Source organism: Sphingobacterium sp. UBA7625 (genome assembly GCF_002484085.1).
Taxonomy (GTDB): Bacteria; Bacteroidota; Bacteroidia; order Sphingobacteriales; family Sphingobacteriaceae; genus Sphingobacterium; species Sphingobacterium athyrii.
Map to the genome: position 1 here is coordinate 1 of NZ_DLJD01000040.1, position 57,671 is coordinate 57,671.

At 39.9% G+C, this 57,671-nt stretch carries 60 protein-coding genes and 1 pseudogene (1 of these 61 running past the window's edge); 25 read left to right on the forward strand and 36 right to left on the reverse strand.

Annotation, left to right across the window (positions count from 1 at the left end):
- The 4 genes and pseudogenes from B4G94_RS16780 to idi all read left to right on the forward strand — a co-directional run.
- Positions 1 to 854 (forward strand): annotated as a pseudogene (locus tag B4G94_RS16780) (phospho-sugar mutase); the annotation flags it as partial.
- Positions 855 to 1,397: an NUDIX hydrolase gene (locus tag B4G94_RS16785; protein ID WP_108635367.1), complete on the forward strand. Its 543-nt coding sequence runs from the start codon at positions 855 to 857 to the stop codon at positions 1,395 to 1,397.
- 78 nt (positions 1,398 to 1,475) lie between these two features.
- A complete protein-coding gene (locus B4G94_RS16790) occupies positions 1,476 to 2,789 on the forward strand; it encodes a nicotinamide mononucleotide adenylyltransferase (protein ID WP_108635368.1) in 1,314 nt (437 codons plus the stop codon).
- A 75-nt stretch (positions 2,790 to 2,864) separates the two neighbouring features.
- Positions 2,865 to 3,398 carry an isopentenyl-diphosphate Delta-isomerase gene (idi, locus tag B4G94_RS16795; RefSeq protein WP_286860279.1) on the forward strand — a complete coding sequence of 178 codons (534 nt, stop codon included), beginning with the start codon at positions 2,865 to 2,867 and terminating at the stop codon, positions 3,396 to 3,398.
- Positions 3,399 to 3,521: 123 nt separating this feature from the next.
- On the opposite strand, the gene B4G94_RS16800 is transcribed toward idi, so the two are convergent.
- Entirely contained in the window at positions 3,522 to 4,346 is an 825-nt protein-coding gene (locus B4G94_RS16800) for an N-acetylmuramoyl-L-alanine amidase (protein WP_108635370.1), read from the reverse strand.
- Positions 4,347 to 4,578: 232 nt separating this feature from the next.
- Complete coding sequence (gene gcvP, locus B4G94_RS16805; protein ID WP_286860282.1) at positions 4,579 to 7,452, reverse strand: aminomethyl-transferring glycine dehydrogenase; 2,874 nt, start codon at positions 7,450 to 7,452, stop codon at positions 4,579 to 4,581.
- 506 nt (positions 7,453 to 7,958) lie between these two features.
- Here gcvP and ctlX point away from each other — a divergent pair.
- Positions 7,959 to 8,912: a citrulline utilization hydrolase CtlX gene (gene ctlX, locus B4G94_RS16810; RefSeq protein WP_104384711.1), complete on the forward strand. Its 954-nt coding sequence runs from the start codon at positions 7,959 to 7,961 to the stop codon at positions 8,910 to 8,912.
- Between the two features lie 197 nt (positions 8,913 to 9,109).
- Here ctlX and B4G94_RS16815 read toward each other — a convergent pair whose 3' ends face one another.
- The 7 genes from B4G94_RS16815 to rpmB form a co-directional block, all read right to left on the reverse strand.
- Complete coding sequence (locus B4G94_RS16815) at positions 9,110 to 12,289, reverse strand: TonB-dependent receptor (protein ID WP_286860287.1); 3,180 nt, start codon at positions 12,287 to 12,289, stop codon at positions 9,110 to 9,112.
- Positions 12,290 to 12,462: 173 nt separating this feature from the next.
- Entirely contained in the window at positions 12,463 to 14,052 is a 1,590-nt protein-coding gene (bshC, locus tag B4G94_RS16820) for a bacillithiol biosynthesis cysteine-adding enzyme BshC (protein ID WP_286860290.1), read from the reverse strand.
- Between the two features lie 257 nt (positions 14,053 to 14,309).
- Complete coding sequence (gene rimO, locus B4G94_RS16825) at positions 14,310 to 15,647, reverse strand: 30S ribosomal protein S12 methylthiotransferase RimO (protein ID WP_286860292.1); 1,338 nt, start codon at positions 15,645 to 15,647, stop codon at positions 14,310 to 14,312.
- 94 nt (positions 15,648 to 15,741) lie between these two features.
- Positions 15,742 to 16,704, reverse strand: a complete 963-nt coding sequence (gene ftsY, locus B4G94_RS16830; RefSeq protein ID WP_077436836.1) for a signal recognition particle-docking protein FtsY — start codon at positions 16,702 to 16,704, stop codon at positions 15,742 to 15,744.
- Positions 16,705 to 16,838: 134 nt separating this feature from the next.
- Entirely contained in the window at positions 16,839 to 17,006 is a 168-nt protein-coding gene (locus tag B4G94_RS16835; protein WP_104384714.1) for a DUF4295 domain-containing protein, read from the reverse strand.
- 55 nt (positions 17,007 to 17,061) lie between these two features.
- Positions 17,062 to 17,244: a 50S ribosomal protein L33 gene (gene rpmG / locus B4G94_RS16840; protein ID WP_002998409.1), complete on the reverse strand. Its 183-nt coding sequence runs from the start codon at positions 17,242 to 17,244 to the stop codon at positions 17,062 to 17,064.
- A gap of 77 nt (positions 17,245 to 17,321) precedes the next feature.
- Positions 17,322 to 17,555 (reverse strand): 50S ribosomal protein L28, encoded by a 234-nt coding sequence (rpmB, locus tag B4G94_RS16845; protein ID WP_046672597.1) that lies wholly within the window; start codon positions 17,553 to 17,555, stop codon positions 17,322 to 17,324.
- A 218-nt stretch (positions 17,556 to 17,773) separates the two neighbouring features.
- On the opposite strand from rpmB, the gene B4G94_RS16850 reads away from it, so the two are divergent.
- The 3 genes from B4G94_RS16850 to B4G94_RS16860 all read left to right on the forward strand — a co-directional run bounded on the left by B4G94_RS16850 (position 17,774) and on the right by B4G94_RS16860 (position 19,526).
- The gene (locus tag B4G94_RS16850) at positions 17,774 to 18,040 is read left to right on the forward strand and encodes a signal peptidase (RefSeq protein WP_286860298.1); all 267 of its coding nucleotides are present in this window, start codon (positions 17,774 to 17,776) and stop codon (positions 18,038 to 18,040) included.
- A complete protein-coding gene (recO, locus tag B4G94_RS16855) occupies positions 18,024 to 18,746 on the forward strand; it encodes a DNA repair protein RecO (RefSeq protein ID WP_108635377.1) in 723 nt (240 codons plus the stop codon). Before B4G94_RS16850 ends, recO begins: the two co-directional genes overlap by 17 nt.
- A 246-nt stretch (positions 18,747 to 18,992) precedes the next feature.
- Positions 18,993 to 19,526 carry a DUF805 domain-containing protein gene (locus tag B4G94_RS16860; protein ID WP_286860301.1) on the forward strand — a complete coding sequence of 178 codons (534 nt, stop codon included), beginning with the start codon at positions 18,993 to 18,995 and terminating at the stop codon, positions 19,524 to 19,526.
- Positions 19,527 to 19,625: 99 nt separating this feature from the next.
- On the opposite strand, the gene B4G94_RS16865 is transcribed toward B4G94_RS16860, so the two are convergent.
- Positions 19,626 to 19,823, reverse strand: a complete 198-nt coding sequence (locus B4G94_RS16865; RefSeq protein WP_108635502.1) for a quinol oxidase subunit 4 — start codon at positions 19,821 to 19,823, stop codon at positions 19,626 to 19,628.
- Positions 19,824 to 19,935: 112 nt separating this feature from the next.
- Positions 19,936 to 20,127, reverse strand: a complete 192-nt coding sequence (locus B4G94_RS16870) for a cold-shock protein (RefSeq protein ID WP_104384719.1) — start codon at positions 20,125 to 20,127, stop codon at positions 19,936 to 19,938.
- 162 nt (positions 20,128 to 20,289) lie between these two features.
- On the opposite strand from B4G94_RS16870, the gene B4G94_RS16875 reads away from it, so the two are divergent.
- From B4G94_RS16875 to gcvT, 6 genes are all read left to right on the forward strand, one after another.
- Entirely contained in the window at positions 20,290 to 21,006 is a 717-nt protein-coding gene (locus tag B4G94_RS16875) for an SIMPL domain-containing protein (RefSeq protein WP_108635379.1), read from the forward strand.
- Positions 21,007 to 21,008: 2 nt separating this feature from the next.
- Entirely contained in the window at positions 21,009 to 21,506 is a 498-nt protein-coding gene (locus tag B4G94_RS16880) for a DUF4112 domain-containing protein (RefSeq protein WP_108635380.1), read from the forward strand.
- A 145-nt stretch (positions 21,507 to 21,651) separates the two neighbouring features.
- Positions 21,652 to 22,020, forward strand: a complete 369-nt coding sequence (locus B4G94_RS16885; protein WP_165305139.1) for a DUF4359 domain-containing protein — start codon at positions 21,652 to 21,654, stop codon at positions 22,018 to 22,020.
- Position 22,021: 1 nt separating this feature from the next.
- A complete protein-coding gene (locus tag B4G94_RS16890; RefSeq protein WP_286860310.1) occupies positions 22,022 to 22,708 on the forward strand; it encodes a pseudouridine synthase in 687 nt (228 codons plus the stop codon).
- Positions 22,705 to 23,526, forward strand: a complete 822-nt coding sequence (locus tag B4G94_RS16895; RefSeq protein ID WP_286860313.1) for a DUF6929 family protein — start codon at positions 22,705 to 22,707, stop codon at positions 23,524 to 23,526. Before B4G94_RS16890 ends, B4G94_RS16895 begins: the two co-directional genes overlap by 4 nt.
- 80 nt (positions 23,527 to 23,606) lie before the next feature.
- Positions 23,607 to 24,689 (forward strand): glycine cleavage system aminomethyltransferase GcvT, encoded by a 1,083-nt coding sequence (gcvT, locus tag B4G94_RS16900; protein ID WP_108635384.1) that lies wholly within the window; start codon positions 23,607 to 23,609, stop codon positions 24,687 to 24,689.
- An 81-nt stretch (positions 24,690 to 24,770) separates the two neighbouring features.
- On the opposite strand, the gene B4G94_RS16905 is transcribed toward gcvT, so the two are convergent.
- From B4G94_RS16905 to B4G94_RS16915, 3 genes are read right to left on the reverse strand one after another with little or no spacing between them, the layout of a single operon-like run.
- Complete coding sequence (locus tag B4G94_RS16905; RefSeq protein WP_108635385.1) at positions 24,771 to 25,013, reverse strand: DUF6358 family protein; 243 nt, start codon at positions 25,011 to 25,013, stop codon at positions 24,771 to 24,773.
- Position 25,014: 1 nt separating this feature from the next.
- The gene (locus B4G94_RS16910; protein WP_286860318.1) at positions 25,015 to 25,314 is read right to left on the reverse strand and encodes a hypothetical protein; all 300 of its coding nucleotides are present in this window, start codon (positions 25,312 to 25,314) and stop codon (positions 25,015 to 25,017) included.
- Position 25,315: 1 nt separating this feature from the next.
- Positions 25,316 to 25,630 (reverse strand): rhodanese-like domain-containing protein, encoded by a 315-nt coding sequence (locus tag B4G94_RS16915; protein ID WP_088159763.1) that lies wholly within the window; start codon positions 25,628 to 25,630, stop codon positions 25,316 to 25,318.
- 265 nt (positions 25,631 to 25,895) lie between these two features.
- On the opposite strand from B4G94_RS16915, the gene B4G94_RS16920 reads away from it, so the two are divergent.
- Positions 25,896 to 27,200: a M20/M25/M40 family metallo-hydrolase gene (locus B4G94_RS16920; protein WP_286860321.1), complete on the forward strand. Its 1,305-nt coding sequence runs from the start codon at positions 25,896 to 25,898 to the stop codon at positions 27,198 to 27,200.
- Here B4G94_RS16920 and B4G94_RS16925 read toward each other — a convergent pair.
- The 11 genes from B4G94_RS16925 to B4G94_RS16975 form a co-directional block, all read right to left on the reverse strand.
- The gene (locus tag B4G94_RS16925) at positions 27,197 to 27,697 is read right to left on the reverse strand and encodes a GNAT family N-acetyltransferase (RefSeq protein WP_286860323.1); all 501 of its coding nucleotides are present in this window, start codon (positions 27,695 to 27,697) and stop codon (positions 27,197 to 27,199) included. The genes B4G94_RS16920 and B4G94_RS16925 overlap by 4 nt on opposite strands.
- Positions 27,694 to 28,266, reverse strand: coding sequence for a thiamine diphosphokinase (locus B4G94_RS16930; RefSeq protein ID WP_286860326.1), 573 nt, complete (start codon positions 28,264 to 28,266; stop codon positions 27,694 to 27,696). The genes B4G94_RS16925 and B4G94_RS16930 overlap by 4 nt, the downstream gene beginning before the upstream one ends.
- 10 nt (positions 28,267 to 28,276) lie before the next feature.
- Positions 28,277 to 29,467 (reverse strand): M20 metallopeptidase family protein, encoded by a 1,191-nt coding sequence (locus tag B4G94_RS16935; protein ID WP_286860328.1) that lies wholly within the window; start codon positions 29,465 to 29,467, stop codon positions 28,277 to 28,279.
- A gap of 13 nt (positions 29,468 to 29,480) precedes the next feature.
- Positions 29,481 to 29,939, reverse strand: a complete 459-nt coding sequence (locus B4G94_RS16940) for an SPOR domain-containing protein (protein ID WP_108635390.1) — start codon at positions 29,937 to 29,939, stop codon at positions 29,481 to 29,483.
- A 20-nt stretch (positions 29,940 to 29,959) separates the two neighbouring features.
- A complete protein-coding gene (secA, locus tag B4G94_RS16945; RefSeq protein ID WP_286860330.1) occupies positions 29,960 to 33,247 on the reverse strand; it encodes a preprotein translocase subunit SecA in 3,288 nt (1,095 codons plus the stop codon).
- Between the two features lie 230 nt (positions 33,248 to 33,477).
- Positions 33,478 to 34,347: a menaquinone biosynthesis family protein gene (locus B4G94_RS16950; protein WP_165305133.1), complete on the reverse strand. Its 870-nt coding sequence runs from the start codon at positions 34,345 to 34,347 to the stop codon at positions 33,478 to 33,480.
- Positions 34,348 to 34,429: 82 nt separating this feature from the next.
- Positions 34,430 to 34,690, reverse strand: a complete 261-nt coding sequence (locus B4G94_RS16955) for a hypothetical protein (protein ID WP_165305132.1) — start codon at positions 34,688 to 34,690, stop codon at positions 34,430 to 34,432.
- A complete protein-coding gene (gene surE, locus B4G94_RS16960) occupies positions 34,680 to 35,489 on the reverse strand; it encodes a 5'/3'-nucleotidase SurE (protein WP_286860334.1) in 810 nt (269 codons plus the stop codon). The genes B4G94_RS16955 and surE overlap by 11 nt, the downstream gene beginning before the upstream one ends.
- Positions 35,490 to 35,595: 106 nt before the next feature.
- Positions 35,596 to 36,303, reverse strand: a complete 708-nt coding sequence (locus B4G94_RS16965; protein WP_286860337.1) for a hypothetical protein — start codon at positions 36,301 to 36,303, stop codon at positions 35,596 to 35,598.
- 101 nt (positions 36,304 to 36,404) lie between these two features.
- The gene (locus B4G94_RS16970; protein WP_108635396.1) at positions 36,405 to 37,025 is read right to left on the reverse strand and encodes a hypothetical protein; all 621 of its coding nucleotides are present in this window, start codon (positions 37,023 to 37,025) and stop codon (positions 36,405 to 36,407) included.
- Positions 37,026 to 37,721: 696 nt separating this feature from the next.
- The gene (locus tag B4G94_RS16975; RefSeq protein WP_286860339.1) at positions 37,722 to 38,717 is read right to left on the reverse strand and encodes an AraC family transcriptional regulator; all 996 of its coding nucleotides are present in this window, start codon (positions 38,715 to 38,717) and stop codon (positions 37,722 to 37,724) included.
- A 522-nt stretch (positions 38,718 to 39,239) separates the two neighbouring features.
- Here B4G94_RS16975 and kduI point away from each other — a divergent pair.
- The 3 genes from kduI to B4G94_RS16990 are packed head-to-tail and all read left to right on the forward strand — an operon-like array spanning position 39,240 to position 42,018.
- Positions 39,240 to 40,085, forward strand: coding sequence for a 5-dehydro-4-deoxy-D-glucuronate isomerase (gene kduI, locus B4G94_RS16980; protein ID WP_108635400.1), 846 nt, complete (start codon positions 39,240 to 39,242; stop codon positions 40,083 to 40,085).
- Between the two features lie 38 nt (positions 40,086 to 40,123).
- Positions 40,124 to 41,248, forward strand: a complete 1,125-nt coding sequence (locus B4G94_RS16985) for a DUF4861 family protein (RefSeq protein ID WP_286860342.1) — start codon at positions 40,124 to 40,126, stop codon at positions 41,246 to 41,248.
- Between the two features lie 5 nt (positions 41,249 to 41,253).
- Positions 41,254 to 42,018 (forward strand): SDR family oxidoreductase, encoded by a 765-nt coding sequence (locus B4G94_RS16990; protein WP_181390622.1) that lies wholly within the window; start codon positions 41,254 to 41,256, stop codon positions 42,016 to 42,018.
- Between the two features lie 27 nt (positions 42,019 to 42,045).
- Here the strand turns inward: B4G94_RS16990 and B4G94_RS16995 are convergent, their stop codons facing one another.
- From B4G94_RS16995 to dnaN, 9 genes are all read right to left on the reverse strand, one after another.
- Complete coding sequence (locus B4G94_RS16995) at positions 42,046 to 42,888, reverse strand: formylglycine-generating enzyme family protein (RefSeq protein ID WP_286860344.1); 843 nt, start codon at positions 42,886 to 42,888, stop codon at positions 42,046 to 42,048.
- Positions 42,889 to 42,921: 33 nt separating this feature from the next.
- A complete protein-coding gene (locus B4G94_RS17000; RefSeq protein ID WP_286860347.1) occupies positions 42,922 to 43,677 on the reverse strand; it encodes a hypothetical protein in 756 nt (251 codons plus the stop codon).
- Positions 43,678 to 43,890: 213 nt separating this feature from the next.
- On the reverse strand, positions 43,891 to 44,466 hold the full coding sequence (nadD, locus tag B4G94_RS17005) for a nicotinate (nicotinamide) nucleotide adenylyltransferase (RefSeq protein ID WP_286860349.1): 576 nt from the start codon (positions 44,464 to 44,466) through the stop codon (positions 43,891 to 43,893).
- 8 nt (positions 44,467 to 44,474) lie between these two features.
- Positions 44,475 to 45,044: a guanylate kinase gene (gmk, locus tag B4G94_RS17010; protein WP_108635404.1), complete on the reverse strand. Its 570-nt coding sequence runs from the start codon at positions 45,042 to 45,044 to the stop codon at positions 44,475 to 44,477.
- A 2-nt stretch (positions 45,045 to 45,046) separates the two neighbouring features.
- The gene (locus B4G94_RS17015; protein WP_108635405.1) at positions 45,047 to 45,922 is read right to left on the reverse strand and encodes a YicC/YloC family endoribonuclease; all 876 of its coding nucleotides are present in this window, start codon (positions 45,920 to 45,922) and stop codon (positions 45,047 to 45,049) included.
- A 27-nt stretch (positions 45,923 to 45,949) separates the two neighbouring features.
- Entirely contained in the window at positions 45,950 to 46,522 is a 573-nt protein-coding gene (locus B4G94_RS17020; RefSeq protein WP_286860354.1) for a CAP domain-containing protein, read from the reverse strand.
- A 43-nt stretch (positions 46,523 to 46,565) separates the two neighbouring features.
- Positions 46,566 to 47,213, reverse strand: a complete 648-nt coding sequence (locus B4G94_RS17025) for a DedA family protein (RefSeq protein ID WP_286860357.1) — start codon at positions 47,211 to 47,213, stop codon at positions 46,566 to 46,568.
- Between the two features lie 24 nt (positions 47,214 to 47,237).
- Positions 47,238 to 47,900: a DedA family protein gene (locus B4G94_RS17030; RefSeq protein ID WP_108635408.1), complete on the reverse strand. Its 663-nt coding sequence runs from the start codon at positions 47,898 to 47,900 to the stop codon at positions 47,238 to 47,240.
- A gap of 14 nt (positions 47,901 to 47,914) precedes the next feature.
- A complete protein-coding gene (gene dnaN, locus B4G94_RS17035) occupies positions 47,915 to 49,036 on the reverse strand; it encodes a DNA polymerase III subunit beta (RefSeq protein ID WP_108635409.1) in 1,122 nt (373 codons plus the stop codon).
- Positions 49,037 to 49,245: 209 nt separating this feature from the next.
- On the opposite strand from dnaN, the gene B4G94_RS17040 reads away from it, so the two are divergent.
- The 7 genes from B4G94_RS17040 (at position 49,246) to B4G94_RS17070 (ending at position 55,044) form a co-directional block, all read left to right on the forward strand.
- The gene (locus B4G94_RS17040) at positions 49,246 to 50,388 is read left to right on the forward strand and encodes an ATP-binding protein (protein WP_286860360.1); all 1,143 of its coding nucleotides are present in this window, start codon (positions 49,246 to 49,248) and stop codon (positions 50,386 to 50,388) included.
- A gap of 10 nt (positions 50,389 to 50,398) precedes the next feature.
- Positions 50,399 to 51,781 carry a PSP1 domain-containing protein gene (locus B4G94_RS17045; protein WP_181390621.1) on the forward strand — a complete coding sequence of 461 codons (1,383 nt, stop codon included), beginning with the start codon at positions 50,399 to 50,401 and terminating at the stop codon, positions 51,779 to 51,781.
- 55 nt (positions 51,782 to 51,836) lie between these two features.
- Positions 51,837 to 52,301 (forward strand): gliding motility lipoprotein GldH, encoded by a 465-nt coding sequence (locus B4G94_RS17050; protein ID WP_165305123.1) that lies wholly within the window; start codon positions 51,837 to 51,839, stop codon positions 52,299 to 52,301.
- Positions 52,301 to 53,350, forward strand: coding sequence for a tetraacyldisaccharide 4'-kinase (gene lpxK / locus B4G94_RS17055; protein WP_286860364.1), 1,050 nt, complete (start codon positions 52,301 to 52,303; stop codon positions 53,348 to 53,350). Before B4G94_RS17050 ends, lpxK begins: the two co-directional genes overlap by 1 nt.
- 81 nt (positions 53,351 to 53,431) lie before the next feature.
- Positions 53,432 to 53,800 (forward strand): hypothetical protein, encoded by a 369-nt coding sequence (locus B4G94_RS17060; RefSeq protein WP_165305121.1) that lies wholly within the window; start codon positions 53,432 to 53,434, stop codon positions 53,798 to 53,800.
- A 390-nt stretch (positions 53,801 to 54,190) separates the two neighbouring features.
- The gene (locus B4G94_RS17065; protein ID WP_286860368.1) at positions 54,191 to 54,577 is read left to right on the forward strand and encodes a hypothetical protein; all 387 of its coding nucleotides are present in this window, start codon (positions 54,191 to 54,193) and stop codon (positions 54,575 to 54,577) included.
- Between the two features lie 56 nt (positions 54,578 to 54,633).
- Complete coding sequence (locus B4G94_RS17070; protein WP_108635416.1) at positions 54,634 to 55,044, forward strand: hypothetical protein; 411 nt, start codon at positions 54,634 to 54,636, stop codon at positions 55,042 to 55,044.
- A 147-nt stretch (positions 55,045 to 55,191) separates the two neighbouring features.
- Here B4G94_RS17070 and dnaA read toward each other — a convergent pair whose 3' ends face one another.
- Positions 55,192 to 56,616: a chromosomal replication initiator protein DnaA gene (dnaA, locus tag B4G94_RS17075; protein WP_104384755.1), complete on the reverse strand. Its 1,425-nt coding sequence runs from the start codon at positions 56,614 to 56,616 to the stop codon at positions 55,192 to 55,194.
- A gap of 559 nt (positions 56,617 to 57,175) precedes the next feature.
- A protein-coding gene (dxs, locus tag B4G94_RS17080) for a 1-deoxy-D-xylulose-5-phosphate synthase (RefSeq protein ID WP_286860373.1) crosses the window boundary here: on the reverse strand, positions 57,176 to 57,671 show its 3' portion. The gene runs 1,433 nt beyond the window's last position; 496 of the gene's 1,929 nt are visible here — the last part of the coding sequence; its start codon lies off the right edge, out of view; its stop codon occupies positions 57,176 to 57,178.

Sequence of the window (57,671 nt, forward strand, 5' to 3'; positions counted from 1 at the left end):
TTGACGCGGATCTCGTTTTGGCGACTGACCCCGATGCTGACCGTGTCGGAATCGCCGTTAAAAACAGCCGGGGGCAATTTCAGTTACTCAATGGTAATCAGATCGGCAGTTTGCTAATCTACTATGTATTGAGTGCAAAGAGTGACCTACAACAATTGGGACAAAACCCATATATCGTTAAAACAATTGTAACCAGCAACCTTCAGGCTGATATTGCCGATCATTATCATGTAGCGCATTATGAAACCCTTACTGGCTTTAAATATATTGGCGAACTGATCACAAAATTAGGGGATTCGGCCCAATATCTAGCCGGTGGAGAGGAAAGTTATGGCTACCTCGTCGGTGACCTGGTCAGAGATAAAGATGCGCCTAATTCCTGTGCTTTCCTGGCTGAAATGACCGCATATTTTAAATCAAAAGGCAAGACTATCTATGACGTATTATTGGAGATCTATCAGGAATTTGGCTGCTATCAGGAAAAACTGATTTCCTTAACGAAAAAAGGAAAAGCCGGAGCCGAGGAAATTCAGGCCATGATGGCCGGGTTGCGTCAAAATTTACCAACGAAACTCGGCGGAATCGAAGTCAAGGAAATTCGGGACTATCAACTTTCCCAAGCTACTGACATGAAAACAGGAGATAAGAAAGAGATTACACTTCCCAAGTCGGACGTCCTGCAATTCATTACGACCGATGGTGACGTAATTTCGGCAAGACCTTCAGGTACGGAACCCAAAATCAAATTTTATTGCTCCGTTAAGGGGATACTTCAGGATAAAAAGGACTATCTGAATCTTCAACATATATTGGAAGAAAAAGTGGACCGCATGATGAAAGATATTGTTGGTTAAATGGAGAAGTGGAAACTACTATCATCTGAATATATCTGCAAAGAGCCCTGGGCAACATTACGGCGGGATACATGCGAACTGCCCGATGGACGCATCAACGACCATTATTACGTGCTGGAATATCCAGATTGGGTCAACATGGTCGGGATTACGGCACAAAACGAGTTATTGGTAATCAGGCAATACCGTCACGGAGCAGGGATCCTTTCTTTGGAAATTCCGGCGGGCACAATGGAGCCGGGTGAAAATCCCCAAGAAGCCGCTATACGGGAAATGCTCGAAGAAACAGGGTATCAGTTTGAAAAAATCGAAGAGATCGCTACGCTCTATGCCAATCCGGCAACAAGCGGTAATGTTACGTATACCTATCTCATGACCGGAGGACAGAAAGTTCAGGAACAGGAACTGGATGAACACGAGGAGATCGACGTTTTCCTTATACCGCTTAAGGAAGCAAAAGCCATGCTGCTGGACAACAAATTTAGCCAAGCCCTGCATAGCAGTGCATTGTTCTATGCTTTTAATAAATTAGGCTTGTTTTAAAACAAGCCTAATTTTATTCTGTTTTTTCCTTTCATACTTTAATTTTCACTAGACTTTTGATTTTTGTACCTTTGTGCCATGGCAAGAGAAATTTTTGAAACCAAGCGAAAGGCCCTGAAGATAAATCTAAACCCCGAGATTTACGGAACCTTCGCGGAGATCGGTGCTGGACAGGAAGTCGCACGTAACTTTTTCAATGCAGGCGCTGCATCAGGTACCATTGCGAAAACAATGTCAGCTTATGACATGGCATTCAGCGATGCCATATACGGTGAAGAAGAAGACGGCAGATATGTCAGCAGAACTCGTTTACAGAAGATGCTTTCCCATGAATTTGACTTGCTGACCCAACGATTGCACGGTGATAAGTATTGCAATAAAAAATTCTTTGCCTTTGCGGACACTGTCACCACGCTGAATTTCACCAAAACAAATGAACCCCATGGATGGATTGGTCTCCGTTTTCAGCACGAGGTCGGCGGGCCTACAAACGATATTATTGTTCACATCAGACTCTTGGATAGCGACAATCAGCTGCAACAAAAAGTATTGGGCATTATCGGTGTGAATTTGTTGTTTGCAGCCTACTATTATGCAGAAGATGTGCAGACCATGATTGAATCCCTGGTCGATAACTTATCCATAGGATCTGTCGAAATTGATCTGGTTAAGTTAAATGGCCCTCTTTTTGAAAATGTCAACCAGCGCTTGATTAATTTATATCTCATTGCCAAAGGCTTCGCTAAGGCGGCTATTTTCCAACCCGATGGTAAAGCGGTACAGATCAAGGATTATTTATACAAAAAGAACATCATCTTACTCCGCACAAAATACCGTCAGAAATCACTTCCTAACTTCGACCTGTTTAACCTTGCCGTCGAACAGTTTAAGAAAAACACAGGGGCTACGGATAGTGACACCATTGTTTTGATCGAGGTTTTGATGGGGAATGTGCTAGAGGATACGCATGAAATTACAGATGAAGATCTCCAAGAATTCGCATCAAGAGCAGATGAGTTATGTGCCACAGGCAACAACATTATCGTCAGCAACTTCCGTAGAAATAATCATCTCGCTGAGTTTATAAGCAACTTTAAACCTAAGAATATCGGAATTGCGACAAACGTTTATAACTTAAAGAACATCTTTAATTCGGACAACTACAATAAAGAGCTGTACACCAATGAGCTATTATCGTACATATCCGGCATGTTCAATAAAAATGTAAAGCTTTACGCTTATCCTTACCTATTGAAAAAGGAAAATAAAATCATCACCACGCAAAATATGCCTGTTTCCGAAGAGGCAAAACCTCTATTTGATTTCTTGATCAAGAACGGATACATCATTGATATTGAAAATTACGACGAGAAATTTGTAAAAACCGTATAATATACGCTTCGTTAAAAATTAATTTATTATATAGTCCAATTTAGTTAAATTGGACTATATTTATTTCCAGTCCTTATGAAGCAAGAAAATGTAATACTCGTTGATACTAATGATGCCGTGATTGGCAGCATGGAAAAATTTGAAGCCCATGAAAAGGGCTTGTTGCATCGGGCATTTAGTGTTTTTTTATTTAATGATCGGGATCAGCTTCTCCTACAGCAAAGGGCCCTGGATAAATACCATTGTGGCGGGCTTTGGACAAACAGCTGCTGTTCGCATCAACGCCTCGGAGAGAGCAATCTGGATGCTGCAGCGAGACGCCTGACAGAAGAGCTCCATATTGAGGCAACAGCGCTATATGATGCCTTTTCATTTGTATACAGTGCCCGATTTGACAATGGCCTTACCGAACATGAATTTGATCATGTCCTGATTGGAAAATTCAGTGGAGCGCCTGATTTTAATCCGGCAGAAGTCGCCGCCGTACAGTATATGGGTCAACAGGAGATCGAAGACGAAATCGCGCACTTCCCGGAGAAATTTACTCCTTGGTTCAAGCTAATCTATCAACGTGTATTTGAAACCTATTTGGACAAATACAAAAAGTAAGATAACGCCCATACTCCATCAACGGCACGATAATAGTAGCGCTAGGGGCTGCTAGCCCTGCAAATAAAAAAGAGCAATTCTATCAAAAATTGCTCCCCTCATTTTATACTGTTCAAGAGATCACTATAGGTATTTCTTATAGATGGAATACATAATCTTTAGATCGTTTTCACCCAAAAATGCGGTATTCACATCCTGTTGGATATAGTGAATCTTAAATGCCTTTATTGCCGCGTCTAGATTACTGACATCATAACCAATAATACGTAAAGCCATTTTTGGGTTAAAGTCAACAGGAGGTGTTTCCAAAAATTCTTCATACCAATAGCCAAACCCCTGATCGGCCAGCCTTTTCCAAGGGAATCGTGACGGATCATTTTTACGTGTAGGGGCAAGATCCATATGACCGATGAAATTTGCCTGCGGAATGCTATAGGTATTCTTTAGATAAGTCAATAGCTGTATCAACGCATTTACCTGCGCATCCGTCCAGGGATCCGTTGTCCCATTATTATCCAGTTCAATACCTATGGACGAAGAATTCAGATCGGTATTATTTCCCCATTTACCCAGACCGGCATGATGCGCACGGTACAGATCATTCACCATCTGCACAACCTTACCGTCCCTACCGACAACATAATGTGAACTTACTCCTGCTTTTGCGGAATGAAAGGTACGAATGGTCTGCCCGAGAGAATCCTGAGCCGTGTGATGAATTACCACAAAATTAGGCTTCCGGATACCAAAATTGATGGAGGCAATCCACTGCTGATCTTTGACATTTACTTTTTCCAGCTGTCCCGTTACGGGAGAGGCGCGATATAAATTAGAGAACTCCTTTGCTTGATTTTTATATACTTTCTCGGTCTTCGCATATTTATTGCCCGCACAAGATGTAATCAATGCCGCAGCAACAAAAAGATTAAATGTTAATGTTATCCTCATATCGAAATGTTTCAACACAAATATACTTCCAAAATACGACTCTAGGGTAATTGTAACTTAAATTGGTACAATAACTTTCCGTTCCTGTAGCACTTTTCACGAAATCATTCCTTATTCACACCCGGTTTGTTTCTACCATAATCTGATCATCAAAAAAGTCCGGACGGGATGTCCGGACTTTCTGCGATCTATAGACCTTATTTGTTCTTTATTTTATATTTTTTTAAGACGGTTACGCCTCAGCATATTCTTCGATCGAAGGACATGAGCAGATCAATGTGCGGTCTCCCTGAGAATCGTTTACACGACCTACTGAAGGCCAGAACTTACGCTCTCTCACATATTCCAAAGGATAAGCAGCCGTTTGACGACTGTAAGGTCTATCCCACTCATCTGCGGTAACCACTGCCGCTGTATGCGGAGCATGCTTCAATACGTTATTTGCCTGTTCAGCTTCTCCAGCCTCCACTGCAGCAATTTCCTGACGAATAGCAACTAATGCATCACAGAAACGATCCAATTCAGCTTTAGATTCTGACTCCGTTGGCTCAACCATCAATGTGCCTGCAACAGGGAAAGAAACTGTTGGCGCATGGAAACCGTAGTCCATCAAACGTTTTGCAATATCAGCAACTTCGATACCTACATTTTTGAAACCACGGCAATCAAGGATCATCTCGTGTGCACAACGTCCATTGCTACCTGAATAAAGTACTGGATAAGCATTTTCCAAACGCGCCTTAATATAGTTTGCATTTAGAATTGCCGTGCGTGTAGCATTGGTCAGGCCTTCACCACCCATCATCGAAATATAGGCATGGGAAATGATCAAGATTGATGCTGAACCAAATGGCGCAGCAGAAACTGCCGTAATTCCTTCTTCTCCGGATGTTGAAACAACTTGGTGATTAGGCAAGAAAGGCACTAAGTGTTTAGCAACACCGATCGGTCCCATACCAGGGCCACCACCACCGTGAGGAATACAGAATGTTTTATGCAAGTTTAAGTGACAGACGTCAGCACCAATGTGGCCCGGGCTTGTCAAACCTACCTGCGCATTCATATTTGCGCCATCCATATATACTTGGCCACCATTGGCATGGATGATTTCACAAACTTCAATGATTGATTCTTCAAATACACCGTGCGTAGATGGATAAGTCACCATTAACGAGTTCAGATGAGCAGCATGCTCTTCCGCTTTTGCTCTTAGATCTGGAATATCAATGTTTCCAAGTTCATCACATTTTACCACGACCACTTTCAAACCAGCCATTGAAGCCGATGCAGGGTTAGTACCGTGTGCAGAAGCTGGAATCAAACAGATGTTACGACCATGATCACCACGGCTCTCATGATAAGCACGGATAACCATTAGTCCCGCGTATTCACCCTGTGCTCCTGAATTCGGCTGGAAGCTCATTTTAGCAAAACCTGTGATCTCAGACAACCAATCGTTCAATTCACCGATCATCTGCATATAACCTGAAGTTTGATCTGCTGGTGCAAATGGATGTAATCCACCAAATCGCGCCCAGGTAACAGGGGTCATTTCAGCTGTGGCATTTAATTTCATGGTACATGAACCCAATGGGATCATAGAATGGCAAAGCGATAAATCTTTTGCTTCCAATGATTTAATATAGCGTAACATTTCATGTTCAGAATGGTAGCTATTAAAGTTTGGATGAGTTAAGTACGCTGAGGTACGAACCAATTCAGCAGGGATCGAGGAACCTAAGTTTTCTTCTAAAGTATCGAAATCTACATCGTTCAATGTTTTGCCCTGAATTTTTGCAAACACTTTTACGATTGTTTTGATATCTTCATAAGTTGTTGTCTCATCGATAGCAATGGAAACCTGTGAACCGTTGTAGTAGAAGTTCAACTCATTGTTCAACGCTTCAGATTTTAATGCGCCCGCATGTGCACCTAAATCCACACGTAGGGTATCAAAGTACGCTTTATTCAATTGGGCATAACCCAATGATTGTAATGCTTGATCCAATAAACTTGCTAAAGCATTGATACGGGATGCAATATTTTTAATTCCTTCGGGACCATGGTAAACAGCGTAGAAAGAGGCCATAATAGCCAATAAAGCCTGCGCCGTACAGATATTAGAAGAAGCTTTATCACGACGGATATGTTGCTCACGTGTCTGTAAAGCCATACGTAAGGCATACTTTCCATTGGAATCAGAAGTTACACCAATGATACGTCCGGGAATATTACGTTTGAAGCTATCACGTGTAGCAAAGAATGCCGCGTGTGGACCTCCGAATCCCATCGGCACACCAAAACGTTGTGAGTTACCGACAACAACATCTGCCCCCCATTCTCCCGGAGGAGTCAACAGCGCCAAGCTCATTAGATCGGCGGCAGCACATACCGTAATGTTTTTACCGTGTGCTGCGTCAGCAAATGATTTGTAATCAACGATTGAACCGTCTGCCGCTGGATATTGCACGAATGCAGCAAAAACGTCGTCTGTCAATTCCGATTCTTGAATAGCTGTGATTTTCAGCTCGATACCGAAAGATAAGGCACGCGTTTTCAATACATCTATCGTCTGTGGATAGGCATTTTCAGAAACCAAGAATACATTTGCTTCTTTGTTTTTACGCGCTGAGTAAAGCATAAACATAGCTTCAGCTCCAGCCGTAGCTTCATCCAATAATGAAGCGTTTGCAATTTCCAATCCAGTAAAATCAGAAATAACGGTCTGGAAGTTTAACAGTGCCTGTAAACGACCTTGTGCAATTTCCGCCTGGTAAGGAGTATATTGCGTATACCATCCCGGATTTTCAAACACATTGCGTTGAATTACACCCGGAAGGATCACGTCATAGTATCCTTGACCAATAAAAGATTTAAAAACTTTATTTTTCTCTGCAATTTCCGCTATCCGCTTTAAATAGGCAACCTCAGACAATGCTTTTGGAAGATTTAAAGGTTTTGGGGCACGGATTTGAGAAGGGACCGTTTGGTCGATTAGCTGGTCAATTGACGTTACGCCCAATTTGGCCAACATTTCATTCGCTTCAACTGGACTTGGGCCATTGTGGCGACTTTCGAATTTTTCTTGGAAGTGTATATTGCTCATGTGTGCAAAAAGTTAACGCTTATAGACAGTTAGCGACATAATAATTAGGTAATTAACTCTCTTATAAACAGTCGTTTTTTGGATGAGCAAAGATAGCAAAATAAATGACTGAAAACGAAGCAAAAAAGTGTATAAAAAGTCAGTTTTAACAACGCGCAGATATGCAATCGATTGTCCTATATGCATTAAAATTCAAATAAAAACAAACAACCAAAGTTCATGTTGAAAATATACCAAACAAATCAAAGATAACTTAACAGAATAATAAAAAATGAAAGATTGAAGATATTCTTTTGCAATGGCGCCGATTTTTCAATACATTAGTATAAGTACCAATTGTAAAGTGATTTCTGACACTGTTCAATGATTCAAAGGGATTTCACTCGTAGTGCAGCATTGCTGAAAATCGAAAAGAGAAATCGGGCTTTTACTGCAATGGGACTCATAAAAACAAGCATATCATTCTTTTTAACAAATATAAACCAGCGAAGTAACGATTATAAATCATGAGAAAACAGGTAACAGACAGTGTACTCCTAGTAAGACCCTCTGTCTTCCGCAAAAATGAGCAGACCGCAGTCAATAATTTTTTTCAAAAGGACATTGAAAACTTAAGCGGTGAAGATGTAAATAGGGAAGCACAAAGTGAATTTGATGCCCTTGTCAATGAATTAAAATCACACGGCATTTTAGTGACGGTCATCCAGGACGATGAAAAATCGGAAAGCCCGGACAGTATATTTCCGAACAATATTGTCTCTTTCCACCAGGACGGAAAAATTATCTTTTATCCGATGTTTGCCCCCAACCGTCGAAAAGAGCATTTATTGGATTTTGAGGGTCCATTGAAACAAAACGGTTACTATGTAAAGTTGATTAAAGACTTAAGTGAGGCCGAAAATAACAGACAATATTTAGAAGGAACCGGGGCCCTTGTACTGGACCGAACACACCGTATTGCTTATTGTGCGCTGTCGGAACGCGCGGACCGCACCATGTTGGACGAATACTGCAAAACAGAAAATTATACTCCGATCGTCTTTCATGCATTTCAGACAGTCAATGGCGAACGCAGACCTATCTATCATACCAATGTGGTATTGGCTGTGGGAGAAGATTTTGCAATCTTATGTCCGGCTGCGATTGACAATCAATCCGAACGGGAAGGGTTGTTAAAGAAATTAAAAGAAACCGGAAAAGAAATCATCGAGATCAACGAAAACCAACTGGAAAATTTTGCGGCAAACTGTCTTCAGGTCAGAAATAAATATGGAAACCGTTTTATCGTATTAAGCGATAAAGCATTATCCTCATTGACCCTTTATCAAACGGCACAATTGGAAAAGCATGGAAAAATCATCCATCAGGATTTACATGTTATTGAAACCTGTGGCGGAGGTAGTGTCCGCCATATGATGGCGGAAGTATTCCTCCCAAAAGAAAAAGTGATGAATGCTTAAGGCATTCATCACTTTTTGAAACTCAAATTCCATCAGGATACAGCTAATGAATCTCTTTTTTTTCTAATTTGTTGATCTTTCTTGTATCTGAACCTGATATTACATCAGACATTTTCCCCTTTATTGTTATTTTTTGATTCAATTTTAAAAGGCGCGGCTATCTAGTCAGACAGCCGTGTCCTGCTTTTCTAAACTATTTAGAAAGAATAACGTAAGCCCAGCTGGAATTGGTATGGGTTGCCGGAGGGGGTAACAATACCTGAATTGTTTACATTGTAATTAAACTGCTGCTTGGCAACATCAAAAGGAATCAGCTTTTCTCCGGCAGCATCTTTGCCGCCTAACGCATATAGATTTTGATTGCCTAGAGACTCATTTATGCCCCAAGTTTTCTTAAACAAGTTGGCAACGTTGAAAAGATCGCCCGATATCTCCAATGCGTGGTTCTTATATAAATTGAATTTTTTAGCAATTCGTAGATCGATCAAACCATAAAAACCATTCACCCCACCATTACGTTCTGCTATTTTACCCTGATATTCCTTGATATAATCTTTAAGACTCTGACTCGCTTCTGGGTTATTCAACAGATTGTTGAGTCCGGTAACCAGCTGTTTTGAAGTATTCGGGTTATTCGGGTCAAAGATAAAGGCCAAATCATTATCACCGGCGACAAAGTCTCCATTAATGTTACCGCCTGCGAGTAAACTATACCGTGTCCCGCCGATACCTGAGTAGCGAACGCCGACACTAACTCCGTAAAATGTGGGCAAAGTTCCGTAAATAACTATCTTATTACGGAATTGATTGTTCGAATAGCTCATTTTGCTCAAATCGCGAGGATCATCTTTCACCGCTAGGGATAAGGTAGCCGTATTGGCCACATTCCCGTTGAAGGAAGTATTGTCCTTTGCATCGTTCCAGGTATAACTAACCGAGATCGTTCCATCCTTGTAATACTGATAGCTTGCATCCAGGACGACAGCAAACTGATTGACTTTGCCCTCAGAATTCAATTCCAAAACTCGGCCAAATTTATCTGAAATCCGTCCTTTTTTCCAATCCGGAGCTCCATCAACGATGGATGCCGCAGGAACGAATACGCCTCTATTATCTTCATTTGCTAGTCTAAAGAAGGGATCTTTCACCATATTACGATCGACGTACATATAATTATTGCGCCCCAAATTCATATATCCGGAAAGGCTTGCCTTCAACTTTTCTGTGAAAAAGTGCGTATAAGATAAATTAGCCTTATACACGACCGGGATTTTGGCATCGGGACCATAAGTATTGATGGTCGGGACCTGAAACTGGGCTAAAGTAGGTGTCGATGATGGATCCTTTCTGTAGCCGACAAAATTTGGTGTGGGTACATCAGCCCCACGAACATCAACAGTAGCAAAGTGTTTACCATCGAAAGTAAGGTTATTGATCGTCATATAATTATTGATATCCGAAGCAAATATACCTCCCCCCACTCGGAAGAAATCTTTACGTTCTTCGTTTACATCCCATGTCATTTGAAAACGAGGCTGGATAACGAAAGACTTCAGTTTATGATCTGTACGTACTCCGACCCCTTTTAGCAATTCTTCGTTTAATGGAGAGGTTGGATAATGACCATAATCCAGTCGCAATCCAGCTACCAAATCCAATCCTTGTGCTAATTTAGTTTGTAATTGCCCGTACACACCGGCATTGAATATCTTACCGACCACTGCTGGATCACTCATCAAAGGAACTTCACGATAGTAAGCATATGGCTTCATGTCGTCAAAGTTCTGCATAGCCGTTTTTCCATCACTTGGTCTAAAATGGAAGCGACCATTGACCTCACTTCCGTAAATGGAATTTGCATGGGTATACATCAGGTCCACACCAAAGGTGTAATTGATATTGTCGGTGCTGTAATAGATGTTATCGACAAGCTGAAATACATTATTTTTAAAGGATTCCTGCGCAAAACGATGCCCGCCCAATTGCAATGTGGTCTTTTTATCTTCCCCGGCAACTTTGGAGATCGCATCTTCTACAATTGCACGTGGAATATTCTGGCCGGGTAAAAGGTCTCCCGGACTACTTTTCTGATAGGTATAAAGATGTTGTACTTTTAACTCATTGGTTACCTTAGGGGAAATGGTGGTACGCAATGTAGCCAGTAGGCTGTTGTCGATATTCTTGTCATTCCCGTAAGATTCATATAAAGTAATTGGTTTGTTGTCTTGAAGCCCAAGCTTATTGTTGTCACTTGTAAAGTTATTACGGATTGTCAATAAGTTATTATCATTGATTTGCCAGTCAATACGTCCAAAAATCGCATCGGAGCCTCTTTTCTTGTCAAAAGCACCATATTGGCGTTCGTTTCCCAATCCGTACTTTTTCCGCCCGATATTGACAAATTCATCCAATGTCGCGTTTGTAACATTAAATCTTTTTTCATCGGCTTCAGAGTTGATATCAGCAATAATCAAGGGACGGGAGTCTTGCTGATGATCCCAGGCAACAAAATAATGGAGTTTGTCTTTTATAATGGGACCACCTAAAGTAAAGCCATATTGATAAGTGGAAAAATCGTTGCTTCGTTTGTTTCCCCGAATATCATAAGGACTCGACAACCAGTCTGCTCGCGAATATAACCAGGCACTACCCTGTGTCTTATTTGTTCCTTGTTTTGTCACGGCACTGACTGTACCCCCTCCGGCTCTCCCATAAGTCACATCATATTGATTGGTCACGACTTTAAACTCCCGTACTGCTTCAATAGAGATCGAAAAAGGAGCACCACTCCGGCTTGTTGTCGAACCCGCAGAAGTCGGGTTTTTTGCGTTCATACCATCAATGGTAAAATTGGTAGAAGACCCGAGCTGACCACCGATATTATCCCCCTTGCTCAACGGAGATAGATCCATTAACGAAGTAAAATTACGGCCATTGACGGGTAGTTTCGCAATATCCCGGGCTGTAACCGCTGTTGCAGCACCCAAGTTCTCTATTTTATTCTTGAGGGTGCTTACACCAGTCAATTCAACTGTTTCCAGTACATTTGAAGCATTCTGAATCGGAATGTTTAACCGGATCATATCCCCTTGGTTTAGCGTAAAGCCCGAACGAACCTGCTCTCCGTAACCGATATAAGTCACTTTAATGATGTACGGGCCTCCCAATGGAAGTTCCTTAAAATTGAAATCACCATTGGCATTGGTAGATGTTTTGGTGGTAAAACCTGTCGATTCGTTACGAACCTCTATTGAAGCCCCATGAACGCCTTTGTTATTCTCGTCCGTAATTTTTCCGGAAAATCCTGCCTGGGTTGTTTGCGCATACAAACCTGTTCCTATCGCAATGGCACAAGTCGTAAGTAATATTTCTTTCATTTAGTTGTTGGTTGTGATATGGCAACAAAACTACTCTGACAGTATTAACAGAAGCTAAACGAAATATTATGAAATTATAAACAAAGCACCACAAAACGAATTAAGGAAAAATAACGAAGCAAAAAAAAAGACAGAGGGGATTAATCATAAAAAAAGTCAGTGAAACACTGACTTTAATATAAGATTGTAAATTTAAAATCCAGGGGATTAAAGTATTTATAAAGATCCCTAAAGAGGTTATCACCATATTTTACATACAACAAGGCGAAGTTTTCCGATCGCTCCTGTAGTCCCCCGCCGGGAAAGAGCTTTTCTTTTACATTGTCTATATCTGCCAATGCATGCTGATGGTTTCGTTTTTCTGCTTTCATCAACTTTTTTTCCAGGTTGTTCATCGCCTTTTTCAAGCGAGCTTTTATCGCCTCGGTGCTGGGGCCCAGACTTGGATCGATTTTGTGAGTGCGCAACCTTATCTTTCCAAAGATCGCGTTCAGTTCCATCCATTCATCATTAAGGTTTAATCTTTCCTTGGTATGACGGCGTACATAATCCTTCTTCAAAACCTCTGCTGGCCGAAATATGCTTTTGAAGGTTAGATCAACACGAAAAAGCTTAGCAGCCACATTATCTTCGGTAATCATCGCTGAATTTCGCGGAATCAGGATGGGAAAATCTATTTTGTACTGATCAAAATTAGATTTCAGTTGCATCCAATAGACCATTTCAGCTCCACCACCGATATAGGCTAAATTGGGAAGGATGACTTCCTGATACATTGGACGCATCACTACATTTGGACTAAAACGCTCAGGATGGGCATCTATTTCTTTTTCCAGCTCTTCCTTGGTAAAATATATATTTTGATGCAGCACCTCATATCGGCCGTCTGCAGTCAGAACCAAGCGTTCTCTAAATTCATCTGTCAGATAAAAGAAGTTGATTTCCCGCGCATGCACCTGTGTAGAAAAACCCTTTGATTCCAGTTCTTTAGACCTCTCCGTGATGGCTTTAAAGCTATTTTCGGATAAAATATCCGTTTTGATAATCGGTTTAAATAACTCCTTCAGTGCTTTATCATCTGCATCAATAATCAAAAGACCATAGGCTTTAAAAAGTTCGTTTACCATATAACGTGTTGCGTCAGCCAACCTCGAGTGCTTCAGGTATGCTTGCTCCACAATAGCTGTGAGCTTAGCAGAATTGTCAGAAAGACCAAGGATGTTAGTGTATTGCTTTACAGCATCCACAATTGAACTAGTATCCATCCGTCCTGTAGCCGATACCGCAGGTATTTCCCAGGCAATTTTCTTTCCGTAGACTTTCGTATGATTAATTTCTTCAAAATCATGATCCTCAGTAGCCATCCAATATACCGGTACAAAGTTTTTGTCCGGATGTTTGGCATGTAAGTCTTCGGACAGACGTATGGCCGTCATGATCTTAAATATAAAGTACAAGGGCCCTGTAAAGATATTCAGCTGGTGGCCCGTGGTAATCGTATAGGTATTCTCCTGCAACAACAAATCTATATTTTTGGCAACGGCGGGAGAACCCGGCAACAATGTCGCATATTGAGCTTTTAGGCGCTCCACGAGAATGCCACGGTGGTCAAAATGTTTTTTTTCGTGCAATTGCTTTTCAAAACCTTCAAATGTAGGCCAGTGTCCAACAAACGGTTTCAGCGCCTCGTCATGAGCCAGATAGGCCAACAATGTTTTGGAGAAACTATTTGTCTCACTATATTCGATATAAGTTGCTTTCATATATGCTTATTGTACGATATACAAATGTATTTAGTTTGAGCGGACAAAATACTGATTTTTAATAAAAAGCTCATTCCACTTTTAAATTATATCATTCTATTGACAAATGTCCAAATAAAACCCTGATACTTTCTCCGGCATCAACAGCGATATATATCCACAGAAGTTCTTTCCGGCAGTTCAAAAAAAGAGCCTCCCTTGTATTTCGGGAGGCTCTTGCATATATCCTTACTGACCCTTTATCGGTCAACCGAGTATTATTTTTTGACAATTTCGCCATAGAGATCGAAATCTTCCGCACGGTCGATTTTTACCTGAACAAAATCACCGATCCGCGCATAAGAATCCGCCGCTGAAATCAAGACCTCATTGTCCACTTCCGGAGAATCATATTCTGTTCGCCCGATAAAATAATCTCCGTCCACACGATCGACTAATACCTTATATGTATTGCCCACTTTCGATTGATTAATATCGTAAGAAATTCCTTGTTGAACCTCCATAATAGCCTCAACCCGTTCTTCTTTTATTTCTTGTGGAACATTGTCCTCCAAGGTATGCGCATGGGTCTTTTCCTCATGGGAATAGGTAAAACAGCCCAAACGGTCAAAACGAGTTTCTTCTACCCATTCCAACATCTCTTGAAAATCCTGCTCCGTCTCGTCGGGGTATCCACAGATTAATGTCGTACGCAACGCGATGTCAGGCACTCTATCCCGGATCGCATTGACAAGGTCGATCTGTTTCTGTTTGGTTGTCCCTCTGCGCATAGACTTCAACATTGGGTCTGAGATATGCTGCAATGGCATATCCAGGTAATTACAGATATTTGAACGCTCATTCATTGCATCCAAAATATCCATTGGAAAACCAGAAGGATAGGCATACTGTAAACGGATCCACTCAATACCATCTACATCGGACAAATGACGCATCAGGTCTGAAAGATTACGTTTCCCATAGATATCCAATCCATAATAGGTTAAATCTTGCGCTATTAAAATTAATTCCTTGGTTCCATTTGATGCCAAAAATTTCGCTTCCTTAACCAAGTCATCAATTGATTTGGAAACATGCTTACCGCGCATTAATGGGATTGCACAGAATGAACAAGGGCGGTTACAACCTTCTGCGATCTTAAAATAAGAAAAGTGGGAAGGAGTCGTCAATAAGCGTTCGCCCAATAATTCATGGCGATAGTCCGCTCCGATAGAAGCGAGTAAATCAGGCAAATCATTTGTCCCGAAATAGGCATCCACACTCGGAATTTCAGCTTGCAGTTCGGGTTTATAACGTTCCGAAAGACATCCGGTAACAATCACCTTATTGATCTTACCTTGGTCCTTTAATTCTGAATATTGTAAGATTGCATCAATAGACTCCTGTTTGGCATTGTCAATAAAGCCACAGGTATTGATGACAACAATGTCATTCTCCTGTATATTTGAGGCCTCATGGACAACTTCCATCTGATTACCTTTCAGTTGGCCCATCAGCACTTCACTATCGTGAATATTTTTCGAACAGCCCAAAGTAACGACGTTGACACGCGGTTTATTGACCAAAGGGACAGATTTCGTATATTTTGTCTTCATATGATTAGAAGGGTTTGTCGAGAAAAGAAAAGGGCTGATCAATCATTCCTAAGCAAAGGATGACAACCTTATTTCTGACAATAATTTTAATTTTCTATTTGAAAAGGGAGTCTACAAATTCCTTTTTATTAAATAATTGGAGATCGCCAATTTTTTCGCCTACACCAATGTATTTCACAGGAATCTTAAATTGATCAGATATCCCAATGACGACACCGCCTTTCGCTGTTCCGTCCAATTTCGTCAGCGCCAAAGCGTTTACGTCTGTCGCTTGTGTGAATTGGGTACATTGCTCTATGGCATTCTGACCTGTAGAAGCATCTAAGACCAACAAAATTTCATGTGGAGCGCCGGGAACGACTTTTTGCATGACATTTTTAATCTTGGTCAATTCATTCATTAGACCAACCTTATTATGTAAACGCCCTGCGGTATCAATAATACAGACATCTTCCCCATTAGCAACAGCAGACTTAACCGTATCATAAGCGACCGAAGCGGGATCCGAACCCATTGCCTGTGCCACAACGCGCACTCCAACACGCTCGCCCCACAACTTAAGCTGATCCACAGCTGCGGCACGAAATGTATCTGCGGCGCCTAACACGACTTTACTTCCAGCTTGTTTGAGCTGGTGGGCAAGTTTGCCTATTGTTGTCGTCTTACCAACACCATTCACTCCGACGACCATAATGACATAAGGTTTATGATCTCCGTAATTGAAGTTTTCAAAATCTGAGCTGTTATTTTCGGCAAGTAAGGTCTGAATCTCTTCTTTCAGTAAATTGTTTAGCTCTGAAGTGGAGACATATTTATCTCGGGCAACACGCGCTTGAATGCGGTCTATGATTTTTAAAGTCGTCGTAACCCCCACATCAGAAGTAACCAAAACCTCTTCCAAATTATCAAGCACATCGTCATCTACAGTAGATTTACCCACTACAGCTTTCGTTATCTTGGAAAGAAATCCTTCTTTGGTTTTTTCCAACCCCTTGTCTAAGGCTTGCTCTTCTTCTTGTGTTTGCGGTTTTTTCTTAAAAAAATCAAATAATCCCATGGAGTGTTTAGTGAAAATTGATGTCCAAATATAAACAAATGTCCTCAACAAAAAAAGCCCTTTCGGTAGGATACCAAAACGGCTATTTTTATCGAATTCTTTTTAAAGAAAAACTTTAAAAAAGGAAAATGTTACTAGTTATTTTTTTGAGCTTCTGCAAGCACGTCTTTCACTTTATCGTTGTGAACCATACCTTCTTTGAAAGTATACGCGCCAGTTTTTGCAGATTTAGTAGTAACAATAACCTTTGTAAATTCTTTACCGCCACCTTTTTGTAACGATGCAACTGCTTTCTTTGCCATGGTATTTAAATATTTTTACTCAGCCCGCTATTTGCAAGTGCTAAGAATGGGTGAATTACTTAATTTCTTTATGAACAGTAACTTTTCTCAATACTGGATTGAATTTTTTCAACTCCAAACGCTCAGTTGTGTTCTTTTTGTTTTTAGTAGTGATGTAACGAGACATTCCCGGAAGACCACTTTCTTTGTGTTCAGTACATTCTAAGATAACTTGTACTCTATTTCCTTTTTTAGCCATTGTTTTACTTTATTTTGAATCCTAATATAGGATTGAAATTCATGAATAATCTTAATGTAACAGGCGATAAATCAATATTAAATTGATCCTTTAACGATAAATTTATTGATCGCAGCTGTAATGCCGTTCTTGTTGATGGTCTTGATAGCAGAAGTAGATACTTTCAACGTAATCCAACGATCTTCTTCTGGAATGTAAAAACGTTTAGTTTGTAAATTTGGATAGAATTTACGTTTAGTTTTAACGTTTGAGTGAGAAACGTTATTTCCTGTTAACGCCGCTTTGCCTGTTAAATCACAAATTCTTGACATGATATTATCTTTTTTGTTGTCTTTATTACAATATGTTAATCCTTTGCACTCTCTGCAAAGAGTTTGCAAATATCTATATTTTTTTTTAGATAAGCAACAACATTATGGGAATTATTTTTAAAAATAGTTCTACACAGGAACGGTATGGGCAAAAATAAAGCATTTTATTGTATTATATTTGCTCTGTAAACAAAAATAGTTTTCAACAATTCACATTTATGAACAAATATCTTCGCAAGGGCCTAAGAGAAATAATCATCGGCACGTTGTTCGTTATCCTAGGTTATTACCTCATGGAGCAACGATCTAACTGGTACAAGTTAACCATGATCATCGGAGTTATTACATTCGGTATTGGTGTCCTGACATTAATCTATCGAATGATTCGGAAAGTGGACCGCGATGCACTTATTGAAATGCGTGAAGAGGCTCATAAGGAGGAAATTCATAAAAAAGAAAAGGAAGGGGATGCTGAACAAAACTAGAGGTATCGTCTTAAAAACAACGAATTATTCGGAAAGCAGCCTCGTTGCACAGATATATACCGAATCCTTTGGTATGCAATCGTACCTTATTGCCGGCGCACGTAAGCCAAAGGCTAAAATCAAAGCCAATATCTTACAGCCTCTGCATCTACTTGAAATTATAGCAACGCATAAGGATAATGGCTCACTACAGCGTATTTCCGAAGCCCGGCAGACACCAGTATTACAGGAAATACCTTACGATATTATAAAAAGTTCATTAGCTCTTTTCTTAAATGAAATATTGTACAAAATATTGAAAGAACAAGAAAGTGATCCTTATCTATTTGAATTCATCCATCAGTCTGTCCGCTGGCTAGACGAAACACATCTCAACCTGGCCAATTTTCACTTGGTATTTTTAATCAAACTAACGCGATTCCTTGGGTTTTACCCAACGGTTTCCAAACGAGCTCTTCCTTATTTTAACCTACATGAAGCAACGTTTTCAAATCTACTGCCGGAACATCCATTCGTGCTTCAGGAACCCCACACATCAATTTTTCGGAGCCTGACTGAAGCTGAATATTCAAATTGTGACCGTATCAGAATGTCCAGTACAGACAGGCAGTTTTTATTGGAAAAATTATTGGATTTCTACCGCCTTCATCGCACAAATTTCAAGGAGATAAAATCGCTGTATATTCTGGAAGAGATTTTTAGATAAAACATCTGTCCTTAGATTCTCCTTCGAAATAGCTGTCTATTTCTTACTCAGAACCAATTAACAGGCTTTTCACCTAAATAAATACTTGTTGCTTGTTCAAGTTTCGGCAAAGACGCTATTTTCAGACATTGATATAGCTATAATAATTGTTTTCCCAGATAAATTCTTGGTACATTTATTGTAACAGAATTGTGTTAACAATTGATTTACTAACACATATTTTTCACCTAAAAATCTTAAAATTATATGGAAATTAAAGATTGGTTTTTAAAAGTTGTAAGAGATAACTATGCAAATTTTAATGGACGTGCTCGTCGTAAAGAATATTGGATGTTCTTTCTAGCAAATGTTATTATCGGCGTAGTATTCGGAATTCTCGGTCAAATTGCAAGTGTATTTTCTTACATTTCATACCTTATAAGTTTAGCGTTGCTTATTCCGGGCATTGCCGTTGCTGTACGAAGATTACATGACACGAATAAATCAGGTTGGTTTTTATTATTGGGTCTTATCCCATTAGTCAACTTATACCTGATTTATCTGATGGTCATTGAAGGTGACAAAGGTCCTAATCAATATGGTCCGGATCCAAAGGCAGAGGAAAATGGAACAAACCATCCATTCAATCAGCCACAAGATCCATTTGGTTCTTCACAACCGAATAACTCCTTTGGAAGTTCACAGCCAGCACAAAATACGGGGAACAATGATCCGTTTGGAAATTCACAAACGCCTCCTGCACCTTCAACACCTCCTGCAGATAAAGATCCATTTGCATAGGTCGTTCTAACGGAACAAAAAAAGAGCTTTCATGGTAATGAAAGCTCTTTTTTTGTCTTGTGATTGCGAAATTTTCAGCGAAAGTGAAATTCAGCGAGATCAATGTCTATGTTTCTTTTTCTTCTGTTGTCCTGGAGCAAAATCTTTAGCTGATTGTTCTCCATAATATTTTTTTGCCTGACCTGGAGGCATACCTTTTGGTCCACGCCCATGTCTATGCCCATGATGGGTGGAATAACATGCGGACATTGAAATTGCCATCACCACAGAAAGGATTACTATTAAAGTACGTTTCATGTTAAACATCTATTTGAAACATTTATGCAATTATCAGTCCAAATTTTATTTCAATAAAAAAGCCCATGCTTATCGCATGGGCCTTTTCACAATAAATATATCTTGAATCTAATTAGATAACTCTTACATTTACCGCATTAAGACCTTTACGGCCTTGTTCAACTTCGTAAGATACATTGTCATTCTCACGAACTTTGTCAATTAATCCAGAAACGTGAACAAAAATCTCGCTCTCGCCTGAATTAGGGATGATGAAACCGAAACCTTTGGTCTCATTAAAGAATTTTACTTTACCTTCTTGCATGGCACTATTTTATTAATTTCCCTAAAGGTATAGAAATAAAATCAAAAATCTTAACGTTTTTATTTTTTTTATCCGTTAAACTTTTTTGTCTACTTTGGCTCCAATCTTGTAGCAATGCGACAATAGCAATCGTATTATTATAAAACTTTAAGATAGTAAAACATGAAAAAAATATTATTAGGACTGGCTTTTTTAGGTTTGATGACAAAACTAAACGCTCAACAAATGGTAAATAAAGAATTTGTATCCACAGTGGGTCGCGCAGAAGAAGAAGTAACCCCGGACATCATCTATATAGATGTTACACTGAAGGAATTTTATGACAATGGAAACACCAAGAAAAAGGTTGCCATAGACAAGTTAGAAAAAGATCTCTTCGACTCTGCAACAAAAGCCGGTGTTAAAAAAGAAGATTTTACGATCCAGAATATCTGGAGTTACAATACACCTGAAAAAAAGAAAAAGGATACCGATATTCTGCTTTCCAGACAATACCGCATTAAGGTCACTAACCTAAACAATTTAGACCAATTGTTGGATGGTGTTGACAGAGCAGGCATTCAGAACACTTACATCAGTGAATACGATTACTCGAAGAAAAAAGAACTTGAAAAGACCTTAAAAACGAAAGCTGTATTGGATGCGAAGGCGAATGCGCAGATTCTTGCCGAAGCAGCTGGACAAAAAATCGGTAAAGCGATCGTACTTTCGGAAACACCGCAACAGATTATCTTTAGCGCCCAGCCTATGATGCGTAATGCAATGTATAAAGGTGCCATGGCCGAAGCAGCCGATGTTGCCAGTGATGGTGGTCTTGATCTCAATATCAGACCAATGAAAGTAACGAGCGAAATCAGCGCCTCATTCGAGTTATTATAATCATGCAGCGGGAATTATCTCCAGAAGATAAAAAGAAACAAATTGACCAGGATTTCGGTTGGATAGACCGAATATCCTGGCTAATGGATAATCAATTCAAGATTGGTAACTTTCGTTTCGGACTAGACCCTATTTTGAACCTGATTCCTTTGGGCGGAGCTATTGCCGGTTTCGGCACCTCATTAGTCCTGGTCATCGCCATGTGGCGAAATGGGGCTAGCCCCAAATTAGTTATCCGTATGCTACTTAATATCAGCCTCGACGCAATATTAGGGAGCATCCCTTTCCTTGGTAATATTTTCGACTTTTACAGCAAAGCCAATGAAAAGAACATCAAACTGCTGCGTGAGCACTATTACGAGGGTCGGCACAAAGGTTCGGGCATTGGTATTATCTTAACAATCGTATTGATCCTATTTATCTTAATAGCTGCTACTTGTTACCTGATCTGGACTTTCTTTTCCTGGGCATTTTCACTGTTCAATGGGATTTCTTTCTAAGATCAAGCCCTTTTTATCCCACCTTTCTTTTGCAGCACAACTTTGATATAAAACAATTGTGCATATCTAATATCTATTTAATAATTTTGATAGCGGTAGATCCAGTTGTGACACGGTCTCTCAACACTAATTTAAGCATTAAAAAATGAGCAAAAAAAGAATATTTGCCCTGCTTCTGATTGTCATCATGCTGGCAGCTATACTGACAAACCCGAGCAAAGAGGAACATGAAAAAATTGTCCGTGCAAAGGCTGAGCAATTACTAAAAAGTCAGCTTCATGCAAAAGACCAGGCTTTTTTCGGATTGGGAATGCAACTTTTCGGCAACAAATTAGTGGACAATTTTGTCCAGAATTCCGTTGTTATAGACAATTATTATCTTTTTTCCCTTACCAAGATCAAATGGCAAGGCACAGAACAGATTATCGGTGGTGGCGCGTTTAAACAGATCTGGCTGAGCCCCAAGATTGATGAAAAAGCAGATGAAATTATTGCTGCATTGAAAAAAATCTAATATGTCCTTAGAAATTCTTTACGAAGATGAATCCATTGTGGCGATCAATAAGCCCCATGGTCTTTTGGTACATCGTTCATCCATTGCGCGTGACACGTCCGAATTTGCCCTTCAACTACTACGTGACCAGCTGGGCAAAACCGTATACCCTGCTCATCGCCTGGACCGTAAAACTGGCGGGGTTCTTTTGTTTTCGCTGAACAAAGAAACGGATCAATACCTGCAAAAAAGCTTTCAGGAACATCAAATTGATAAAAAATACCTTGCCGTGCTCCGAGGATTTGCGCCTGAGGAAGGGGTTATCGACTATCCTTTGAAAAAGGAAAATGGCACATTACAAGATGCACAGACATCATTCCGATTATTAGCCAAGAGTGAACTCGATATTCCTTTCGGGAAATTTCCAACGTCAAGGTACAGTCTTGTTGAAGCCAATCCACTTACAGGTCGCATGCATCAATTACGGCGTCACTTTGCGCATATCTTTTACCCCATTATCGGCGATCGTCCGCATGGCTGCAATAAACAAAACAAATTCTGGAAAGAGAACTACCAGATGGATACCATGCTATTGCATGCCTCGGAAGTGACTTTCAAACACCCTTTGTCGGGCGAGACCATCCATATAACCGCTCCGGTCCAATCCGATTTCCAGAAAGTACTTGGAATCTTAAACATACACGAATGATGTTAAAATTAATTCTCGAAGCATTTATTAGCATATCTGGTATCACGGCGGCATCTGGTATTGTCTACCACAATGATGAGCTTCATATTGTCTCGGACAACAGCAATTACCTGTATAGCTATAACCTCGCTCAGCAACGCTTATCCAAAACAGCCTTATTGGAAGCTGAGCCCATGGAAAATATCAGCAAAGCGAATAAAATGGATCTTGAATCCATTACTTTCGATGGCAACCGTTACTTCCTCTATGGATCGGGATCCACTGAAAAAAGAAACAATCGTTTTATTTGGGATGGAAACGAGGTTGTAAAGGAAGACTACAGCAAAATCTACGCGCATTTAATGCAGAAATTTAAGATCAGTAAAGATGACTTTAACATCGAGGGGGTGGTTCATATTGATGACCGGATATTGTTGTTTAATCGGGGCAATGGCCCACAAGGAATCAATGCAATTTTAGAATACAACGGTAAAGCTGAAGATAAATCGCGGTGTATTCCAGTCGAATTACCGACGATAAAGGGAATCAGTACCGGTTTTTCGGATGCCGCACTTGTCGGAGAAGACATTTATTTCATCGCGACCGCGGAGGATGCGAAATCGACCTATCTTGACGGCGAGATCGCTGGGTCGTTACTTGGAAAAATATCAGCTGATCTGTCTTCCGGGCCGGAAGTATTCCAAATCCCCGGAAATCATAAATTTGAGGGCATTACCTTCAAGGAGAAAACTGATAAGGGTTTAATTTTCCTGCTATGCGAAGATACGGATACAGAAGACGCTGAACTGACTGTTTATTCGTTGAATGTAACGAATTAAATCGTTTGTTCTAAAATAGATTCAAAGCTAGGAATCACGTATATTTTATTAAATTTGCAACTGATTAAAACTTAATTTTTATGTTAAAAAATACTGCCCTTTCGGAGACGCACATTGCTTTAGGAGCAAAGATGGTTCCCTTCGCAGGCTTCAACATGCCAGTACAATATACCGGTATCAATGATGAGCACGAAACAGTTCGTACAGGTGTGGGAGTTTTTGATGTAAGCCACATGGGTGAATTCATCCTCAAAGGTGAAAAGGCCCTGGATCTTCTTCAAAAAATCTCTTCAAACGACGTGTCGAAATTATATGACGGTAAAGTCCAATATGCTTATATTCCAAACGAAACTGGCGGTGTAGTAGACGATTTTCTAACATACCGAATCGACGATAATACCTATTTTTTGGTTGTCAATGCGTCCAATATTGAGAAAGACTGGAACTGGATTTCCAAATATAATACCGATGGTGTGGAAATGAAAAATATTTCTGACCAGACTTCTTTATTTGCCGTTCAGGGCCCTAAAGCAGCGGATGCCTTACAATCGCTGACAGATATCGAGCTTGCGCCAATGGAATACTATACCTTTGCCAAAGGTACTTTTGCGGGGGTAGATAACGTATTGGTATCCGCTACAGGATATACCGGTGCCGGTGGTTTCGAGATTTACGTGGCCAATGAAGATGCACAAAAAGTTTGGGACGCTATTTTTGAAGCCGGAAAAGCTTACGGAATCAAACCGATCGGATTGGGTGCCCGCGATACTTTACGGTTAGAAATGGGTTTCTGCCTTTATGGAAATGACATCGACGACAACACTTCGCCTTTAGAGGCTGGGTTAGGTTGGGTAACGAAGTTCACGAAAGACTTTGTCAACTCCGCTGCACTTAAAGCCGAAAAAGAAGCCGGACTTAAAAAGAAACTGGTTGGTTTTGAAATGATCGACAGAGGTATCCCGCGTCACGATTATGAGATCGTAGATGCTGATGGCAATGTGATTGGCCGTGTTACTTCCGGAACGCAATCTCCGACGTTGAAAAAATCGGTTGGTCTGGGTTACGTAGATACTGCATTCGCAAAAGACGGTGCAGATATTTTTATCCATATCCGTAATCAAAAAGTAAAAGCTAAAGTAACAAAACCGCCGTTTGTAAAATAATAGTAGAGACAATAAATAAAAAAGAGCAGAAAACGATCGTTTTCTGCTCTTTTTTATGTGTTATAAGTAAGAAACTCGCTCCTATTTACTTTTCCCCTTCGTCTGCTTAGCGGCATATTGCTGCTTTTTTTCGCGATCTTTCTCCTGAATCACAACTTTTATGCGTTTGCTTAAGACAACCTTAAGGTAAATAAGTACCACCAAAAATGCAATAGACAATCCCGTCACCAGCATATTTCCGGCTTTATATCCTTCAAATCCACAATACGCCAAAAATACAATGGCCAAGTTCAATACAATATTCAGTATAAAATATTTTGTCATATTATTTTTTTGTTAATCCCAATACCCGTTGTCTCCATCCACCAAAGAAATAGAAAGCTCCACCGATAATATTGAGCAGTACGATGGCCAGTGCCATCAACATCCGCTCACTATTGGGAATTGTCCTGGAAAGCATAATTTCCCGTAAGACCAATATCACCCACAAAAGGGATAATAGAATAGAAAGACTGCCTAATATGGGGAAAATACCTAAGCTAAATAGCCGGGCGAATAGGGCTACGATATAAAAAGCAAGACTAAACATGAAAGCCTGTTTAGTCTGATGCTCCAAATTTTTCATATTAATAAACGTCTAACTCTGGATCGATTTCTTCTTTCCAGGCCAAAATGCCGCCTTTTAAATTTGCAAGATTATCAAAACCTTGTTGTTCCAATAACATAATTGCCTGCGCTGAACGTTTTCCAGAACGACATTGAACGATAACAGGTTTGTCTTTGGAGATTTTATCTGCCTCGATCAGGATCCCTGATAGTGGAATATTCAAACCGTTCAAATTTGAAACCTCATATTCAAATGACTCACGCACATCAATCAATTGAAAATCTTCATTGTTATCGATCTTATTCTTTAATTCCTGTACAGATACTTCTTTCATTGTCAAAAAATTTATAATCAAATATACTACATTTTTTTCTGAATTGTCTGTCTTCAAAGGCCATCAGGAACATTCGTGTCTGTTGCTCATTCAAGGGAACCACGAAAGCGCTATTGAATGCATCTTTTTACTAAAAGATTGACAACTTCATTTCAACTTTTATCGTCCTAAGGGTAAAGATAAAAAGCCTTAATTGGCGGATAGCACGAATTTCCACAAAAATTACGGGCGAAATCAGTATCTTCATCCGAACATTACTAACTTTATGAATTCAGTACCTAGAATATTTTTAGCCTTATCATTAATTACGCTATCTACCATTACATTTGGACAGCAGGTGATTTCCGAACAACAGCGTCAGGATGTGAGCCGTATCTTAAATACCCTGGCATCGGATGATATGCGTGGACGATCGGCTCTGACAAAGGACATTGAGCCAGCGGCAGATTTTATCGCAGGGGAGATGCAAAAAATAGGCCTCAAGCCTTATGCCGAAACGTCTTTCAGACAAACATTCGAGCTGGACAAGCTCTCGCCCAAAAGCAACGTCGCGACGATCAATAAAAAGACTGTTCCCGCTGAGCATATCATATCATTGGGTAACCACGTCGCGCTCAAATGGGATGAAAAAAGTCCTGTAAAAGTGGTTTATATTGCATCCGGCGCAGATTTCTCCCAAGCCTTTCGGGAGCATTCCCTATCCAAAGAAAACACGCTTGTACTGGTAGACCCTTCTTTTGAAGCCTCTTTTGTCCGTTTTGGGCAAATGCTCAACAATCCTAAATTTATTGAAGATCCGAACATACAAAAACCTTCGATAGTCTATCTGTTAAGCGCAGAAACACCAAAAACATTTCAAGTCCATATCGAACGGGATCTTGAGCACTTCCCGCTTTTCAACATTGCCGGCGTTATCCCCGGAAAGAGCAAACCCGATGAGTACGTCATCTTTTCCGGGCATTATGACCATATTGGTATATTGCCAGCCGTAGGACAAGATTCAATTGCCAACGGAGCCGATGACGATGCATCCGGAGTAACGGCGATGTTGACCCTCGCAGACTACTATAAAAAGAAAAACAGCAATGAAAGGACACTTATTTTTGTGGCATTTACAGCCGAAGAACTCGGCATGTATGGTTCAAAATATTTTTCTAACCATATCAATGCGGATCAGGTCGTGGCGATGATCAACATGGAAATGATCGGAAAAGATTCAAAATTTGGACCTAATACCGTCTACATAACGGGATATGATCAATCCGACTTGGGTAAATTAATGCAGGAAAACCTAAAGAACACAACCTTCAAATTTTATCCTGATCCGTATACAAAACAAAATTTATTCTATCGCAGTGATAATGCCGTGTTAGCGGCAAAGGGTGTGCCCGCACATTCATTTTCTACATCCCAAATGGACAAGGATGAATATTACCATACGGTAAAGGATGAAGTCGCCACGTTAAACGTTCAAAATATTATTTCCAGCATCGAGGCAATCGCTATCGGCACTTCGGGCATTGTGGAAGGCAAACAAACGCCTTCACGCGTGGAAAAATTAAAAGATTAAGAAGCGGCTGTACGATCTATTGCCCGTTGCATGACATAGTCATTCAATACGAAGTCATAATAGGGAGTATCAACAGTTTCGACAACCTGAAAGCCCTGCTTTAAATAGAAATGATAAGCAGGGTTATTTCTATTGACATTGAGTTCCAAAATATCCTTGCCTTTGTTTTTTGCTTTGTCCATGGCAAAATCAATCAACGCCTTCCCGAAACCTTTCCCCTGTACATTGGGCATCAAATACAGCTTCTCAATCCGGAGTTTATCTGCAAAAGTTTTCAGTGCAATAAAACCCTGACCGATACCATCTTCCTTCAAAATATAAAAAAACTGCCCATTAACCATTCCCTCAGCTAATCCCTCAACAGTATAGCTTTTCTCCAGCATAAAATCAATCTGTTCTTTTGAAAGTATTTCTCCATAAGCGTCCGGCCATATGATATAGGCCATATTGGAAATACTACGGATGTCTGTCTGTTCGGCTAATTCTATCGTTATCATGCGATCGTCTCTCCTATTAAAATATATTTTGATTCTGAAAATCCGAGCTTAAATAAGCCGTCTTTCTCGGTTTCATAAAGATCTTCATCTATTTTCCGAAGTCCTTCTGTCACAATTTCTTCGCCTTGGCTGTCTATTTTTAGCTGCTCCCCGCCCACTTTCCATTTTGTAAAACCGGTAGTAACAAAATAGTAGCGCATTCCTCGGGCCAATAATACCACATTGATCAGATCAAGGTAGCGCTGGTAGTGTGCAAGACTTATTTGATCCGTAATAATATTGACCGCCTTATACTGATGTTCAACAAGATATTCGATGGCGGACTGTAAAAAATTATCACGATATGGGATGACTTTTAAATTTTCCTGGAGCGGCTCTATATGATTCTGCGCAAAAACAACATCAAACTTGTACCCTCTCGCATCCAGCTGATCAACCAGATTATTTTCGATGACAATAGATGGGCTCCATTCCAGCAGTTGCCCCAAATCTTCTTCTTCGATCAGAAAAAGATCTTCAATCAGCAGCGCAGGTTCCTGATTCTCTCGAACGATATGATGCGATGACATTTCGAAAGATTTAATAACCTAATCTGCGCAAGGTGATGTAAGCCATCAACCCCGTACTGATTTCCAATGCGGATTCATCGACATCGAATGTAGGCGTATGCACCGCAGAAGCTATTCCTTTCGCCTTATTTCCTGTACCTAATCGGTAGAAACAAGCATTGATCTCCTGCGAGTAGTACGAGAAATCTTCCGCAGCCGGCCAAAGGTCCAAATCAACGACATTTTCCTTTCCGAGATACTCCTCCGCAAAAGCACGTGCATTCTTGGTGAGTGCAGGGGCGTTAATCAAAAATGGATAGCCTTTACGCACTTCAAAGTCGCAGGTAGCCCCCATACTTTCGGCGATTCCGACAGCCATTTTCACCATCGCCTCATGTGCTTCTGTGCGCCATTGCTCATCGAATGTGCGGAATGTACCCTCGAGATAAACCTGATCAGGAATAATATTTGTCGCACCATTAGCGATGATTTTGCCAAAAGACAGAACAGTCGGTGTACGCGGATCCGCAAAACGGCTTGCTATCTGCTGTAAAGCGGTAATAATATGCGCTGTGATCACAATCGGATCGATATTCTGATGCGGATGTGCTCCATGCCCCCCTCTTCCTTTTACGGTCATAAACAACTCATCACAGGAAGCCATGTATTTACCTTCACGAAATCCGACTTTGCCCGTTTCGATAAACGGCATTACATGTTGACCTATGATAGCGGAAGGTGCCGGATTTTGTAGTGCTCCTTCTTTGATCATAATGGACGCTCCGCCGGGCAAACGCTCTTCCCCGGGCTGAAAGATTAATTTCACCGTGCCACCAAATTCAGCTTTCAGGCTATGTAATATCTTTGCGGTTCCCAACAACGAGGACGTGTGTACATCATGGCCACAAGCATGCATGACCCCCGGAGTATTGGATCCATAAGGTCGGCCTTCAACTTCCTGAATAGGCAATGCATCCATATCCGCACGCAAAGCGATTACTTCATCCGAAGGGAGTTCACCCTGAATTAAGGCCACAATACCCGTGTCTGCTTTTGCTTCGTAAGGGATTCCTAATTGATCCAGCTGTACCTTTACAAATGCCGAGGTATTATATTCTTCAAAGGAAAGTTCAGGATTTTGATGAAGATGTCTGCGGTTAGCAACTGTATCTTCAAAATATTGATGGGCTAAGGCCAGGACTTTTTCTTTCGTACTTGCCATGAGGTTGTTTGATTTATTGATAAACAAAAACGCTTTCTGAAAATACGAAAACGTTACTAAAATATTGCCGCAGCTCACGCATAAACGCATTTGCTTCGGAACGACTTCTAAAGTCGCCCACCTTCACCCGATAATTGGGTTCATCATAAGTGATATAGGTATCAACATCTTTATACATTCCCCGAAAACGAGTTTGCTCCGAAAAAGCTTGGTTTCGACTGGCTCCGGCAAAGATCTGCACGCGAAAACCTCTCACCTTGACGCGTGTTGCAGCAGATCGTACAACAGGTTTCGAAGGGACTGTTGTGGTTTTGCTTTCGACAGGATTGATTCCCATTGCTGCCCTAAAATTTTGAAGCTGTGTAATCAAAGAATCTTTGGTTACAATAACTCCACCCTTTTCCTGTGCTTTTACATGAACGATCGTAAATAGCACAAATGCATGTATGAAAATCAATCCTCTCTTCAGCATAGTTTAACCTTTCTTATCGATTAGTTATTTGCGCCGTGGCAATTTTTATATTTTTTACCGGAACCACAAGGACATTCGTCATTGCGTCCCACTGTATTCTCGTTACGAACAGGTTCTTTTGGACCATCATTCATATCCTCTTCACTGACACCTGTTGGGGAAGCCAACTCTGCTTTTGTTTCAACCGTTTTTACAGGTGCTTGGGTTACTTGTCTAGCCTGTAATGAGGTTGTTTCCTGCCCTGGGATCTCACCTTTGAAAATAAAGCTCACGACGTCCTTGTTCATAGAAGCCAACATAGACTTGAACAAATTAAAGGCTTCCATTTTATAGATAATGATTGGATCCTTTTGTTCATAAACAGCATTTTGAACAGATTGTTTTAGATCATCCATTTCACGTAAATGCTCTTTCCATGCTTCGTCGATCAAAGCCAATACAATGCCTTTTTCAAAGGATTTGAAAACCTCTTTACCATTGCTATCAATCGCTTTCTTCAGATTCGCAGAAACTTGAATACCACGGATACCATCTGTAAATGGAATTACCACGTTTTCAACAATCTGTCCTCGTTCAGCATACACATTATTCAATACAGGAACTGTTAATGCACCAATCGCTTCTATTTTATGATGATATGCTCTGCTTGCTTGATCAAAAAGACGATCTGTCAACCCTTCGATCTTTCCTTGGGCAAATTCTTCTGCCGTGATTTCTGGTGTGATGGCAAAAATACGGATGACCTCAATTTGAAAGTCTTCGTAATTTCCTTGCTCCTTCGCTTCAGCGACAATCTCCTCAGCAACGTCAAAGATCATATTATTCAAATCCACATCCAAACGTTCACCAAACAATGCATTTTTACGCTTCGTATAGATTACGGTACGTTGTGAGTTCATTACGTCATCGTATTCCAATAGACGCTTACGAATTCCAAAGTTGTTCTCCTCAACCTTACGTTGTGCTCGTTCGATAGATTTGGTCAACATGCTATGTTGCATCACTTCACCCTCTTCGACCCCCATTTTCACCATGATATTGGAGATTCTTTCAGAAGCAAACAAACGCATTAAGTTGTCTTCTAACGATACGAAGAATTGTGATGATCCCGGATCTCCCTGACGACCAGCACGACCACGTAGCTGACGGTCGACACGACGGGATTCATGTCTTTCAGTACCGATAATTGCAAGACCACCAGCATTTTTTACTTCTTCAGTCAATTTAATATCCGTACCACGACCCGCCATATTCGTCGCGATAGTCACTTGTCCGGGACGTCCGGCTTCAGCAACGATATCGGCTTCTTTTTGGTGAAGCTTTGCATTCAATACATTATGTCTGATCTTACGTAATTGAAGCATACGGCTCAATAGCTCGGAAATTTCTACCGATGTTGTACCGACTAGCACAGGGCGTCCCTGATCTGTCAACCGTTGAATTTCTTCGGCTACTGCGTTGTATTTTTCGCGTGCAGTACGGTAAATCAGATCCTGACGGTCTTCCCGTTGGGCAACACGATTGGTAGGAATTTCTACAACATCCAATTTATAAATTTCCCAAAGTTCTCCGGCTTCTGTTGAAGCAGTACCTGTCATACCCGAAAGTTTATGGTACATACGGAAGTAGTTCTGCAAGGTAATCGTCGCATAAGTTTGTGTCGCATCTTCGACTTTCACATTCTCTTTTGCTTCGATCGCTTGGTGCAAACCGTCTGAGTAGCGACGACCATCCATGATACGGCCTGTTTGCTCATCGACAATTTTCACTTTACCCTCATCCACGATATATTCCACATCATTCTCAAACAGGGTATATGCTTTCAATAGTTGATTAATGGAGTGGATACGATCTGCTTTAATCGAGTAATCACGCAATAAATCTTCTTTCTGAGCGGCTTTTTCTTCCAAGGTCAACGAAGACTTTTCAATTTCCGCAATTTCAGTACCTACATCAGGTAGAATAAAGAATGAAGGATCCTCTCCTGTCGCTGTGATTAATTCAATACCTTTTTCAGTCAGTTCGACCTGATTGTTCTTCTCATCAATGACAAAATAAAGCTCTGCATCAACTTTAGGCATATTTTTATTTTGCTCTTGCATATAGTAGTTTTCTACTTTTTGCAAGATAGAACGATTGGCACCTTCACTCAAGAATTTGATCAAGGCTTTATTTTTAGGTAAACCCCTGTACGCTCTCAATAAAGCTAGACCACCACCTTCTACATCAGAATCACCTGCAGCCAATGCCTTTTTAGCATCATTTAATACGGTATTGATATAAGCTTTTTGAACATGTACCAAACGCTCAATACGTGGTTTTAATTGATAGAATTCATGTTGATCGCCACGCGGGATCGGACCTGAAATAATCAATGGCGTACGGGCATCGTCAATTAAAACGGAGTCAACCTCATCGACCATGGCAAAATGCAATTTACCTTGCACCAATGCATCAGGCGTCTGAACCATATTATCACGTAAATAGTCGAAACCAAATTCGTTGTTCGTACCATATACGATATCCGATTGGTAAGCCTTACGACGTTGTGGCGAGTTTGGTTGGTGTTTATCAATACAATCTACGGATAGGCCATGGAATTCAAATAAAGGTGCGTTCCATTCGGAGTCACGACGGGCAAGATAGTCATTGACCGTCACGATATGTACCCCTTGTCCGGAAAGTGCGTTTAGATAAGTTGGCAAGGTTCCGACCAATGTCTTACCCTCACCGGTCGCCATCTCAGCAATCTTTCCGCTATGCAGTACAATACCACCGATCAACTGTACATCATAATGTATCATATTCCAGGTTACCTCAGTACCTGCTGCCATCCACTTATTTTTCCAGATCGCTTTATCACCATTGATAATAACGTTTGGCTTGTAGACAGCGAGTTCTCGGTCAAAATCGCTGGCAGTAACTTCCAATTCTTCGTTTTCTGTCAAACGTCTTGAAGTTTCCTTCACCACAGCAAACGCCTCAGGCAAAATATCCTTCAATACCTCTTCCAACTTCTTATCACGATCTTTCGACAATTTGTCCACTTGTTCGTAAATAGAAGTCTTTTTAGCCATATCGTCCTCATCTTGATCCGCCTCTTTTTTAAGCGTATCTATTTCTTGGTCAATATCTGCGAGGTAATTCTTAATTCTTTCTTTGAAGTCAGCGGTCTTGGCACGTAACTCGTCATTGGTTAGATTTGAAAGTTTATCATATTCAGCTTTGATTTGCTCTACAACCGGCTGAATCCCCTTGATATCTCTTTCGGATTTACTTCCAAATAATTTACTTAAAAACTTTAACATAATTTTTTTTCTATCTCAACTAAAGATTTTGTACAATAATGACTCCAAAGTAAAATTGCAGACAATTTGACACTAATCGGGCAAATTTAGTTATTAGATATGATATCTAACAGCTTACCACTATTTTTTTTGCGTTATTTTTTTCAATCGGATGCGCATCTTATTTTACCAACCGGTAGCGCTGCTGCAGGAGCCTCTTGCTATTGCGGCCACCAAATCGTAAGACGGTGTTATGAAAGAAACAATTTTTTATCCGAATGCGGGATAAAGCCCATCTCCTGTGCCTTTTGAAACATTTTAGTAATTGCATTCCGTCCTTCAATGCCCAATTCAACTGAATATTTATTGACATAAAGTTCAATATGCTTATACATCACTTCCTCACTCATCTCCTGCGCATGGCTACGGATAAATTCCAATCCGGACTTTGGATTTGCAAAGGCAAACTCGACACTCTCTTTTAAAATTGCATTAAGCGTTTCTTTCACATCCTTCGGCAATGAACGTTTTACGACAATACCACCCAACGGAATCGGAAATTTTGTCGTACTTTCCCAATATTCGCCCAAATCGACGACTTTATACAGCCCTTTTTCTGCATAGGTAAACCTATTTTCATGAATAATAAGCCCCAAATCAATTGAACCATCCAATAGTGCGCCTTCTATATCAGAAAAAACCAGTTCTATTTTATTGGTTAATTCCGGAAATGCCAAGCCCAACAGAAAATTTGCAGTCGTAAACTTCCCTGGATATCCCACCTTTAACTTATCAAATTCGCCTAGACCGTCAGCATTTTTTAGTTTCTCCTGGAGCACTTCTGCCAAAGCAGCATCTTTAGTGATCAGCATCGGCCCTACGCCAAAGCCCAAGGCGCTGCCCGCATCCAACAGTTCGTAATCTTCAACGGCATAAGCAAAAGCATGATAGCTCAATTTGGTGATATCCAGTTCTCCCTGAAAAGCCTTTAAATTCAATGTCTCAACGTCCTGATAAGCTACGTCAAAATCCAACCCTTTGGTATCTATTTTATGATGGATCAAGGCATCAAAAATAAATGTATCGTTCGGACAGGGAGAAAACCCCAATGTTAATTTCATTTTATTCTTCTTTAAAAAATGGACAGATAAAACATTTTAGACAATCGCTGCGGTATAGCCACAGTGAATTTACATTTTTGTTTTATACAGTCACTTTATGTGTAATTAAATATAATATCATTGCCAAAAATGTCATGATGATAATTCCTTTCCCTATGTGATCATTTCCTGAGCGATACGCAAACCTTAAAAAAATCAAATTGATCAATACGGCAATGGTATATGTTGCCATTGGCTTCTCGGGCAGAAAATGAAGTTCAAGATCGGTGAAACGCACCAGCAAAAATGCGAGTAAGGGAAATATAAGGCCTATGCCCAGGCCTATCCAAAGATTATTTTTCACTCTTGCTGTATTTGTTCATACCATCCAAATGATCAAAACTCCATGAATTCAGTTCCGGAATAGCATGATGTGCGGTCATGTCAAATTGTGTAGGAACAACGGATACATAGTCATTTGCTAATGCAAAACTATCCGTATCTTCTCCACGGTCTTGCAAGACAAATTTTCCTGTCGTCCAATAATAGTCACGGTTATGCGGATCAATACGTTCATCAAATTCCTCTACCCAGTGCCCTCCAGCCTGTCTGCAAATTTTAATACCTTTAAATCCTTGTGTTTGCGGAAAATTGACATTGAGCAATGTATTTTTGGGTAGGCCGTTGGCCAAAACTTGTTCCGTTATAGAAATCACATAAGGTCTACAGTAACTAAAGTCCGCATCATGGGAAAAATTGTCCAGCGAAAAACCTACAGAAGGAATTCCTTCGATAGCTCCTTCGACCGCAGCAGACATTGTTCCAGAGTATAAAACATTAATTGAATTATTGAGCCCGTGATTAATACCGGACACACAGATATCCGGTCTTTGCCCTTTGAAGACTTTATTTACGGCAAGCTTGACACAATCTACCGGTGTTCCCGAACATTGATACATTTCAACCCCTTCATAAAGATTGATCTTATCTAATCGCAGCGGCCTACCGAGCGTGATCGCATGTCCCATCCCCGATTGAGCGGAGTCCGGTGCCACGACAACAACATTTCCGATTTTTTGCATTTCCTCCAACAGCACCTTAATTCCCGGAGCTGTAATACCATCGTCATTAACAACTAAAATATTCGGTTTTTTCTTTACCATATACGAAGTTAATAAATCTAAAACCGAGAAGTAAAAAATATGATAATTACTGCGGGACCAGCTCGCTTATCTGAGCAGCGGTGCCCGGGTCTCAAGACAGAAAGAATCAGGTATGAGCTTCCCAGAATGGCCGAAGCACTTGGGCCGATTTTGTAAGTGCTGTCATTTTATGAACTGTCTCTCCATAGCCCTTATGTAGCTCATGGTACGCTACAAAATATTTTTCCAGTAGGTCATATACACTTGATAATACGGATAAAAAATCCTCCAGATCGATACTTAGCGATTCTATATCAACATTCATATCACTAGAAAATTCAAATACATCATCCAGCACGTTAAATTTTAACGGGTCGAGTGGTTTGTCATACCTATAATACGTATCTACGATATCATTATACTCTTGTTCACGCAGCGCGATACGATCATAGAATTTTACGGTATTGCGATGTGCTGCCTCGATCTTGAGGTAACAGTCGCGCAGTTCGATCTGTAATTTGATATCCACCTCGACCAAAGGCAATTCCTTGTTCAAAGCACCTGTATCACTGTACCAATCTAACATAGCTACTAATTCAGCAATCTCGGCATCTAGATCTGACAGCGCTATGGATTCCAGCAGGGCATTTCCCCGCTCCTGTTCAAAGCGGATTTTCATAAACCAAGCTTGGTCGTGTGCTTTCCGGTAATTCAATAAGGCCTTTTCTTCCAGATTACTTGGAAAACCAATATCTTTTGTCAGGTAATTTATACTCCGTAGTGGATGATTGATTGTGATGCTCTTAAGATCCATGGTTATGCTTAAATTGGTCATTGTTTTTTAAAGCTAATAAAGAAAAAAATATTTTCCGTAAAAAAGAGCGGTAATTTTCCGTGCCTTTGATCTTAGCTACGGAAAATCACCGCTCCTATAGGTTACACGATATAACAGCGAACAACGTCACTGTAGACCGGTGTCGGATCAGGCCCCAGGTAGGTTACACGAAACTCGTACTCTTTGAGGTGCTCCAAGTCCTTAATCGTTATCTTTGATTTTGGACTAATGACCGTGGTCCAAGGAACGGTACCGACCGCGCGGTATTCAAATTGATAGAATCGGGCTCCTTTCCACGATTTGACCGTCATTTCGGCGATCAGCAATCCTTGCACAGCCAGCTGTACAACCAGTCCGTTTGGCTTCGGAGAAAGTCCATAGTAGCTACCGCTTACCTTGGTCTTCGATGGGATAAATCCCGCTGCCAAAATCAGATTGGCATCTCCATTTGCTACAAGTTCCACGTGTAGAGAAAGATGGTATAAGGCCTGTTTTAGCCGGGATCCATATTGATTTTTGATCACGACCTGACGTTTGTCGCGATAATTCGCTTCGGTAATACCGTCCCGGAAAAGCTCGAGTACGACACCGAGTTCTGCCAAAAGTGCTGTGGCTTCTGGAAATAGATTGGCGTTTTCAGTAGATTTTTTGAAAACATTTTCAGCATACTTAAGCAAAGTTGCTTCTGTCTTGATTTGGTTTGATAATGTTGGCTTTGCCATAATTGAAATAATTAAAAATGTAATTAATTTTGTTAATGGCTCAAATCTACGACAGCGGGCTGACGAACTAGGGGGCAAAATCGGCCAACTTTCCGGCAGGACAGGACTTTTTGTTGCCGATTTTGACACCTTAATACTAAATTTAGACAAAAATCATCGTCTACACCCGTTTAAACATAGATTTTAGGGGTAAGCAAACACTTACCGTTGCTAAGGAGAGATGAACAAAACGTCCTTGACATTTCATCAAACGTCCTTAGCATTTTACCAAATGTCCTTAGCATTTTACCAAACGTCCTTAACATTTCATCAAATGTCCTTAGCGTTTTACCAAACGTCCTTAGCATTTCACTAAATGTCCTTGACATTTTACCAAACGTCCTTAACATTTCATCAAATGTCCTTATCATTTAACCAAACGTCCTTAGCATTTCACCAAACGTCCTTAACATTTTACTAAACGTCCTTAACATTTCATCAAATGTCCTTAACAATACGCCGCCGCCGAGCTCATTTATACAAATGATTGGCGTATTACAGTTGACGCTGATCTTTCAGAACCCAAATTTTTCAAGCAATACACAAGCACAGCGCTACCTGTCACCATAAGTTGACAGCAGAGCGAAGAACTGAACATCGTCTAAATGAATATGGATTAAAGGCTGTCGGCTAGGTAATGAAAAATGTGATTACGCGCTAAGACTGGGGATATGATCGCTTAACAAAGGATTCCTTTTTACGACGTTGCGCTCTAAACTCATTGGGACCAATTCCAAACCGCTTTTTAAACGCCCGGGCAAAATGTTTGGGACAAGCAAAATTCAATGCGAAAGCTATCCCTGCCAGAGAATCATCCGAATGAATTAGGTATTCCCTCGCATCCATCAATCTATATTCGAGTATCATACCAACAACCGTGAACGACTTTCCCTGAAAACTACGGGACAACTTACGGGGGCTGACGTTCATTGCTTCCGCAATTTTTGCGACAGACATATCTTCGTCGTCATAATGCCGACGGATATACATGACAGCTTTCTGATAGAGCAGGGAATCACTATGATCTCCGGCAGGCTGCTGATTAGGTTTTAGGTCCTGAAATAGCTGTTGGAATAAGCGCAAGTTCCAATTTGCGAGTTGAAAGGCTGTTCCAAAAGAACGAAATTCAAAGCGTCGCAGCGATTCCAAAACATTATAGAGCTTACTCTGAATCGGCGTATATCCGAGATAAGATTGCGGACGCTGATTACCGTCGGCCATTAACTCCTTCAATTTCGGATAGTCAACCATTAAACTGTCCAGATGTTTTCCCGCAACCCCAAGGATCAGAAACCATGATTTTCCTTCATCGAGGAGCAATTCTGGCTCTCCTTCATTTAAATGGTAGCAATGGGCCTGCCCCGAAGACATCAGCAATGATTCGGTCAGCTTCAGTTTTCCCTGTCCAATGAAATGGAGATGAAGCCAAAGCGAATAATCCCCTATCTCAATGGTCGTGGAACGTGGTGTATCGATACCATTTTCCTTACATTCGATCCATACGAAATCACTTGTCTGGAATATGCGCTGACTTGCCAGTGCTACGGGAAACAACTGCCGCTCGCCCTCGGGCAAAAATGCCAGATAGCCGTCGTATTGCCTAGGGGTATTTGATCGTGTATATAGCGATTGAACAAAATTGGTTTTGAGCATGCTAATAATTGGTGTATTGTTTTAAAGTTAATAACTTTATTGCTAATAACAAAGCATGGGTGGTCCTATTGCGGTCGCAATAATTTTCCATTCTATTGGTAATATACCAACCATCAACTACGCAAATTTCAAATTTACTTTGAGATTTGCATAGTTTCCAGGGCTATGAGCAAGGGCATCGAGGTAGTTTCTTTAAGTGTTTTAATCAAAAATTTAAATAAATACGTCGATTAATAACTATGCAAATTTCAAATTTACTTTGAGATTTGCTTCCCAATATGCCCACAAAGTAAGTTCAGTTCTTAGAATGATAGGCGGATTTAAAATAAAGTAATGAAGATCCTACATAACTTTGATAACTAATATAACTTTAAAATCCAACTAATGTATCTGGTTTTCATTAAACCGATGTATTTAACATTCTACCGAAATTCAATTACGACATCGATTGCGTAAGATTATCTCGTTATTGACAAATATTAGCCCTAAATTTAACATTCAAACAAAGAAAATAATTCAGTTATGAGCATCAATTTTGAATCCCGCTATGCTATCGGGCCTAAAGAATACAAAACCTTAGATACACAAGGGCTAAGAGATAATTTTCTCATTGAAAAAGTTTTTGAAACCGACAAAATCAATTTTGTCTACACGCACTATGACCGTTATATGGCCGGTGGTGCAATGCCAGTAAATACAAAAATCAAACTAGATACCATTCCGGAGCTACTAAAAGAACCTTACTTCCTTTCGAGAAGAGAATTGGGTATCATCAATGTCGGCGGCAATGGCCAGGTCGAAGTGGATGGTGTTACTTACGACCTAAATACCAAAGAAGCACTCTATATTGGACAGGGGGCTCAAGAAGTTTATTTTGCAAGCAAAGACGCCGCCAATCCGGCAAAATTTTATTTAAACTCAACCCCGGCTCACCATAGTTATCCGACTAAAAAGGTGACCAAGGAAGATGCCAATAAAATAGAATTAGGATCACTGGAAACAGCCAACCATCGTACCATTAACCAAATGCTGCTGAATAAGGTTGTACAAACCTGTCAATTACAAATGGGAATGACGGAACTAAAGCCAGGATCGGTATGGAACACCATGCCTTCGCATACACATGATCGTCGTATGGAGGTTTATTTTTACTTTGAATTGCCGGAAGGTCAGGCGGTATCTCATTTTATGGGACCAATAGATGAAACACGTCATCTCTGGATGCATAATGATCAAGCGGTCATTTCTCCGCCTTGGTCAATTCACTCGGGGGCAGGAACGTCCAATTATACATTTATCTGGGGTATGGCGGGTGAAAACCTGGACTATGATGACATGGACAAATGTGCTATCACCGAGCTTAAGTAGTATTTTGGAGATTGGAGATTCTATAACAAAAATACCAAATGAAAAAAACATTCATATTAAGTTTGACGCTCGGGCTTTCAAGTATCGCCTTTGCCCAAAACAATAAGACGATCACAATAAATAATCCCTCAGCGGTAACCAGAACGGAGCTGATCAGTATTCCTTATACAAGGTTCGAAAAACATTTCGAACTGAAGAAAAATGTCTTTACGATTGTCAGTAGCAAGGATAACGCTGAACTGGCTTACCAATTGGAGAAATTGGGACAGCCGAAACCGCAAAATGTACTGATACAGGTATCTATTGCCCCTAAAAGCTCGCTAACTTTTGGCGTAACCGGAAACAATCCCCAAGCCGTTACTCCAAAGGCTTATGCACGTTATGTCCCTGAACGCAAGGATGACTTTGCCTGGGAAAATGACATTGCCGCATTCAGAGCTTATGGAAAAGCTTTGGAAGGTAGCTCTGAGGATGCCCAGGGATTTGATTTTTGGGCTAAACGTAGTAACGACCTTGTTATTGACGATTGGTATAAAACAGGAGATTACCATGCCGATCACGGTAAAGGTTTAGATTATTATTCGGTAGGTCAGACCCTAGGAGTAGGAGATGCAACTCCATTTATTGACCAGCAAGTCGTTTATCATAAACATTATCGTCAATATGAAGTATTGGACAATGGTCCTTTACGCACTACATTTAAACTTACTTATGAACCGGAAAATGTAAAAGGACAACAGTTACAAGTCGAAAAAACAATTTCTCTGGATGCTGGAAGTCAGCTCAACAAAATAAGTTATGCAGTCAAAAATACAAGTGCAAGCAGTACCCCTATAGTCGTTGGTCTTGCCAAACGAAAAGAGGACCAACCGCAACTCTTAAACGACCCAAAAAATGGTGTTTTGGCATATTGGGAGCCTGCTGAAGGAGATAAAATCACCGGAACAGCCCTGATCTTACCGAAAGTAAACTATGTATTTAAAGATAGTCCAAAACAGTTTTTATTGGCGACTACAGTAAAAAACAACCAACCTTTGGTTTATTTTGCCGGAGCAGCATTTAATAAGGCGGGTAAAATAACCAGTTTTGATCAATGGCAATCCTACATCAAAGAATTCAGAAATAACTTAAATCAACCATTAACGATAAAATACGCAAAATAATGTCTATACTGCAATCTTTTGATCTGACCGGAAAGGTCGCTTTGGTAACTGGCTGTAAAAGGGGAATAGGTAAGGCTATAGCGGAAGCATTAGCGGAAGCCGGAGCGGATATCATCGGTGTTTCGGCATCGTTGGAAGCCACGGGCTCCGCAGTGGAAAGATCTATCCAGGCATTAGGCCGCAACTTTTATGCGTACCAATGTGATTTTTCAAAAAGACCGGAATTATATAAGTTTATTGAAAAAGTAAAATCAGAGCATCCAACAATAGACATCCTATTCAACAATGCCGGAAATATCCTTCGTAAACCGGCCGCAGAACACCCCGATGAATACTGGGATGAAATCATTGAAATCAATCAGAATGCACAATTCATTCTGACAAGGGAAATTGGAAAAGATATGATTTCACGTGGAACTGGTAAGATTGTATTCACGGCATCGTTATTGACTTTTCAAGGCGGTATCAATGTTCCGGGATATGCTGCATCCAAAGGTGCGATAGGATCATTGGTCAAGGCTTTTGCCAACGAATGGGCCTCCAAAGGCGTGAATGTAAATGGTTTTGCGCCAGGTTATATCGCAACGGATAATACGGAAGCACTGCGAGATGATCCCGAACGTTCGAAATCCATCTTGGACCGTATCCCTGCAGGACGCTGGGGTACTCCGGAAGACTTTAAAGGACCGGCAGTATTCCTCGCCTCAAAAGCGGCAGATTATGTACACGGCACTATCCTTACTGTCGATGGTGGATGGATGGGAAGATAAAAAATCAATCTTTTAACATTTCTTGTTTTAAAAGTCTTTATCCTTTGGGGTAAAGGCTTTTTTTACGACCCTAAATCCAAGATTGCTGAAGGACGCGTTTGGGCTGGCAGAGCCGATATAAACCGTATTGAAGGCCGAACAGCTCCTTTTGCTGCACCACCATGAGCCACCTCTTGCATGAGCCACAGCGCGCTCCCCATCCCTATTTAGTTTGCCCGAACAGAATTCAAATACATTACCAAATACATCGTAAAGCCCCCATGGATTTGGTTTAAAAGTCCCTACCGGAGAAGTATACATATGCCCATCCGAATAGTCTGCTTTAAGATGATCGATACCATGCCATATATTCGCGTATTGCCCTATATTTTCTTTATTCACCCCTTCAAAATAACGACCGTCATCACCCGCTCGCGCAGCGACCTCCCACTCCTCCAAAGTAGGTAATCTGCAATCAGCCCAAGCACAATAGGCCAATACATCTTTAAAAGATAGACAGGTAACGGGATGATCCATTTTGTCTTGTATACCGCCACGGCTTATGCCATTCGGAAAACGCCAATAAGCGGTGCTGTCCTGCAGCCACCTGAACTCCGCAAGCCCGGGCTCAAATACCATGGCATTATGATAGCGTTCGGCCAAGGTCCGGTAATTCGTCGCCTGTACAAATTTTTCAAATTCGGCATTGGTCAGTTCGTATTGAGCAATCCAAAAAGGTTCAATTTGTACTGTTCTTTTCGGATTATCCAGACTCATCGTATCCCCCACTTGATAATCCCCCCCGGGGATTAAAACATATCCCTTCTCCTGGCCTACTAATGATATATAGCTCAAGAGAAACAAGATCAATATGGATAATGCTTTCCTCACTGATTTTGACGTTTTTTATAGCAGCCCCCTAATTTATCTACCTTTTTTCTCATTGTAATATCCCATTGCTCTACGATATATTAATGCTTCATTCTCCTTATTACAATCTAAATAGGAGTAGTAATTACTCGTCTCTCCATATAGCTTTTTGAAGGATGTGGACTTCATAAATTCGCTATACTCGCCACGTTTCATTAGTAACAGCAACAAAGTCAACGCATCCTTATCTTTCGGGGTTTTCTTTGCATATTCAATGATAAATGGAATCATTTGCCAGCCATTGATCTGTTCGATCGCCTCTTTATAATTCACGCCCATTCGTTTGCTTCTCAAAACAGATTCCTGGATCAGTTTCATGACCGAATCCCTGTTTTCCTCCAGAAAATCAGTCTGTCTTTCTGACCACCAGGCTTCATTAAAACCTCCGAGCAACTTACCAAATATTTTCTTGTCAATAGCTTTCTGATTTTCTGGTATATCGCAATTTTGGGCATATACCTCAGCATGAATCATAGTATACGTAAATTTTTCACGTAAAGTTAAATTCTTAAAATCCGTCGCTGAGAGAGCCAGTAACCCAGTATCTGAACCGTCTTTATCTTCCACCGGTGCCAACTTGGCGATCATTGCTTTCACCTTTGCCAAACCATATGGAGGTATTGTCATCTTTGTTCTGAATTCAATGGCAGCGGGGTCCATGATATAATCACTTCCCATCTCATCTCCTGTCTGTGCAAAGCCACAGGTCCAATGACTTAGGCAGATAAATAATAAAATTAAACTCCTCATATCGTATACATAATGCTATTTAAAAGTAAAGAAATTATTCTTACCAAAAACAATTCCATTTTTTAAATCCAAAACCACAGATTTTATTAAGCCTGATGTATAGCTATTCAAAATCAGGGCCTCTCCAATAAGCTTTCCAACCATAGGAAAACAAAAAATCCCTGAATCTCTTATGAAATCCAGGGAGTAAACTCTTCTTAAGAATATGGCCCTTTAGGAATAAAGGCCCTTTTTGTCTATAAAATCAATCACTTTTTTCGGTGTGAAAAACTGAATATTCTTATTTTCTTTGATTGCCTTTCGTAAAAACGTTGAAGAAAGCTCCATTAATGGCGTATCAGTCATGGTTATAGCCGGATGATCCTTTAGTTTCCCTCCGTCGTAGCCCGGCCGAGGATACACATAAATATGATAATCACGCAAAATAATCTCGGCATTCTTCCATTTTTCCAATGATTCTAAGATATCCTCCCCCATCAAAAGCACAAATTCTCTAGTTGGATATTTTTCCTTCAGATGCGTTAAGGTGTCTATGGTATAGGATGGTACCGGCAAATGGAATTCAATATCGCTCACGCGCAAATGTTCGCAATCCTCAACTGCTAGATTGAGCATTTCCAAACGATCATAGGGATCCGCTAAAGTTGATTTTTTCTTAAATGGATTCTGTGGAGATACCACAAACCATACTTCATCCAGCCCGGTAAAATTGGCCATGTAATTTGCTATAATCAAATGCCCGACATGCACCGGATTAAAAGAACCAAAGAACAAACCAATCTTTTTCATTTAGCTTTTTATTTATTGATGAAACCCATTACAATTTCTTCTGCTTCAGCGCAAGCTGTCGCTAGATCAAAATTATTCAAGATCACATCAAACTTATTCGCATAAGTAAGCTCCAGTTCCGCTTTGGCAAATCTTTCCTGCAACTTTTCTTCCGAATCTGTGCCACGTCCGGTAAGGCGTTCTTTCAGCACTTCTAATGAAGGTGGCTGTACAAATATAGAGATTGCCTGATCCGGAAATTTAGATTTCAGGCGTAATCCTCCGACGACATCAATATCGAAAATAACATTTTTACCCTCTTTCCAGATACGTTCGATCTCTGAACGCAACGTACCATAAAATGTACCCGAATAGACTTCTTCAAATTCGATAAACTCCTGTTTGGCAACTTTATGCAAAAATTCTTCTTTGGACATAAAGTAGTAGTCTTTTCCATCGACCTCCTGCCCCCTTGGATCGCGGGTACTCGCAGAAATAGAAAATTCTATTTTATCCCCATGTTTACTTAAAAGGTCTCTTACTATAGTTGTTTTTCCCGCTCCTGATGGTGCCGAGAAAATAATTAATTTACCGCTCATCCTTATAATACGTTGAGCAACTGCTCTTTTATTTTTTCTAGTTCTTCTTTCATTCTAACCACGATCTGTTGTATACCGGCATGATTAGCTTTGGATCCCAAGGTATTGATTTCACGGCCCATCTCTTGGGAGATAAACCCTAATTTCTTACCATTGGAATCGGCAGAATCAAAGGCTTTCAGGAAATAATTGCAGTGGGAACGCAACCTAACTTTCTCTTCAGTGACATCTAATTTGTCGATATAGTAAACAAGCTCCTGTTCAAAACGATTCTGATCCACGTTCTCTTTACCCACACTATCATTGAGAAATTGTTCTATACGCTGTCTGATCAATGGGATACGCTCAACTTCCAGACCTTCGACCTCACTCAAATAAATCAAAATCAGCTCAGCTCGCTTTTTTAGATCTTGAGCCAATACATTTCCTTCGTCCTCACGGAATGTATTGAAATGTTGGACCGCATCATAAAAAGCATCCATCAATACGCTCGATTCTTCATCATCAACGGTATCGTCGTTGTTGGTGACAACTTCGGGCATATTTAACGCCAATTCAAATAGATTGACATGCGTATCATTTAGCTCATTTGCGATCTGCTGCAATTGACCGTAATATTTTTTCAGTAAATCAGCGTTGATAGATGAGGCCTTGGCTGTTTGATCAGTATATTCTACGGTTACGTTCAGATTAACTTTGCCGCGTTCAAGAAGCTTACTGCACTCTGTGCGCAAGGTCAGTTCTTTGTCCGAAACTACTTTGGGCAGACGAAGATTTAATTCAAGAAATTTTGAATTTAAGGACTTTATTTCGACACTATATTTGACTTTACCGTTCTCTTTGGAAGCCGTGCCATATCCTGTCATGGATTTTATCATATGCAAAGGTATGATTTTTCATTTTCTTTACCAATCATGCTTTGCAATAATAACAACGAGATAGCTTTCATAAGGTTTGGCCCCCTTACACTTAACATAACCGATTCCGATATCATACAGCGATGCGTTCCAACGATCCATCCCTAGCAGATGCGTACGGTGATGATAACCGGGTGCTTCTTTTCCTATGATTAACGCTTTTATCGCATCAGTCGCACTGGCGCGATTAGCAGCAATGGATTCAAAGTTATTGGCGCTCCTTTTTTTTAGCCAAGACTGATTTAAACCATATCCGGCTTCTTCAATAAAATAATTGGGTCCATAGCCCTCCGGAGAAACATGATCAAAATAAGACCGTTTAGCCATATCCTTAGCCCGGTATTCCGCTACCTCGGCAAGCTGTTTATTCCAATTAAGCTTTGTTCGGGTAATCTTATGTAAATTAAAAAGCTTCAGTTCCTTTTTATATCGCTCTGGATTTGTTCGAATTTTGTTCAACAGATCAAAGGCTTCTTTTGCCTGATGACGATCGACTTTGACACGTTGTGCCAATGTAAGCTGCGCGACAAATAAGGTAAACGCTAAAATGAAATATTTCATACCAATCCTTTAACCTTAAAAGACTGAATTTAGTATTTAACGTTTAATCTTTTTTTGACCTTTTAACAGCTAAAAACTGTATCAACATGGGTATTAGACTGATAAATATGATCGCTAATACAACCCAGGAAAAGTTATGCCTGAAAAAAGGAATCTGTCCAAAAAGGTAACCCGCCAGAATAAATAGGGATACCCACACTATGCCTCCTAGTATATTATATTTACCGAAAATGCTGTATGGCATCTTGCCAATACCCGCTACAAAAGGGGCAAAGGTCCGGACAATGGGGACAAAACGCGCATAAACAATGGTCTTAGTACCATATTTAGCATAGAAATCCTGCGTTTTTTGAAGATAGGATGGTTTAAAAATTTTTGAGTCAGGTTTAAAAACCCGGATTCCAAAATATTTGCCGATCTCATAATTAACAAAATCGCCAGAAATCGCCGCACAGATAAGAATAAATAAGAAAAGGGACAGTGAAAGATTGCTTTCCGGTCGCGCAATAATGGCACCTAAAGCGAATAAAACTGAATCTCCCGGAAGGAACGGTGTAACAACAAATCCTGTTTCAGCAAAGATAATCAAGAATAGAATGAAATAAGTCCATCCTGCATAGGTATTGACGATCTGCAACAAGTGTTGATCAATATGCAGGATAAAATCGACCAGTTGAGAAACGACTTCCATAGGCAATAAATTAAAAAGGGAATCCTATTGGATCCCCTTCTTTGTTTTTATTTTCTCTTTTACCAACTCAAATATAATAGGTAATACCGATAGGAAAATGATCAGCAGTACCACCTTCGAAAAGTTATCTCTAATAATTGGGATATTGCCCAAAAAATAGCCCGCTAGTGTAATACCTCCTACCCATAATATTGCTCCAACAACATTGTATGTAATGAAAGTACCATAATTCATCTTTCCGATACCACCAACAAATGGTGCTAACGTGCGTACAATAGGTACAAAACGAGCAATTACAATTGTTTTACTACCATACTTTTCATAAAAAGCGTGTGTTTTGGCAATTTGCTCATCTTTGACAACCTGTTTGCCAAAAAGCTTGAATTTGGTCAGTCGCATTCCAAAATGCTTTCCGATGGAGTAGTTGAGTGAATCACCGGTTACCGCAGCGATCAATAAAATCAATATCATTAACCAGACATTCAATTCATTTGGCTGTGCGGCTAGCATTCCCGCAGCAAACAATAAGGAATCTCCGGGTAAGAAGGGCATGACAACCACCCCTGTTTCAACAAAAATGATCAGAAACAGAATAAGGTATGTCCATAACTGATAATCATTGACAATCTCAACCAAATGTTTATCAATATGGAGAATAAAGTCAAGAAGATGTGTAATTAGTTCCAAAGCTGATCAGAAGATTAAGCGTTATTCAACATTACAGGCATAACCAGCATCAAAATATCTTCATGATCCTCTGAAGTAGCAGGAATCAACAAGCCTGCACGATTTGGCGTACTCATTTCGATAACGACCTCTTCACTTTCAAGGTTGTTTAACATCTCAACCAAAAACTTGGCATTAAAACCTATTTCCATATCATCCCCTTCAAACTGACAGGACAAACGCTCATGTGCTTCGTTGGAGAAATCCAGATCTTCAGCAGAGATATTCAATTCACTACCTGATATCTTCAACCGTACCTGGTGTGTGGTTTTATTGGCGAAAATAACAACCCTTCTTAATGTATTTAAGAAAAGCAATCTATCAACCGTCAGTTTGTTCGGATTGAGCTGGGGAATCACCGCAGCATAATCAGGATAGCGCTCATCGATCAAACGGCAGATCAGATTGATATTACCAAAACTAAAAAATGCATTGGTCTGATTATATTCGATAGATACTTTTGTATCATCCGAAGGCAATGACGATTTTAGTAAAGAAAGTGCCTTCTTAGGTAAAATGAGTGAAGCCGGTTTTTCAGCACTGATATCCGATCTGGTGTAACGTACCAGTTTATGTGCATCTGTCGAGACAAAAGTCACATTTTTCTCAGCCAATTGGACCAACACCCCAGACATGGCCGGTCTTAATTCATCATTACTTACCGCAAAGATGGTCTTGCTGATCGCTTCAGAAAGTACTGGAGCTGGCATCTGGATAATAGATCCATTGTCAATCGAAGGAATTTTAGGAAAATCATCTGCATTTTCTCCGCTCAATTTATATTTACCATCACCTGCACTGATCTCTATAGCCAATGTATTCATGTCTACCGAAAAAGCAACAGGCTGATCGGGAAGAGTTTTTAATGTTTCTATCAAGATCTTTGAAGGCATAGCTACTCTTCCTTCTTCTTTTGCCTCGATCGGTAAAGAAGTAACCATACTTGTCTGTAGATCCGTAGCAGAAATAGTCAAGTTATTGTCTTTTATTTCAAAAAGAAAGTTTTCCAGAATTGGTAAAACAGTACTTGTACTAGATGCTCCATTGATAGCTTGTAACTGCTTTAATAAAATTGATGTTGATACAATGAATCTCATTTCCTAATTACTAATTATTATGTGCAATAATACACAAATTAATCAATATTTTTCCGTTTTGTAAACGCCTTTCTTTCCACAAACACAGATTTAGAGCACTTAATTAAGCAATTGTATTTCAATTAATAAGCACGCTTTCAAAAGTATAGAAAACAAATACGCCCTGATAAATCACAATATTTATTACATTTGTATAATAGCAGTAGTGTATGCAGTTTAAAGATATCATTGGGCATAAAGACATCAAAGAACATCTTGTTCATACGGTTCATGAAAACCGTGTGAGCCATGCGCAATTATTTTTAGGCCCAGAGGGTTCAGGAAGCCTTGCACTGGCCTATGCCTATGCTCAATTTTTAAACTGTGAAAATAAACACGCTACGGATAGTTGCGGCGAATGTCCATCTTGTCGAAAATATAGCAAGCTGATTCATCCGGATTTGCATATGTCTTATCCGTTTATTGCCAAACACAAAGAAGATACAGCAGCTGATTACGCTGAAAACTGGCGAAAGTCCTTTTTGACCAATCCTTACATGGGATTGGAATACTGGCGCAATCAACTGGATGCAGACAATAAGCAGGTCAATATCAATATTGCCGAAGCACATGGTATCATCAAAAAACTGAGCCTTAAAGCATTTGAGGCTGAATATAAAGTGTTGATCATGTGGTTGCCTGAATACTTGGATACCCAAGGCAATGCCTTATTGAAATTGATTGAAGAACCGCCCGAAAAAACGTTGTTTATTCTGGTCGCTGAAAACCAGGATAAAATTTTAAACACCATTATCTCACGGACACAGCTGGTCAAAATAAAAAAACTGGACCATTCCGAAGTCGCACAATATTTGAAAACAACGCATCACCTGTCCGATCAGGAAGCCTCCGAAATAGCTTTTATAGCAGATGGCAACTTGCAGGAAGCACTTAATCAGTTGAATACACAAACCAATAATCATTTTGGTATTTTGGTAAACTGGCTGCGATTTATCGTATCGGATGCTGGCACAAATATGATCTCTTTAGTGGAAGAGGATTTATCCAAAATGGGCCGTGAAAATCAAAAGACCTTTCTTTTTTATGCCATCAACATGATGCGCCAGATTATTTTGATTAAGGAAGGCCTCTCCAGTCTTGTCTTTTTACCTGCAAAAGAATTGGATTTTGTCCAAAAATTTGCAGTACATTACACAGTAGAACAAATTGAAGCAACAATAAATCTATTTGAGGAAACGCATTATTTTGTAGAAAGAAATGCAAATCCCAAAATATTATTTTTAGATTTATCTTTGCAGTTAACATTAATATACAAATACAAAACGTTTCCGAAAGGAACTCAATATATATAAATAGAAAACTATGGGATGTGGCAGTTGCTCATCCGGCGGAGGTTGCGGTACGACCACAGCAAGTGGAACACCGGCGGGATGCCAAAATAATGGCTCTTGCATGACTAGCGGATGTAATAAATTAGATGTATATGACTGGCTTTCCGATATGGATATGCCATCAAACTATAAACCATTCAATATCGTAGAAATACGATTTAAGGGATCTCGAAAAGATTTCTTTATTAATGTAGACAACTTATACCTTGAAATGGGAGAGATGGTCGTTGTAGAGCCCTCAACGGGAGGATATGACGTTGGCCACGTTTCTTTGACGGGTGAATTGGTCAGGCTGCAATTGAAAAAGAACAATGTTACCGCAGAATCGGTCACAAAAAAGATCTATCGGAAGCCAAATGAAGTGGATGTAGAAAAGTATAATGCCGCAAAAGATCTGGAATGGGAAACCATGCATAAGGCACGTAAGCTTGCTTTGGATCTGGGCTTATCCATGAAAATTTCTGATGTAGACTATCAGGGCGATAAAACAAAAGCGACGTTTTATTATACTGCCGAAGGCCGTGTGGATTTTCGTGAATTGATCAAGAAGATGGCTGAAGCATTCCGTATACGGATAGAAATGCGCCAGATCGGAATGCGCCAGGAGGCAAGCCGCCTTGGCGGTATCGGATCCTGTGGCCGTGAACTTTGTTGCTCTACCTGGCTGACGGATTTTAAAACCGTATCCACGTCAGCAGCGCGCTATCAGAATCTATCGTTAAATACGTTAAAGCTAGCCGGGCAATGCGGTAAATTGAAATGCTGTCTCAATTATGAATTGGACAGCTACATGGATGCGCTGAAAGACATTCCTAACAATATTGACCGTATTGAAACACTAAAAGGTGTGGCTTATCTACAGAAAACCGATATCTTCAAAAAAATGATGTGGTTTTCCTTCCCCGGAGCAGAAAACTGGATTGCAATGCCAGTTCAACAAGTCAAAGAACTTGTCGAAATGAATAAGCAGGGTATCAAACCAGAGGCCATATCAAGCGCAATAGAGACCGAAGATATCCGGGAGGAGAAAATTGTCAACTACGATTACGAAAATGTAGTCGGCCAGGATAGCTTAACACGCCTGGATGACCGTAACAAGAGAAAGAAAAAGCGGAAAACTAAAAGCAATAGTAACGCTAAACCGGAAAATAAGAATGGTCAGAAAAGCGATAAAGCTGAACAAAATCCACCAAAACAGGCCGTAGCTAAACAGCAGAACAATCCGGATAGTGCTGTTACGGCAACGGGTGGCAAAGAGAATAAAGAAGGGCAAAATAATAGACCTAAAAAACGCTTTAATCGGCATAGAAATAAAAACAGAGGCAACAACAACACTTCCTCAAAAACAGAATAAAACAAATATGCCTAATTTTAAAATGTTAGGCATATTCTATTTTTATAGATTTAAAATGAAACTAAAGGCTTTTCTTTTTGGAACTTTAAGTATTGGTTTATGGGCATCTTGTGACCAAACTGCCATTCTAAATGAAAATAAACCCATCGAAAATAAGACATGGCTGTATACCTCACATCCTAGTTTTCAATTCCATATTAGTGACAATACGAAGAAATACGATGTATATATGGATGTACGTCATACACCAGAATATGCTTTTTCCAATCTCTTTGTGTTGATTTACCAACAGGGTCCCAATAAGAAAACATATACCTTCCGTAAGGAAGTTAAATTGGCAAAATCCGATGGAAAGTGGACCGGAAAATCATCGGGTAGTCTTTACAATCAGCAGGCTATTCTCCATAAAGATTATATATTTCCGGACACCGGATTATATACAATATCCATTGAACAGAATATGCGAGATAATCCTTTAAAAGAAATTACAGATATTGGATTGACAGTAATACCAAAATAATGTGCCTTTTTCTACGATATCTTCTTCTTCCTTTTTCGCTGATCTATGGGTCAGTCGTATGGTTACGAAATCGGCTCTATGATTTTCAGTTGCTACCGGCTCGATCTTTCCAAATTCCTACCATCGTAATCGGTAATTTAGCTGTTGGCGGTACCGGTAAAAGCCCCATGACCGAATTCGTTGTCTCCTATCTTAGCAAGCAGTACAACGTAGCTATCCTCAGCAGAGGTTATGGTCGAAAAACAAAAGGATTCCGGATGGTGCAAATAGATTCTTTGGCGACAGATGTAGGTGATGAACCTTTACAGTTCAAAAACAAGCTTCCAAATGTCACTGTAGCAGTATGCGAAGATCGTTGTACGGGCATAGAAAAACTTCAGGGGGATCATCAGCTTATTATTTTGGATGATGCTTATCAACATCGAAAATTATCGCCTTTATTTACTATCCTCTTATTCGATTTCCGGTCCTTTTCACAACCGATGTTTGTATTTCCCGCCGGAAATTTCAGAGACTTACTTATGGAATCCAAACGGGCGCAAATCATAGTCATTACAAAATGTCCCGCCAATATTTCTAGTGAAGACAAAATACGTATAGAAAAAAAACTGCGCCGTTATAACAGAGTAGCCCCGATCACGTTTAGCCATATAACTTATTTTGAACCAGTGAATGCCAATGGAAAACAGATTGATATCGAAAATAAAGATGTCGTCCTGGTGACAGGGATTGCCAAACCACAACCGTTGGTAGACCATATTACCCAAAAAGCCAAATCAGTCAATCATATTTCTTTTGGGGATCACCATGCATTTGACGAGGCAGACATTGACCGCATCTTAAAAACATTCCAATCCCTACATAGTGAAAATAAAATCATATTGACCACGGAGAAGGACTATCAACGGCTGAAACCATATAAAGCGCTATTTGATACGGTAGAACTTGTTTATCTGCCGATAGGGATTAAATTTAATGACTCAGGGCAAAGTACCCAGTTTTGTAATATTTTAAGTGATACAGTCGCTTCAAGTGTTAATCAACCTTAAATTTTGTTAAGGGCTAATATTTTAGTAAACTTTTTCGTCAAATTTATATTCAAAATAGAAGTAAACTTAAAATATAAGGCGATGAAAAAGAAAACTTTAATGGCAATAAGTGGCCTACTTTTGGCTACAACCGTAGCTTTTGCGCAGCAGCGTCAACAACGGACTCCAGAAGAACATGCGAAGATGCGTGTAGAACATCTGGACAAACTACTTACACTTAATCAAGTGCAAAAAGATTCCATCTATAACCTTACATTAGCCAATGCCCAACAGCGTGCAGCGCTAAAAAATGATGGTGGAGACCGCAAAGCCAATATGGAAAAATTCAAACAGCTCCAAGAAGCGCAGGCGACCAAAATAAAGTCTTGGCTCACTCCTGACCAAGTCAAATTATTTGATGAGCAGCAAGAAAAAATGAAGGATAGGATGTCTAAACGTTCTTCAAACTAATTTGCATAGAAAGGTCGATTATAAATAATCGACCTTTTTTTATAGTGTTAATATATGACATAAACACAGTTATTATTTTTCTGTTATTCAATTGCCCCTATTACTTAGCCATAAATACCATTATAAAGCCTTCCAGCATTATTTATCTATCCCAAGCAAACATTTCCTCAAGTTTAGACTGAACATCTTTCCTAGCCCTTTATTTGAACAAAACAATAGCAGGGCTATGTTATACTACGCCAAAAACACCTATTAAACTGATAATAAACACCATACACCCACATTTAGCGTTAAAAATTTGTTAAAGTAACATACTTGATACAATATAAATTGACTTTGATAGTTTTTATAGCAAGACATTATAGTTGTAACTTTTTAAATACAATAGATATGAAAAAGCTAATTTTAACAGGTATAGGGATGTGTCTGGCACTTAGCCTAACATTTGCCCAACAAGTGACACCAGAGGAAACTGCGGCAAAAGCCACTACCGAGCTGGTACAGAAGCTGAATCTGAACGATGAGCAGAAGACTGCCATATCCTCCATTCTATTGGATCAAGCAAAAGCAGAAGAAACAATTTTAAAAGACAGTACTTCCACTGCGGCTGCGAAAGGTGAAACCCTCCATAAACTTCAAACAGAAGTAGACGGCAAAGTGAGTCAATTACTGACGGAAGATCAAAAAACCATCTATCAGAAGGTAGTTGCCGAACGCCCGGCAAAAACTGTCCCTACGCCTACTGAACCTTCTAAAACAGAATCCAGTACGAATTAAACAAAAAAACAGACGTTAATAAATTCATTGAATAATTTCATTTAAAATTAAACATCATGAAAAAGTTATTTTTAACCGGTCTAGGATTTTTCCTGGCAATGAGTCTCACCTTCGCACAGCAAGCGACTCCAGAAGAAAATGCAACCAAAGTTGTGACCGAATTGGTCACCAAGCTTACGCTGAATGACGAACAAAAAACAGCCGTATCAACAATTGTATTGGATCAAGAAAAGGCAGTAGCGGCGCTTATACAGGATTCTACCACAACTCCTGAGGTAAAAAAAGAAAGCATTACAAAACTCCAGGGTGAATCAGATAGCAAGATTGCGCTATTATTGACTGATGAGCAAAAAGCAGCCTTTCAAAAATATATTGAAGAGCGGCCAGCGGTAGAAATTCCCGCAACCCCAACACCAGCAACAGAACAAAAGGAAAATAATAACGAAAACAGCAATCAACAACAATAATCATTCGACTCAATTAGAGGAATGTATTAAACCTCTGGATATGCTTAGGCATATTCAGAGGTTTTTTTATTATATCGTATTCCATGGGTACAAAAAAAGGCTGTCCAGATAGACAACCTTTTTACTTTAACTCGATATCAAGCTACATTAAGATTTCAATTTCTTCATAATGTCGCTGACATAAGTTTTAAATTTCTTGTCAGTTTCAATTAAATCCTCAACGGTTTGACAGGCATAGATGACTGTTGAATGATCTCTTCCTCCGAAGAATGCACCGATTGATTTAAGTGAAGATTTTGTGTGGGCTTTCGCTAAGTACATCGAAATTTGCCTGGCCTGCACGATTTCACGTTTTCTGACCTTTGACTTTACCATATCCACAGGAACTTCAAAGTATTCACAAACTAATTTCTGAATAAAATCCATTGAAATTTCCTTATGTGTATTTTTCACAAAATTCTTCAACATCGATTTTGCCAGTCCCAAATCAATTTCCTTTTTGTTCAATGTTGATTGAGCCAATAGCGAAACCATTGCCCCTTCCAATTCACGAACACTGTTATCGATCTGTGTGGCTACATACTCCACGACATTTTCAGGTAACTCAATGCCGTCAGAATACATTTTTTTCTTCAAAATCGCCATTCTTGTTTCAAGATCCGGAATTTGAATATCTGCAGATAATCCCCATTTAAAACGACTGAGCAAACGTTCCTCTAAACCAGCTAAATCTTTAGGTGCCTTATCGGAAGTTAAAATGATTTGCTTTCCAGATTGATGCAAATGATTGAATATATGGAAGAAGATATCCTGCGTTTTCTCCTTACCAGCAAAGTTGTGCACATCATCCATGATGATTACATCCATTGCCTGATAAAAATTTACGAAATCATTGATGGTGTTATTTTTCAATGAATCCACAAACTGCTGACAGAATTTCTCACAGGACACATAGATGACCAACTTATCGGGAAGATTTCTTTTGATTTCATTACCGATAGCCTGGGCAAGGTGTGTCTTTCCCAAACCTACATCACCATAGATCATTAAAGGGTTGAATGAAGTACCTCCCGGTTTGTTTGCTACGGCATAACCTGCAGAACGGGCAAGACGGTTACATTCACCTTCAATAAAATTCTCAAATGTGTAGTTTTGATTCAATTGCGGGTCAACCTGCAATTTCTTTAATCCAGGAATAACAAATGGATTTTTGATATCTCTATTCAAAGATACCGGCACAGGAATGGATTGTCTCTTACCCTCTGCCCCATTGCCATTCGATGGAAGATTAGTCGTATAGGGATGAGAAGCCGATGACTTCTCAACTACAATATTGTATTCCAATCTACCTTGCTCTCCCAGAAACTTCTTTACGGTCTTGCGAAGAATACCTACATAGTGTTCTTCCAACCACTCGTAAAAAAATAAGCTAGGAACTTGAATAGTCAAAACGTCACCCTCCAAACGGACTGCTTTCACAGGTTCAAACCAGGTCTTGAAACTTTGCGCTGGTATATTATCTTTGATAATCGAAAGACAATTATTCCAGACACTTGAATACGTTTTTTCCATTCTAAAATTGTTAATAAGTTGATTTACAATACGCGACAAAAAATATGTTGATAACTTTCTCTGAGAACGAAGATGACAAAAAAAAATCAGCTAAAAAACTAAAATATAAAATAATTAATAAAAATCTATATATCAGTTATTTACCTTGTAAAATTGTGGAAAACTTGCGCTAAAATTGATCTCTAAAAATAATTATTAACATTCCAAATTTATTTCAAAAAAAAGAACAAAAAAAGTAGTAAACATACTACAGATCAGTCTTAAAGGTCTAGAACTAAATTAACCAAAATAAAAGCGAAATACAACCTTTAGTTCATATATTTTTAATATTAAATTTATAAGAATTTAAAGTCTACTTAACAACATTACTCCATATCTTTCTAACCAATTCTGGAGCCATTGGAAAATAAAAAAATCTCATATCAACAAGCGATCGGAAAATCATTTTGTAACATAGCCGACAGGAAAATTTTAAGAAAGGACTTGGTTTTATATCATAAAAAAAGGAAACCCGTTTAAAGAATTTCCTTTTTTTATGATATAATATAAGTAGTCCTATCTATCCAACCATTGTATGGGTAAATTTTCCATCACACATTTTCTTTCCCTCCTGCACAATTGCAGCTGCATCGTAATGAGAATTTCGCCATTGGGCACTCTGCTCGGCATGCTCTACAATTCGGTCAGGAATACCTAATCGTACAATCTGACTGTTGTAGCAATGGTCTGCCATAAATTCCAATACAGCAGAACCTATACCACCTTGTAGACAGCCATCTTCAACAGTGATTATCTTTTTAAATTTTTTAAAGACCTGATGCAATAGGGCTTCATCCAAAGGCTTGGCAAATCGCAGATCATAATGTGCAGGATGTATTCCCAATTCATTCAATTGCTGTACGGCCTTGACGGCTTCATTACCGATAGCGCCGAAGCTTAGAATAGCAAGTTCTTCACCTTCGGTAATCAAACGCCCCTTCCCGATTTCTATTTCCGTAAATGGACGGCGCCAATCGGGCATTACGCCATTTCCTCTTGGATAACGAATGACGAAA

Coding starts and splice junctions, on each gene's coding strand:
- B4G94_RS16785 (WP_108635367.1), top strand. CDS start 855: ATGGAGAAGTGGAAACTACTATCATCTGAATATATCTGCAAAGAGCCC.
- B4G94_RS16790 (WP_108635368.1), top strand. CDS start 1,476: ATGGCAAGAGAAATTTTTGAAACCAAGCGAAAGGCCCTGAAGATAAAT.
- idi (WP_286860279.1), top strand. CDS start 2,865: ATGAAGCAAGAAAATGTAATACTCGTTGATACTAATGATGCCGTGATT.
- B4G94_RS16800 (WP_108635370.1), bottom strand. CDS start 4,346: ATGAGGATAACATTAACATTTAATCTTTTTGTTGCTGCGGCATTGATT.
- gcvP (WP_286860282.1), bottom strand. CDS start 7,452: ATGAGCAATATACACTTCCAAGAAAAATTCGAAAGTCGCCACAATGGC.
- ctlX (WP_104384711.1), top strand. CDS start 7,959: ATGAGAAAACAGGTAACAGACAGTGTACTCCTAGTAAGACCCTCTGTC.
- B4G94_RS16815 (WP_286860287.1), bottom strand. CDS start 12,289: ATGAAAGAAATATTACTTACGACTTGTGCCATTGCGATAGGAACAGGT.
- bshC (WP_286860290.1), bottom strand. CDS start 14,052: ATGAAAGCAACTTATATCGAATATAGTGAGACAAATAGTTTCTCCAAA.
- rimO (WP_286860292.1), bottom strand. CDS start 15,647: ATGAAGACAAAATATACGAAATCTGTCCCTTTGGTCAATAAACCGCGT.
- ftsY (WP_077436836.1), bottom strand. CDS start 16,704: ATGGGATTATTTGATTTTTTTAAGAAAAAACCGCAAACACAAGAAGAA.
- B4G94_RS16835 (WP_104384714.1), bottom strand. CDS start 17,006: ATGGCAAAGAAAGCAGTTGCATCGTTACAAAAAGGTGGCGGTAAAGAA.
- rpmG (WP_002998409.1), bottom strand. CDS start 17,244: ATGGCTAAAAAAGGAAATAGAGTACAAGTTATCTTAGAATGTACTGAA.
- rpmB (WP_046672597.1), bottom strand. CDS start 17,555: ATGTCAAGAATTTGTGATTTAACAGGCAAAGCGGCGTTAACAGGAAAT.
- B4G94_RS16850 (WP_286860298.1), top strand. CDS start 17,774: ATGAACAAATATCTTCGCAAGGGCCTAAGAGAAATAATCATCGGCACG.
- recO (WP_108635377.1), top strand. CDS start 18,024: ATGCTGAACAAAACTAGAGGTATCGTCTTAAAAACAACGAATTATTCG.
- B4G94_RS16860 (WP_286860301.1), top strand. CDS start 18,993: ATGGAAATTAAAGATTGGTTTTTAAAAGTTGTAAGAGATAACTATGCA.
- B4G94_RS16865 (WP_108635502.1), bottom strand. CDS start 19,823: ATGAAACGTACTTTAATAGTAATCCTTTCTGTGGTGATGGCAATTTCA.
- B4G94_RS16870 (WP_104384719.1), bottom strand. CDS start 20,127: ATGCAAGAAGGTAAAGTAAAATTCTTTAATGAGACCAAAGGTTTCGGT.
- B4G94_RS16875 (WP_108635379.1), top strand. CDS start 20,290: ATGAAAAAAATATTATTAGGACTGGCTTTTTTAGGTTTGATGACAAAA.
- B4G94_RS16880 (WP_108635380.1), top strand. CDS start 21,009: ATGCAGCGGGAATTATCTCCAGAAGATAAAAAGAAACAAATTGACCAG.
- B4G94_RS16885 (WP_165305139.1), top strand. CDS start 21,652: ATGAGCAAAAAAAGAATATTTGCCCTGCTTCTGATTGTCATCATGCTG.
- B4G94_RS16890 (WP_286860310.1), top strand. CDS start 22,022: ATGTCCTTAGAAATTCTTTACGAAGATGAATCCATTGTGGCGATCAAT.
- B4G94_RS16895 (WP_286860313.1), top strand. CDS start 22,705: ATGATGTTAAAATTAATTCTCGAAGCATTTATTAGCATATCTGGTATC.
- gcvT (WP_108635384.1), top strand. CDS start 23,607: ATGTTAAAAAATACTGCCCTTTCGGAGACGCACATTGCTTTAGGAGCA.
- B4G94_RS16905 (WP_108635385.1), bottom strand. CDS start 25,013: ATGACAAAATATTTTATACTGAATATTGTATTGAACTTGGCCATTGTA.
- B4G94_RS16910 (WP_286860318.1), bottom strand. CDS start 25,314: ATGAAAAATTTGGAGCATCAGACTAAACAGGCTTTCATGTTTAGTCTT.
- B4G94_RS16915 (WP_088159763.1), bottom strand. CDS start 25,630: ATGAAAGAAGTATCTGTACAGGAATTAAAGAATAAGATCGATAACAAT.
- B4G94_RS16920 (WP_286860321.1), top strand. CDS start 25,896: ATGAATTCAGTACCTAGAATATTTTTAGCCTTATCATTAATTACGCTA.
- B4G94_RS16925 (WP_286860323.1), bottom strand. CDS start 27,697: ATGATAACGATAGAATTAGCCGAACAGACAGACATCCGTAGTATTTCC.
- B4G94_RS16930 (WP_286860326.1), bottom strand. CDS start 28,266: ATGTCATCGCATCATATCGTTCGAGAGAATCAGGAACCTGCGCTGCTG.
- B4G94_RS16935 (WP_286860328.1), bottom strand. CDS start 29,467: ATGGCAAGTACGAAAGAAAAAGTCCTGGCCTTAGCCCATCAATATTTT.
- B4G94_RS16940 (WP_108635390.1), bottom strand. CDS start 29,939: ATGCTGAAGAGAGGATTGATTTTCATACATGCATTTGTGCTATTTACG.
- secA (WP_286860330.1), bottom strand. CDS start 33,247: ATGTTAAAGTTTTTAAGTAAATTATTTGGAAGTAAATCCGAAAGAGAT.
- B4G94_RS16950 (WP_165305133.1), bottom strand. CDS start 34,347: ATGAAATTAACATTGGGGTTTTCTCCCTGTCCGAACGATACATTTATT.
- surE (WP_286860334.1), bottom strand. CDS start 35,489: ATGGTAAAGAAAAAACCGAATATTTTAGTTGTTAATGACGATGGTATT.
- B4G94_RS16965 (WP_286860337.1), bottom strand. CDS start 36,303: ATGACCAATTTAAGCATAACCATGGATCTTAAGAGCATCACAATCAAT.
- B4G94_RS16970 (WP_108635396.1), bottom strand. CDS start 37,025: ATGGCAAAGCCAACATTATCAAACCAAATCAAGACAGAAGCAACTTTG.
- B4G94_RS16975 (WP_286860339.1), bottom strand. CDS start 38,717: ATGCTCAAAACCAATTTTGTTCAATCGCTATATACACGATCAAATACC.
- kduI (WP_108635400.1), top strand. CDS start 39,240: ATGAGCATCAATTTTGAATCCCGCTATGCTATCGGGCCTAAAGAATAC.
- B4G94_RS16985 (WP_286860342.1), top strand. CDS start 40,124: ATGAAAAAAACATTCATATTAAGTTTGACGCTCGGGCTTTCAAGTATC.
- B4G94_RS17000 (WP_286860347.1), bottom strand. CDS start 43,677: ATGAGGAGTTTAATTTTATTATTTATCTGCCTAAGTCATTGGACCTGT.
- nadD (WP_286860349.1), bottom strand. CDS start 44,466: ATGAAAAAGATTGGTTTGTTCTTTGGTTCTTTTAATCCGGTGCATGTC.
- gmk (WP_108635404.1), bottom strand. CDS start 45,044: ATGAGCGGTAAATTAATTATTTTCTCGGCACCATCAGGAGCGGGAAAA.
- B4G94_RS17015 (WP_108635405.1), bottom strand. CDS start 45,922: ATGATAAAATCCATGACAGGATATGGCACGGCTTCCAAAGAGAACGGT.
- B4G94_RS17020 (WP_286860354.1), bottom strand. CDS start 46,522: ATGAAATATTTCATTTTAGCGTTTACCTTATTTGTCGCGCAGCTTACA.
- B4G94_RS17025 (WP_286860357.1), bottom strand. CDS start 47,213: ATGGAAGTCGTTTCTCAACTGGTCGATTTTATCCTGCATATTGATCAA.
- dnaN (WP_108635409.1), bottom strand. CDS start 49,036: ATGAGATTCATTGTATCAACATCAATTTTATTAAAGCAGTTACAAGCT.
- B4G94_RS17040 (WP_286860360.1), top strand. CDS start 49,246: ATGCAGTTTAAAGATATCATTGGGCATAAAGACATCAAAGAACATCTT.
- B4G94_RS17045 (WP_181390621.1), top strand. CDS start 50,399: ATGGGATGTGGCAGTTGCTCATCCGGCGGAGGTTGCGGTACGACCACA.
- B4G94_RS17050 (WP_165305123.1), top strand. CDS start 51,837: ATGAAACTAAAGGCTTTTCTTTTTGGAACTTTAAGTATTGGTTTATGG.
- lpxK (WP_286860364.1), top strand. CDS start 52,301: ATGTGCCTTTTTCTACGATATCTTCTTCTTCCTTTTTCGCTGATCTAT.
- B4G94_RS17060 (WP_165305121.1), top strand. CDS start 53,432: ATGAAAAAGAAAACTTTAATGGCAATAAGTGGCCTACTTTTGGCTACA.
- B4G94_RS17065 (WP_286860368.1), top strand. CDS start 54,191: ATGAAAAAGCTAATTTTAACAGGTATAGGGATGTGTCTGGCACTTAGC.
- B4G94_RS17070 (WP_108635416.1), top strand. CDS start 54,634: ATGAAAAAGTTATTTTTAACCGGTCTAGGATTTTTCCTGGCAATGAGT.
- dnaA (WP_104384755.1), bottom strand. CDS start 56,616: ATGGAAAAAACGTATTCAAGTGTCTGGAATAATTGTCTTTCGATTATC.